Origin of the sequence: Metabacillus herbersteinensis (assembly GCF_042433335.1) — a bacterium.
Classification (GTDB): Bacteria; Bacillota; Bacilli; order Bacillales; family Bacillaceae; genus Metabacillus; species Metabacillus herbersteinensis.
This window is the reverse complement of the sequence record NZ_JBHLVO010000011.1, coordinates 1-55,397: the sequence shown is the minus strand read 5'-3', so window position 1 is coordinate 55,397 and position 55,397 is coordinate 1. Positions and strand designations below refer to the sequence as shown.

Below are 55,397 nucleotides of genomic sequence, written 5' to 3'. Positions count from 1 at the left end.
CTTCATTGTAGCAAGCAGGGTATGAAAATTCATCTGTAGAATCGTTGGCATCACCTTCATTGCCAGCAGCACAAACGACTAGAATATTCTCATCTACAGCTTTTTTTACTACATCATGAAGCTCTGCAACATCAGTTGGACCACCGAGAGACATGCTTATAATATGAACCTTTTGATCAATCGCATATTGAATGGCATTTGTGATCCACTCATAAGAGCCAGAGCCTTCTTTTCCAGCTAAAGCTTTTAAAATCAACAGCTTTGCATCTGGAGCAACTCCGACCACACCTGATTCATTCCTTGTAGCAGCGATCGTTCCTGCGACATGGGTGCCGTGACCGTTGTAATCTGTAACCGTTTCAGGATTTCCACCATCATCATCTGTGAAATTCCGACCGCCAATGATACGTTTTTTTAAGTCAGGATGCTCAGTATCACAGCCGGTATCAATGACAGCAATAACAACCTCTTTACCTGTAATCCCTTCTTTCCACAGCTCGGGTGCCTGAATCATTTCAATTCCTTCAGGAGTTTCCTGCGCAACATCTAGCTCTTTCTCAACAAAATAAGGAACTAAACGAACTTCTCTTTCCATGATTATCCCTCCTACTCATAGTGGAACCAAAAAACATGGACGGTGGACAAGTTCAGATTATAACTGAACTTTCTGAAATTTTACCATGAGCCTGTCCTAATAAATAGGTGCAAAAGAGGGATTTTTGTATAGGAATTATTTGTGAACTATGAAAATGGGGCTAGTTTTGATGGGATTGGTTAAAGGAGAGATGTGGCACGGTCGAATTTTGGTAGTGAACGCTTTAATTTATCAGGGCGGAAATGGAGCCATCTAAGAATCATGCGTATTCTTAGAGGCTGTGGTTTTAAACTACAAGGTACCAAATGAGAATCCATCTAATGAGGAAACGTGCCCTCTCCAATATGTATCGCTATTGTTGAACGAGTTCGTTTGTCCTGCAACAGGATTAAAACGGGCATTTTTGAGATGAATGAATTTTGGTAGATTTTCTTCACCATCTTTATCTTGATCCTTTTGTTCTTCTTTTTGTTTTTTGTATTTTTCCTGAAGGTTTTCTAGTCTTTTACTAACAATTTTTTCAACAGTGCTTTGTTGATCTTTTTTGTACGTCTCGATAACACCTTCATAATAAGCTGTTGCACTGATTAGTAGTCCTGATACGATATTTCCACCGATGGTTAGTGTTAATTCAATTTCAATGCCATAGTCATCCTCATTGACCAATGTTAGTAGATCCATTATGATTGCATCATCCACAGGGATTTGCGGTTCCTTTGGCTTTGCCAACGTGTTCACCTCATTAATAAATTGTTTTTTTTATCTTATCCTTCCACGAAAATTTTATCCGGAAATTGACTCTATTCAGGTAAGTTGATTATGATGTAGGATGTGTTGGATCCTTTTTTCAAGTGACAAAGCAGGAAAAGGGAACGAGCGTATCGAATTTATTTCAAACTATACAAAAAATGAGGGTGACCCAGATTGGCATCAAAAGCATTTCATATTTGTTCAACTCCCGATTGGGAAGAGATTTTTTCGCTTGTACTCAGTAAGTGTGACGAGTTACATGTGGTTTTGCCTGAAGGAGATTTTGACATAGAGAATCCGTTAATGGGTGGAAAATTAGAACTTGAGAAGTTGGCACAACTAAAAGTGCTTCCATGGGATGGAACGGAGAACGCTTCTAAGTTAACCGGGAAGCTTGGGGACACCGAAAAGAATATACTTTATAAAATGATGGAGCCGTCATTCGATGGTGAAAAGCCTACTTTATGGCAATTTAGCATCATCAGGGATTCGTCTTATTCGTTAACAATTTCGGACTTTACAGAGTGTATATTAAAAATTACTCCTGAGTTAGAAAGCTTGTTACTTAAGAATGGACTTGATCTAGATTCACTAAGTGGGCATTAAAAATATAAATTCTTCCTCCTCTTTGGTTTAATTAAAAGTTTAACGATTACTAGTTCGGGTACATATGGAGTAGTAACAATTAAGAAAGAGGAGGAGAAAAAAATGGACAAACGTGAAAAGGATATTGTAGGAGTTTATCACTCGGAACAAGAAGCCATTTTAGCTGTTGAGGATCTTAAAAGACAAGGGTACAACGCAGAGGAAATCTCCGTAATCGGTAAAAATCGTGATGAAGTGAATGTAGTTAATGAAGAAACAGGAACGAAAACAGGGGAAGGCGCTGCAACTGGTGCAATCACTGGTGGAGCGCTTGGTGGTTTAACAGGTTTATTAGCAGGAGTCGGTGCACTGGCAATCCCAGGAATAGGCCCAATCGTAGCCGCAGGCCCAATAGTCGCAACCTTAACAGGAGCGACAGCAGGTGCCGGAGTTGGCGGATTATCTGGAGCATTCATTGGAATGGGAATCTCTGAAGACAAAGCAAAATACTATGATAACTCCGTTAAAGAAGGAAAAATATTAGTTCTTGTTGATAAAAAAGAGAACTTTGCCACTACAAATGAGCAAAGTATTCCTTCAGAAGTGGACATGACAGCCGTTGAGGGAACGAGAAGAACTGAAAATAACTATAATACATTGGAAGATCGAGATCCTGCTTCTTTACGTAAAGAAGAAGAAAAGCCAAGGATTAGGTTCTGACTGTAATTTAATAAATTAAGAAAAAGAACTATCGCACGGGCTAACGGGATCACTTCGAAAAACAATAAAATAACAAAGAAAAGCACAAGAGATTTCACATATAAAATCTCTTGTGCTTTTTTTGTACAATTTTAATTGGTCACTATTTTTTATTTACTTGACGCCCACTTTTTTTAGAGCTCTGTGAACTTGTGTTTCCAATTTGAAACTCATTACTTAATTCAACATCATTTTTTTTATCATGTTTCTCTATTTGTTCTCGCGTTTGTTCCTTGTTTTGCATCCCTTGATTAGACATTACGTATCCCAGCTCACTTTCGAATGTTCTTATTTTTAATATGCGCAACTATAAGGAAAATAGTATGATTCTCTGGAATTTTATTATCTGCTTTTTGTTGTACGTCCTTCTTTAATCTTCTATTTTATTACCCCTCATTAATTTTTCAAATTGTTTCATTTCTTGATTTTGTTTAGGAATGTAATGGAATGGATTCCTCTCCTGAGCAAATTCCCCTTTGGTACCAACTTGAATACCCATAGTTGAGCCACCAGATGCGGTTGGATCATTAATAATATTTTCTTTTTCTCCATCAAAATGAGGGGTTGCTTCAACATGTTGATTTTCATTTTCACGTGGCATAAAGTCATCTCCTTAGTGTTAATATGATGATATTGAAGGCCATCTATTCAAAAAGATGCTTTCAGATATTTTAATGTGGGAAGAGAAGATTCATATACGAGTAAATGACCAAAATCCAATAGTTCTTGGTCTAGCTCCTTTGTTGGGAATAGGAAAAACGATTAAAGGCCTCCTTGGAAATCAAAAGCACTTGTCCACAAAAGACAAATTATCTTTAATTCCTTTTTTTCTAAATGGGTTTAAAGATTATTTAACAAGTTCGGATAAATTAGATACCTATAGTATTAAAGAATATGCAGATAAATATGGGGTAACAAGTAGAGCTTTTCATTATTTAATTGTTCCATTAAGTTCCGGAATTTATTTTCTGCCACCTGCCCGTTATTCAGCCTATGTATTTTTCGGTTTATTTGCTCCTGGAATACCGAAATTTTAAAAAATGCGAATAGGGCCTTTTTAGGCGGAATGACAGAGGTCATGTGTCAACCGATTGCTGATTGTATTAATAAACACGGAGGAGTTATAAAGACGGATGCAAAAGTTCAGTCATTAGTATTTAAAGACTCGAAAATAAAAGGGGTTACCTTGGAAAACGGAAAAACGTACTTGTCATCTAATACAGTTGTAGCCACAACTTGTATTAGAAGACGCAAAGAAGATCGGGATTAATTTAGAAAATCATACACATGATTACCGCCAAGTTAATCATGTGTATGATTTTCATAGTCTGGAACCAAGGTATCAACATTTACGGCCTACTCAGAAAACACCTATTCAAGGATTGATCCTTGCGGGTGATTTTACAAAACAACCTTATTTTTCAACGATGGAAGGGGCTGTATTTTCAGGTGTAAAAGCTGCAAAGCTTGTGAAATGATTCTCAACACATTTTTGTAAAAGCAATGACGATATCATATCTATCGGTTTATATAGTGGTCTTAAATTGAAAAAAAGTTAGCCTAGGCTAACTTTTTTTGCTTTCCAACATTTTTAATGATTTAAGTTCACCTACAAGGAAGTTACATATATAATTTGCCCATTTAAATAAAAATTACTTATGTAGAATTTTCTTTTTAAAAAAAGCCCGATTTGTTCGGGCTTATACAAAGTTTTACTTTATTAGATCTTCACCGTGGTTTGAACAAATTGATTTTTTTTTGTTCTCTGCCAAAGAAGTTAGTTTGTGATCTTTCTGACTCCTTTAGGGGAATTAATCTGGAATGTATCCCTTTTCCACCAAGTAGTGTAGTACCTGTTCAACGGACTCTGTTATCGATTGCTTATCTGTTTCAATTATAATTTCTGGCGATTCAGGTTCTTCATATGGGGCAGATATGCCTGTGAATTCAGGAATTTCACCTGCTTTTGCTTTTTTATAAAGTCCTTTTGGATCGCGCTTTTCACACTCATCAAGGGAACATTTTATATATACTTCAATAAATTCTTTTTCTTCGAGAACACTTCTAGCTAGATTTCGATCTTGACGAAAAGGGGAGATAAAAGCCGTAATTACAATCATGCCTGCATCAACAAAGAGTTTGGAGAGTTCGCCAATTCTCCGAATATTTTCTTTTCGATCTCCCGGGCTGAAACCAAGATCTTGATTAATTCCATGACGAATGTTGTCTCCATCCAATAAATAGGTCCTTAAACCTTGCTCATAAAGACGTTTTTCGACTGCGTTTGCTAAGGTAGATTTACCTGCACTAGAAAGACCAGTAAACCAAAGTACTGCACTCTTATGACAGTTTAGCCTTCTTCTTGCTTCTTTCGTCACAGTAGCACGATGCCAAGTAATAATGTTTTCATGTGCCACGATATCTGTCCCCCTTTTCATCTTTTTTGTAAAGTCATTTTCAGGCCTTGAATTAGGACGCTTGCGACTTCTGGCCGGCTAAACTCAGGAGGCGGGGTTTCCCCATTCCTCAGCATTTCCCTTACTTTTGTACCTGAAAGAATTACTCGGTCCCGGGAACTATGAGGGCATGTTTTAGTTGAAGCCATATTCCCGCATTTCTTGCAAAAAAAACTGTGTTCAAAAAACAACAGGGTAATACCTAACTCTTCTTTGTTAAAATTATTAAAAATAAGCTGAGAGTCGTATGTTCCATAGTAATTGCCAACGCCAGCATGATCCCGGCCAACTATAAAATGTGTGCAACCATAATTTTTTCGTACCATAGCGTGAAAGATCGCTTCTCTTGGACCTGCGTACCGCATTGCTGCCGGAAACACCACAAGAAGTACTCGTTCCTTTGGATAATAGTTCTCAAGTAAGACTTTGTAACTTTCCATCCGAATAGTAGCAGGAATGTCATCCGCCTTTGTTTCACCTACGAGAGGATTAAGTAATAGTCCATCAACAATTTCAAGAGCTGATTTTTGAATGTATTCATGTGCACGATGAACGGGATTCCGTGTTTGAAAACCTACAATGGTTTTCCAACCAAGCTCCTTAAAGGCTAGCCTCGTTTCTTCTGGATCGTGGTAATATTCAATAAATTCCTTCTTTGTTGGCCGTGTTACAAGTGTAATGGGTCCAGCAAGGTAAATGTCGGGGCGCTCCCAGAGCCTTTTCACACCAGGGTGAGCGAGGTCCGTTGTTTGATATACTTTCTCAGCTTCCAATTGTTTATTTGGATGATACTTTTCTTCCACCATCAAAATCCCGTACACGGTTCCTTTATGAACAAGTTTTACTTTCTCACCTTCATTTAGGGAAGAGGCTTTATCTTCTGATACCGGAAGCGTTATCGGGATACTCCATATGTGACCACTATATAGTCTCATTTCATTTAAAACGCATTGGTAATCTTTTTGTCCAAGAAAGCCTGTAATTGGACTGTAGGCACCAATCGCAATCAATTCAAGATCCGATAAAGCGTAAAGATCCAGCTCAATTTCGTGTTCAATCATTGAAAAATCATATTCTGTGTCCAGCCGGTTAACCAATGTTCCTCCATGCGGCTCAATCATGCTAACAGCACTCCTTATTTGTTTGATGAATTCTGGTGTAGTCCGCACTCGGTTTTAGTCAAGCCGGTCCAGCGTCCTGAGCGTAAATTACTTCCGGCTTCAACAGGTAACGTATAGTGCGTGCAACCAGTGCTTGGGTATCCATGTTTATGCAAAGAATTGTATGGCAATTGGTGCAGCATGATATAGTCCCATACTTCTTCCCAGCTCCAATGAATAAGTGGGCAAATTTTTATTGATAAAAATCGGTCATCTTTATTGATGAATTGTGTGTTTGCGCGAATCGGCGATTGGTCCTTTCTTAATCCGGTCATCCAAGCCTTTTTACTGGATAAAACGTTATCGAGCGGTTGGATTTTACGGATATTGCAGCATAAGTCTGGATTAACCCTCCATAATTCATCTCCGTGTTTGGCCGCTTGCTCATCTAGCGAAAGGGCTGGTTTGAATGATAGTTCAGGCATCTGCATACCGCCCTCTTTTTTTGTGAATATTGATTTTTAATTTTTATTATATTAACGGTACATACCTAACGTTCAAAGTAGAGCATGTAAACTTCTTAAATACGATAATAGAGATATATTGAGTTCAGGACTATAAATGATGAAAGAAAAGACAAAATGCTAAAGCAACGAAAAACCAAGGCGGTTGGGTACCGCTTCGATTTTTCGTTATTTGCAGGTTATAAAAGCTTGATACCGCTGATAAGGATCATCAATGCGACAACGGCTCGGAGTGGTTTTGTCGGTACTTTGGCAGACAACGTACTACCAATAATCACACCGGGTATCGAGCCGGTCAGAAGGTTCATTAAAAGTGGATAATTAATGTTACCAACTCCTAAATAGAGCATACCCGCTACCGTTACTAACAAAAATGCATGCGCAATATCTGTACCCACTAACTCCGAGGCCTTTAGTTGGTACAGGTAAAGCATCGCAACGGCAAACAAAGAGCCAGATCCAATTGATGTAAGACCTACAATAAAGCCCAAAAAAATACCAATCAAAATCGTTAGTCCCTTTTTTTGTTCAATTGGCGTTAATTGCAAACGGTTTGGTCTTAACTTTTTTTCGAAAAAAACGCGAACAATAATCGATATGGCAACTAAAATCAGAACATACCCTAGTGCATTTTTAATGATTTGATCTTGATTAAGATAACTATTGTTAAAGTAATACAGTAGGCCGATTGCTACAGTAGCACTTGGAATACTGCCAATAGCAAGATATTTCACTAATTTTAAATTAATCGTTTTTTGTCTCCAATGTTGTATAACACCAAAAAATTTTGTTATAGAATTGTAAACAAGATCAGTCCCAACGGCAATTGATGGATTAATACCTGCAGCGATCAAAATAGGAGTCAAAAGAGCAGCACCCCCTACCCCTGTTAAACCTATTAAAAGACCAACGAATAATCCCATTATTATCATATCTATTCTCATGATTTCCAACTCACTTACTTTTACTTTACTTAAGTAACTACAACGGAATGCCTTTCCAAAAGGGTAGAAGACGAATTGACCATAAAATACAGCATGCTTAAAAGGAGGTTACAAGTATAGATATATGACTAGTCATTGCAAAGGTGATAAAAGAAAGGTTGGTTTAATTAAATTGAAGATCTGAATCATTATTCTAGGTAGAGTTCTCGGAACGTGGAGAAAGAACCGAATATATTTATCCATCTTGTAGGAGATGCAATTGATATAGATAAAGACGATGAAGAACAATGTTAATAAAGCTACCGGTAGAACATCTTCAAACCGTTATGAATAGGATGGATTCGTAGACATTTACCCATAAGGAGTGACCATACTGTGAATCATCCTCAAAACACCTGGCATCCACAGCTTATTGATCCATCAGGAGAAAGGGCCAGTAAGTCTGGAGAAATTGGTTTAACTATGTTAATTGATAAAGGAATCAGTATAGCTTTTTTTGAAGAGTTATTACAGCTTGCAGGTAAATATATTAATTATATAAAACTCGGTTTCGGGACAACAGTGTTATATCCGCCTGAACTTTTACAAAAAAAGCTACTTTTAGCAAAAAAAGCGAAAGTTAACTTATATCCCGGAGGAACATTATTTGAAATTGCCTCTCATAAGGATGTTGTAAAAGAGTATTTCGATTATTTAAAGAAAATAGGTTTTGATCATCTTGAAATTTCCGATGGCACGATCGAAATGCCTTCTAGATTACGAAGAAAGTATATTCACGAGGCTGTTGCAGAAGGGTTTACTGTCATAACTGAATGCGGTAAAAAAGCTGCCGGCAGCCATTTTGAAGTAAAAGGATTGGAACGTACTTTTTATTCCGATCTTGAATGTGGTGCTTCCTATGTGATTGTAGAAGGGAGGGAATCGGGAGAAGATGTGGGTATTTATAATGACAAAGGGCTTATTGATATAGAATTTCTTCAAGATATCAAAAAAACAATTCCTTCCGATATGAGAAAATATCTCATATGGGAAGCTCCGCAAAAAAAACAACAAAACGAATTAATTAATTTTATGGGCAGAAACGTTAATTTAGGGAATATTCAATGCGAAGATGCCTATAATCTCGAATGCCTTAGAAGAGGCCTAAGATTCGATACTTTCCCAATTGACAGACCCGCACCTATCTTACAGGTCGATTAAACAGGTTAGGTAATACTGGAGTAGAAAAGTTTTTTTACTCCAGTTTTTAGCTTAATGGTAGACGGATCTATCCCATCGATATTTCTTCACCTTGTCCATATCCAGCAGTGCTCCGATGCCAATGCCTTCAGGTATAGTTACTGAACCGTTTGTTGGTTGTACCGAGAAGAGCGAAGTAAACGGATTTTCCATTACATCCCATTCGACAGGCTCAATTTTATCATTATCCATTTTACTCCAGGGTGGCAAACAGGCCTGGACAAAAAGGGCATACAGCCTTGAAAGAGGTCCGTCAAATGTATGAGGGGAACTCCGTAATCCAAAAGCCCGGGAGAGATGTATGGTTTCACGATATCCATCTAACCCATTTTCATGCATTACATCAGGTTGAATTATATCAACCACCCCTTCTTTTAACAGAGGAAGAAACTGGGCGGTTGTCTTTAGATTTTCTCCCCCTGCGACTGGAATTGACAAATTGGCACGTAATAGTTTGTAGTCTACCAGCCGGTCCATTGGTATTGGCTCCTCGAACCATAACATATTTGACCATTCCCTAAAATAACGATCCCATCTAAGTGCAGTTGCAGCATCGTAACTTTGATTCGCATCTAGTGCAAGTTGGATTTTTTCTTCCAACATTTTTTGGATAGACTGGATATGAGCTAGATCCTCTTGCAGCACTTTTCCTCCAATTTTCACCTTTATCTTTTTAAATCCAATACCTACCCCTTGATCAATTAATTTCAAAGAATGGTTTATCCAGTCTTCCTTTTCCGAATACGATTGAAACGATGCATAAACTGGGATCGAATCTCTCAATTTCCCTCCCCATAGATCGCAAACTGAAAGCCCCGCTGATTTTGCAACAATTTCTGTAAGTGCCATGCTTATTCCTGTGGCAGCCCTCTCACTCCATTTTTTTACAACGCTGACAATCTGTATCCTATCTGTCGCTTTTTTGCCTAGTAGATAGGGAATGATACGATCTTGAAATCCTTTTTCTAAGGTAGGTAGCCAATCGATACATTCTCCCCACCCTTGTATTCCCGAATTTGTCGTAATTTTAAATAAAAAACATGTACGATATTTCTTATATCCGTTTGCATCACCATAAGGCTCAGGAAGATGATATAGCAATGGAAAAGTTTCCACTTTTTTAATTTTCAAATGAGTTGCCTGCCTTTCATTTCATAATATATAACTTAAATATCAGACGGCAAGACCTCAGCCTTTTCAAGTATATGTATGGAACAATCGAATAAACGAGTCAAAAGTTCTTACTCACTAAAGTAAAGAAGGAACAAATCCTTATGCTAACATCCTGTTTTATTTAATCAGAACTAGGTTATGAAAAAAAATAACATTTATTCATCATTATGGTTTGAATTAAAAAATTAGATAAAGGAAAAGGTAAAAAGAGAACAGAAATTAAATTGGAGGAAGAAAAATGGAGGAAAAACAGGGAAGGGTTGCCATGATTGCTATAACTTTTATACCATTGGTAATGGTACTAGGAAATTCTATGCTGGTCCCGGTACTTCCCACCATGAAATCTAAATTAGACTTATCCCAATTTCAAGTAAGCCTTATCATAACGATGTTTTCTCTTTCAGCAGGTTTAATCATTCCATTAGTCGGCTATTTATCCGATCGCTTTGGTCGTAAGTGGATTATTGTTGGTTCACTAGTGATCTACGGAATCGGGGGAATTATCTCAGGGTTATCAGCCTGGTTAATGGAAAATTCATACATAATGATTCTAATCGGACGAATTGTTCAAGGAATTGGAGCAGCTGGTACTGCACCTATTGCTATGGCTCTAATCGGTGATTTATATTCAGGGGAACAAGAAAGTAAAGCGCTGGGTATTATCGAGTCTTCAAATGGGGCAGGTAAAATTTTGTCGCCAATTATAGGATCGGTCATCGCTCTTATTACGTGGTACGCGGTATTTTTCACCTTCCCTATTCTTTGTTTTGCGACGGCTATTTTCATTTGGTTCAGTGTAAAGGAAAAGAAAAAAATGGAGGGGAAACCTCTTCCTGAGTATCTTGGGGCTCTGAAGCAAATATTTAAACAGAAAGGAAAATGGTTGATTCCTGCATTTTTTGTGGGTTCTGTAGGCTTGTTTATTCTTTTTGGTGTTTTATTTTATTTATCAGATGTTTTGGAACAAAGGCTTAAAATTGAAGGAGTAATTAAAGGGTGTATTCTCGCAATTCCATTATTGGGAATGGTGGTCACGGCTTATTTAACCGGTACTAAAATAAAACAGAACAAACCATTAATTAGAAAGGTAATGGTCATGGGGCTAATGCTTTTAACCGGCTCAATGTTCGTTGTATCTTTCTTTCAACAAGTTTATCTCATGATTGGTCTTTTAACTTTGGGTAGTATCGGAACAGGTCTTTTGTTGCCTTGTTTAAACACATTGATTACGGGAGCCGTTGAGAAAGCGGAAAGAGGAATGATTACCTCTTTATATGGAAGTGTCCGTTTTCTCGGTGTAGCATTCGGGCCCCCTCTTTTTAGCTGGTTGATGAGTATATCACATAAGACAGTATTTTTAAGTATGGCCGGATTAAGCTTGTTTACCTTGATTTTAGCCTTTTTTTTAATTAAACCTGATAAAAGTGAAAAAAAGGAAACAGGAGGAAAACAACAATTGGGAACACTATTTTAAAAAGAAAAAAAGTACCTATATCATATTACTAGAAAATTTTTGATACTAAATATATAATTTTCATTAATAAAGCAGTGATTGCAGCTGCCATAAGAGGGCCGACCGGAATGCCACGTAAGAAAACGATTCCGATAATTGAACCAATAACAAGACCGACTACCATATGTGGTTCAACACGAAGCATTTCCAATCCTTTTCCGTTCATATATGTAGCAAGCGCTCCTCCTGCAAGGGCTACAGCTCCCGAAAGTGTTGTAAGGAGGAGTAAGATGTCTTTCCCGCTAATTTTTCCGCTTGCAAATGGTACTAATACAGAAATCGTTAAAAACAAAAGCCCTAGTTCCAAGCCGCGCCGTTCCAACATTGGAAAATAACGATCCAGTGAAGACAATTTTAACACCAATAAAAGACTCGCAGCTGTGGCTATTATTGGAGAGCGACCAATTAAACCTATAATGATAAGAATTACAAGTGATAATTCACCAGAAGAAATATTCATTGTTATTCACACCCCTGTCCCAATTCTTCTATACAGGGTTATGTGTCTGACAAAGAAAGTATTCTATTTCCTTTCAAAATTGGAACAATTTGCGAAAGATCTATTTGACTGCAGTATTGAATATCTTCTCCATATTGGTTTTCGACCAACCTTTTACCAGTAGTGGTTGTAAAAAGGAGTTTAGGTAATTGGTGAGCCAGCTGAAGAAAGCAGGCTTCCATTGCATCCGAAAAATCACAGGTCTCGATTGAAGCGGCCTGTTTCTTTAATAAATGAACCATCATTCCTGCCGCAAGTCCGTCTTCAAAAGCAAATTCATTTCGAGTACCAGCACAATAAATTGTAATATCGCTATTTTGAATAATTGCTTCTTTCACACAAGCTGAGACGTTTAGAAAACAACCAATTAACAACCTTTCAGCTTGAGCAGCTTTTTCAATCGCCTTAGTACCATTTGTAGTTATTAAAACAAGATGTTTTCCCGTATGGTCCTTTTTTTTAAGGTCAGTAGGTGAATTATTGTAGTCAAATCCATCAAATTTTTTTAAATGCCACTCCCCGGCAATGACGGTATTTAAAGAGCGTAAAGAAAGTGCCCTATCGGCAGTTCTAACTGGAATAATAGAAGCGAAACCAGAGTCTAGAGCTGTTACAATTGTACTTGATGCTCTGAGTACATCAATTACGATAACCGTTCGACCGTTTACATGTTCAGTACTAATATTTTCAACGGTTGAGACCGTATTAATTTGCATACAATTCCTCTCCTTTAAGACTTTTAGGCTTATGAACTAATGTATGAAATACTCGACAGAAAGTTGATAACGTGTAAGTACCACTTTAGTGAACATAACCCTATTTTAATTCATCATTGGAATATTTAAAATGTTGAAAGGCACGAAGTTAAATAGGTTGTTAAAACTAAATAATAGACTAGACCTCACTAATTCTATCAGTGATGAATGTTTCTTAAACATTTTGTCCAAACTTCTAAGTAATAAATAGAAAAATGTAGGTGTAACTATGTCAGGAAAAGAGTTTTTAACTACGTCGGATTTACATATTATTATTACAGCCATTATAATCGGAACTTTTGCTCGCATAATCACTTTGAAGGAGGATTTTCGACAGTATCCGAGTTATCCAAACGGCTATTTAATTCATTTAATTACTGGATTTGTTGCTGCGTCCTTAGGAGCAGTAGCCGTTCCAGCGTTGTTAAGTAAAAACTTTATAGCCGTAACCTTTTTAACTTTAGCTATCCAGCAATTCCGGGATGTTCGTAAAATGGAAAAAGAAAGTTTAATTGACTTAGAAGAAACTGAATTTACATACAGAGGAAAAGCTTATATTGATGGCATCGCTAAAACATTTGAAGCAAGAAATTATTTTTCATTAGTAGTAGCTTTAATTACATCTATAACCATCAAAATAGTCCCATTTAAAGGATGGGTTGGTATCATAGTAGGGATTGCAGTTGGTCTAGTGTTTCTGTATTTGTTAATTAGAATATCAAAAGGAAAAACGATTGGTGATATTGCTCAAGTTAAAACCGGTAAAATTGAAGTTAAGGGATCTGAACTATTTGTAGATGGAATGTTTATCAGTAATCAACTGGGAAGTGACCAAGCGCAAAAGCTATTTACAGATGAAGGAATGGCGGTTGTGATTTATCCAAATGAAAACCATTTTCGCATCAACTTGGAAAATTTTGGTCAACGTCAAGCGGCACTGTTTGAAGCAACTAGATCATTAGGATTAAAACGTTATCATTTTACTAGGAGAGACTTTGAAAATGGAAGAGTTGTCGTTGCTCTTATCCCCATAAAAAAAGATATGGATGCTTTCATTGAAGTGGTCAAAAAATGTCCATTACTGGAAAGTGTTAAAAAATCTAATTCCGTCATGAAAACAAACTTGAAAGGAAGGTAATGATATGGGAAGAGAGTCGAACATAGAGCCAAAATATGATATTTTAGCTGTTATTACACTTAATAAGGATCGTGTTCTTTCCGGCAAACCTCTTACACTATTAGCACAGAACGAGGAGGAACAAAAAGAAATAACTGCTGATATTGCAAAAGCATTAAAAGCAGAAATCGTCAGAATGAAAACAAAAGACTATCTTATCATTAGAGAATAGGAATTCAAAGTGGGGTGTGTTAGCACTAAACTAGACAACCTTTTTAGGGTGATAATGTTTGTATTCAATCGGGCTTAAATTGTTCCTTCTTCCAGCATACCGTCTTTTCCATATAGGCCATGGAATTGAGTTTAAGATAACTCATCGGCGAAGCGCTTGGGACGTTTAAGACTCCCCAACGTTCCTAAGTATGAATGCCTGACCTTAATGGTATAAGAGTCCAGTAGGAATTATAATAATGTAAAAAAAGAGTAGATTAATAAGGGAGTTCTTCTATGCGTGATGTTAGAATGGTTGACATTTTCAATCATCATATTGCTCGAAAGTATGTAACCCGTTCCGGTTTATCTCATGCTATTGCTGTTTCTTATCACTCCTTTCGATTAGCGAGAGAAAGAGGTTTGGACGTTGATAGTGCCGCAAAGGCAGGCTTTCTTCATGACATTGGTCATTACACCTGGTATCACGATGGTAAGTGGGACTATGATTTATATAAACAGAACGATATTCATGCCATCAAAGGAGCTGAACGTGCTCATAAATTATTAATTCGTCTTGGAGAAAACCCCATCAAAGCTAAAGAAATTGCACTCGCCATTTTATTTCATACGGATTCTTTTTTACCTGGAGGAGATGTCATTCGAACACCTCTACAGACTGTCATAAAATGGGCGGATGAAAAAGATGAGGAAGAAGGGGGTTTTCATCATTCCCGCACTCTCAGTGAAAAACGGGCATTGGAAAGTTTGAGGAGGATAGACCAGAGGATTGATAATTACCATCAAGGTTAAGACGGTGCATTCCTTGTGTGACATGTTTCTATCCTAACTAATGAATGGTCACATTACTCTGATAAAGGTCAGGCAAACATGCAATAAGGAGCAACTCCTGCTGTTTCAGCTGTACAAACGGTAGCCGCTGCAGTGGCAGCTACATTACATGCTGTACACGCATCTCTTGGTATATTCGTTAGGCCTCCAACGTAAGTCAAGATATCTACATCTTCGAAATAAGCTTTTATTTCGGGGCTTCCTACAATTTATTCTCCTGGGTGACCTTATGTTCTTTACGACATGTAAACTAGGAGCTCCCCACATGGGTATTTATGTCGGAAACGGAGAATTCATACATACCTCTTCTTCTAAAGGGATTACCATTCCAAAGCTTAGCAATCCTTAAATCACAGCCATCTGTCCGTGGATAGGCGGTTTTTTACATTAGGTTTCTACAGCGCTTTTGAAAACATATTTTGGTGATTATTGGCAATACTACGCCATAGATACGAAATTCATTCAAAGGGTGGGTTTTTTGGTGCTTAAAATTTTATCTGTTCCGTTTGCGGAGACTAACACTTGACCAAGCATTTGACGATGTTGAGCAGTTACGCACACATAAGTTTCAAATTTCTTATATTTTTTAAATTCATTGACTAAAGGAGCCATTTTAATAGCTTCTGGTCTTGTTCCAGTTATTCAAACTATTACAATGAATGTCTTATTGAAACCATTAAATTATATGAAATGATAAAAGATATATTGTTGGAAATAGGTCTTTATAAAAGTGAGCTTAAGAACTTAAATGGTCATTTAGAGTAGTATTACAGAATCTATAAAACCCTGAATTTATAAATAATATTTGATGAATTGCGCACAATATGAAGAAAATTCGCTAAAAGGAGATTGAAAAATGCTTGTTAAAAAGATAGCAGCATCCTTAGTTTTATTCCTCTTTTTTGTCTACTCTCCAACACTTGCATTAGAGTCAATGGGCACGTTTAGAATAATAAATGATAAAAATGAGACTATTATTTCAAAGGAAGTTTCATTTCAAGAAGGAGAAACATTATATGAAGTGACGAAAAGGGCGTTTGAGATAGAAGAATCTAACGGGAATATTATTTCCATCAACGGTATTCACTCGATTCCGAAGAAAAATATACATTGGGCTGTTTTTGTTAACGGGAATTTTATAGAACTAGGTTTAGATGAAGTCTCACTCTATACAAAAGATCATATAGTATGGGCTTTGAAAAGTTGGGATAATCAAGAAATTTTAAAGTGAATACTCTCACATCTAAAAAACCCTTATCACTTTTTCTGGGATGAAGAAACAATGGAACGAGTCCATCAATTTCTCCCCCTTGAATTAACTGATAATCTAAATTTCCTACAAGAAAAAGCAAAGATCATATTTAGTCTGGTGACCCAAACCCAACGAACTGGGGAGTCAGAGACAATGGTGTTTTAGTGTTATTTGATTTTGGGTATGGAAATCCTGCTATTGATTTAGCTATAACTATGCCAAAGGCCCGTTAAAACAGCTTTTTTCTGATTTTTTGCGTTTGATCTAACTGTTTTTACTCATAGCTCGTTATGCACATATGGTAGTTTTTGTTCTGATATCAGTCATCAATAATACTTCCAAGCCTTCTCATAATAATCCAGCAGGATTGGACGATTTAAAGAGTTCGGCTTAAGATTCTCTGTGAAAGAGTCGTCTTCATCTTTTCCAAATTGAAAGAGAGCTGGAACAAGGGAGTTTGTTAGATAGCTTGTTTCCACGGTAATATCGATTTTAGAAGTTTCGATTGGTGCACGTGATGCAAGGGTGAATCCCCAATTACCAAAGCTCGGAATATCAATGTGGTAGCTGGCTGTTTGAAGTCCCACATGGTTCACTGTTTCATTAATCGTCCAAAATGCTTCTCTTGCAAACACAGGGCTTGTTGATTGAATACTTGTTATGCCTTCAGGCGTAAGAGCATTTCTGACAAGAGAATAAAACTCCCATGTGTACAGTTTGTTGAGAGCTTCATTATTCGGATCAGGTAAATCGATAATCATTACATCATAGGTTTCAGTCGTATTCTTCAGAAAAGAAAACGCATCTTCATTTTTAATTTTTACAAGTGGATTCGAAAATGCATCCTCATTTAATTGACGGAGTAGGGCATTGTTTTTTGCAAGATCGATCATTGCAGGATCCAAGTCAACGACGGTGATTTCTTTCACATCGTTATATTTCAATAGCTCCCGAACTGCTAAACCGTCTCCCCCACCAAGGACTAAGACGGAATCTCGCTTGCTCGCAAGTGACATTGGGATGTGAACAAGTCCCTCATGATAGCGATATTCATCACTTTCAGCGAATTGCAATTGTCCGTCTAAATATAACCGCAAATCTCCTGGACGTTTCGTCATCACAATTCGTTGGTATTCGGTGTCCTCTTGAAAAATAATAGGATCCTGATAGAGCTTTTGTTCTAAACCTGTCGCATATTTTTCCCCAAAAAGTAACCCGAAAACTAAAAGTACAAGAACTGAGAAGCCAATCGTCCGATGAAAACGCTGATTCACTTCCTTTTTAAAAACAAAACTCAACCAAATCGCGACAAGAATATTAATGATACTTATGAAAAAGGCAGTCTGAATCAAACCAAGCCAAGGACGAAGTAAAAAAGCAAACGCAACGGTTCCGATCAAGCTTCCAGCGTAATCAAAAAACAACACTTTCGCTGTGCTTTGCTGAAGATTTGCATCAATTTCTTCTGATTTTCGAATAAGAAGGGGGAGTTCTAACCCAGTTAACATTCCCGTTACGATGATCACCACATAGAGAAATAGCTTTGCAAGATCATCTCCGAAATAGGCTTGCATGAAAAAGACACCAGTTATTGAGCAACCACCGATTAAGGCGATTAAGTATTCTGTGTAAATAAATGTCGATAGCAATTCTTTTTTAAACCATTCGCTTATGTAAGCTCCGATTCCCATTCCAGATAGAAAAAAACCAATTGTTAAGCAGTAAAAAAGGGTTGAATTCCCGAAAAGATAGCTCCCAGCTGCACCATATAAGACCTGGTAGACAATTCCGCAAACGGAGACAATTCCACTCGAGGTGAAGATGCGGCTTTTTTGGCGCGCAATCGTTTCAGGTTGAATATTTACCTGTTCCATTGAAGAAACTCCTTTAAAGAAAATTGAAAAAAGAGTGCACTTACTGCACTCTTTCTAGGATTACTATTATGATATCGAACCCGCAACAATAATGCCAATTGCAAGCGAAATAGAAGCTGCAACAATAGCTACAGAATTGTTGCCATTTTTAATTTCTTGATCGACTTTAAAAGCAGGTGTAAGGAATTCAAAAATAAAATAACCGATTAACATTAGGATAAACCCAATGATTCCCCAAACAGAAGCAGCTAATAGTGAGGCATTATGAAAAATACTTGAAAACATCACAAGAGATAAACCGACAATTTTTCCGGCAAATTGTATGGCTACTGCGGTATTTCCGTTTTTCATTTCCTCACGATCGTTAAAAGGTGTAATTAATTCAAAAATGGCCATACAGCCAACCGTCACACCCATTAACACGACAAAATATAATAATGTGGACCATAGTTCTTGAAAGTCCATAATTTCAGACCAAATCATTGAGATCCTCCTTTATTTAGAAAACTTATGCTGAAAATAACAATTTAAAAGATGAATTGCGAACACTTATGTAGAAGGGTTTACTTGCCGAATCCTGGGCCGCCACCGCGCTGAGTACTACCTTGACCGCGCACTGAGCCAATTGATCCACCCGATTTTTGGTAAGTACCACCTGAGCCAACGTAGCCACCATATTGATTGTCCGTTCGATTGCGATTTCCGAAATTATATAACGAGTTGATAATGGAAAAGATCGCGTAGGATTCTAATAATGAAGGACTAAAATTTCTGCGGACAAACTCTTTATCTGAAACTTCAACTAATGAGTTCGTCGCCGTTTCTTCATCTCGCATAACCTGTACTAAATGATCATCATAGACCAAGAACATTTTTCCTCATCTTCTTTACTAATTTCAACCGGCTTATTTGCAGCTGCAATTTTCTTTGCCGTTACTGGAACTGAATCTCCTTCAGCAAGGTATACACTTGATTCATTTCCCACATCATCGTTCAACACATCCACAAGTGGATAGGCATTTTCGATACTATTCTTTGCTGAGCAGGCAACCAGCAAAGACAATGTCATAACAAGTACAATGAGTTTCTTGAAGCTTTTCATCGTTGCCCTCCTTTTTTGAAGCTTTTTAATCTATTTTTCCCTCAATACACCAACTTATTATATACCAAAGTACCATTGTTTTGGTAATAAAACGCAAATGAACTGCATAATTGTGCTTTTTTCTATATAATAAGCATGTAGGGATTTTGAAAAGCTCGGAAGGAGAATGAACATGAGTTTATTTAAACGAATTCGCGATAATGTGATGTCAAATGTAAATGCAGCATTAGACAAGGCAGAGGATCCAGAAAAGCTATTAGAACAATACTTACGAGACATGTCTGCGGATATTCTCGAAGCAGAACGTGCAGTGGCAAAACAAATTACTGTTGAAAAGAAATTTAAAATGCAGCTTTCAGACGCAGAAGAAATGGTTGAAAAGCGTGGGGAGCAAGCATTAAAAGCTTTAGAAGCAGGCAATGAAGATTTAGCAAGAAGAGCACTTGTTGATAAGCAGGAGTATGAAAAGAAGCTTGTAGAATTACAAGGATCTTATGATGCAGCTAAACAAAATGCGGAAGACCTTCGTAGCAGATTGTCTGAAATGAAAAGCGAATTTGAAAAAATGAAACACCGTAAAGATACATTAAAAGCACGTGCATCATCAGCAAAAGCACAAAAAGAAATGAATCAAGCGATGTCATCATTTGGAACGGATAATGCTCGTCAAGGCTTTGACCGTCTTGAAGATAAAATCATGCAGCTCGAGGCAGAAGCAGAAACATCTGAAGATTTAAGAGGCTCTAACAAATCACTTGATGATGAATTAGAATCGATCGGAAATCCAAAGATTGAAGATGAGCTTGCAGCAATGAAGGCGAAGATTGGGAAGAAAAGCGAGTAGTAGGTCTTAAATATAGATTAAAGAAGCAGTGAGTATATCTCTCTTAACAGCTGAGATACCCACTGTTTTTTTATTGTTACGATCTTCCCACAAGGGTAGGTAGGCTGAAAAAAGTGGTGTTTTGTCGAAACGTCGATAAAATGGAAATTTCGAAGATAAAAGACGATTTTCGAAGATTATTTTTCGTAGATAAAACGTCTCCAAGGCAAAATAAACGACAAATCTAGCCCAACTATTTCATCCCAACGATATTAATTGTAAAAAAACAACGATTAGAGCAACAAAATGAATTCCATACGAAAAAATTCCTTCTTTTTCTTAAAATACTTGCACTTATGGTTATGCTCCCAACACAAAACAACTTAATAACAAAAAAAACAGACCCCTAATTATGTTAGTAGTCTGTTAATAGGCTATTTTATTTATTGCCAAAAGGGATCACGTTACTGTTTTCTGTCTCTTTTCTCGTTTTGCTTTTTTTCTGCTAAATCATTACCGAAGTCTTTGTCGGTATTGATGGCATCACTTGCTTTTTTCATCTTTTTTTGCTGTCCTTTGTGACTATCTCTTTCAGCCATAATTTGACCCTCATTTCAAATTAGAGTGTAAATACGTAGCTTTTTTATTCTGTTCCTAAGTGATTTGTTATATTCCATCAAAGTAAGTATAAAAAAGGCTAAAAACTCTAATAGAAATGAGAGCTGAACTTTTAAGACCCAGCCAATATCGTCAATTCATGCTCACTAATGCTGTAACCTTTTGAAATCTCGAGGTCTCCGCCCCATTTTTCAACCGACAGATAAGGGTATTGTAGGCTTTGATCTTCGTCCACTTCGTATGACCAATATTGAACCCGTTGACCGACAACTGCTCCGGCTTGACCTTCGACTTCTGTAATTGACGCTTCTCCTTGTTCTTCCTGGTAATACACATTTCCGTCAATCTCAAGCTTATGATGATCAGGGGTTTGTATTTTCGTTTGAATTTTTTTGAAAATGCCAAGCTCAATTTCATCGTCCACTTCAACGCTAAGCCAAATGTATCCTGTATCACCTTTTAAGTTATACGCATTCCAAATATATCCTCCGTGATTATAGACTAGCTTCCCAACGACAAGATAGTCCTCAAGGTCGTATGTAATAATGTCGTTTACTTTTAAGTTGTGTATTGTTCGTTTTGCTTCAACTTCTTGATCTTTGTTTTTTTCAGCACGAAACAGATTGCTGACGCGTTTAAAAATACTCATGTTTCTCCTCCTCGTATAATGTACCTATTGTTTATTTTAACAAATGAGGGCAGAAGTTTGTAAGTTTTAAGAAAAGAAGATGTAGACAATTTTCCAGATTAGAAACAAACGAATTTAATAAGATGTGAGTAATAGGAGGGGATGTCAATTTGCTTAAACCTCATCATGTTCATTATTATATAGCAAAAACAACAATGAGTAGCAATCATTTTCATCAAATTGAAGGTTATACAAGAACAGTGAACGGAAATGGTTATGATGGTCATTACCATCTGTACCGAGGCATTACCTCTTTTGAAAATAAGCATTATCATCGATATTATGGCAAAACCGGACCTGCAATTGCGTTACCAGACGGGACTCATTATCATGAGATTGCGGGTCGAACTTATTTTAATTATGATCAGCCGTTGCCGACTGAATACGGCGGTGTTATTTATGATCAACCAAATCGACCTAAGCATGATCATAATTATCAGGGTGCAACAGAAAAAGGTACGGGGTATGAACCTGGCTTTGATCCAAGTAGGTTGGGGTAGGAAGAATGTGAAGGGAAGAAGTTTTTTGTTGAAAGAATTAGATGAAGAAGGGGATATGGTGTTTGGTGGAGAATTTAGTGTAACAGTTTTAACCAAGTGCATTTGCGATGTAAATAGAATGTTTCGATTGGATAATGAGGTTGTATGAAAAGCTTTTTTAATTATCCTTTTAAGGTATCAATCGTTTCTTTGATTGCTACTATATGTGTGACAATCTCACTGATCTGCTTATTTCAGTTTGCTAGTTTCGATTCACCGATGTTTAACTCATTTGCCAAGGTGTATAGGATCATGAAGTCTGAGGAAGATAGAATAAATGACACACTTTGGGATTTTTAAAAAGGATGATACCCTAATCGGTACAATTAATTTATTTCAAGTGCTACGTGGCTCTCTTCAAAGCGCTTTCATCGGTTATTTTTTAGACGAAAAGCATAATATGGGAAAGGGTATATGACAGAAGCTGTTAAATTAATTGTGGACTATGCCTTTAATGAGTTAAAGTTACTTCGCATAGAGGCAGGTGTAATGCCCCATAATATTGGATCGATTCGAGTGTTAGAAAAAGCAGGTTTTCATAGAGAAGGAATTGCTAGGAAGAATGTTAAGATAAATGGAACTTGGGAAGACCATCAGGTGTTAGCAATAATTAATCCTAGAGACTAGTCACACGTCAATAAAAAGACAGAGTGGTGATCTTCATAAGAAGCTTCGCCACTCTGTCTTTAAAATAAGCTACCAAACTCGATCTCGATTAATCTCCATTTTTTCCTTAAAGGCCGCTTCTAAATCAATGTCAAACTTGTTGGCAAGCTCGGCGACATTCCAGATTATATCAAACATTTCAAGTCCAATTCTCGTTTTCAGTTCATCTCGATCATTAATAGAGGTATGCGGATGTAGGAGAACTTCCTTTGCAAGCTCACCTACTTCAGTTTGTAGAAAAAGCATACGTTGTTCAATGGTTACACCCTCAAATCCTTTTTCCTTACAAAAAGACTCAACGTATTTCTGAAAAAGTGCTAAATTCATGATTTTTTCTCCTTTTGAAAAATTACCTGTTCGAGTTGAGCGCTTTTACTTTTAACTTCTCTAGCTTCCCACGCCAATCTAATGCAAGTTCCTCTACCGATAAAATAAGTTCAATTTTTTCTAAATTCCTTGGATCATCAAAATAGGTTGAGTGAATCATCGCTACAGTTACTTCCAATGGATGCTTTTTAACAAGTTCAATTGTAGAGTTAATCGAAATTTTACCTTCCTCAAGCACTCGAAAAAAGTACCCTGTGTACCCGGTTCTGAAAATTTCTTTAAGAAGTTCATCCTGATGAGTATGCATGTTAATTGTCACACAAGGAAACCGTCCTTGCGCAACTTGGAGGAGCGTATCACCAATTCGGAAAATGTCACCGATGCATACTTGACTTTCCTTCATTCCGGTAACGGTTAAGTTTTCTCCAAACGCAGCATGAGGTAACTCTGTTCCGAACTTCTGCTCCCAAAAGGGATAATGTTCAAATGGGTATACGCACACGACTCGGTCAGGGCCACCGTGATATTGATGGTTTTCAACATCATCTCCGATTATTCTTTGAAAGGTAACATCAATTTCTTCTACAGAATCTTTACTAATCCCAGATTTGTACTCATTACCATGATGGGTAAGAATTTTTGGTTCACCTTTACTAAGCCACTTAATTTCCGGTTTCATTTATCCAACCCCCTGTCAGGAACAATCCACTTATAAGCTGATTTTAGTTGATGACCGAGTTAATGAAAAGAGAAACTTATTTTTTCTTTTTAAAGAAAAGAGTGGTAATCCTGGGAGCAAGCATAAATAGTACAACACCTGTGATGCTTGATAAAAGCACATAAAGACTTGATACAATTTTAGCTCCTTCGGTTGCGAAGCCTGCAAAGATAACGGAAAATTCTCCTCGTTGGGTAATTGATAAACCTGCTTGTAGAGAGGGTTTTTTATCTAGTCCGAACCAAATACCACCGAGCCCGCCGACAATAATTTTCGCAACAATTCCCCATATGAGAAGAACAACCAATAAAAATGGTGTAGGAATTCCTTCTGTTACTGTAATTGTTGTTCCAAAAGATAGGAAAAAGATCGGCAGGAAAAGATCCCGAAGTGGGAGTGTAACTCTTTCACTTTCTTTCACTTTTTTCGTTTCTGCTAGTATGATCCCAGCTAAAAATGCTCCTAATACCTCAGAAAGCTCTAGGTATAGAGCTATTCCACCAAATCCTAATGCAAGTCCAATGGTAAAGAGAATATAAATGTCCTCATGATTGATTTGTTCGATGAAGATTCGAAGTTTTTTAGAGGCTAGGCGCCCAATTACCAGTGCACCAACGGTTAAGAGAATAATTTTTCCTAGTAGTAGCACTAATTCACTAGCTCCAAACTCTTCTCCAGAGGAAATGCCTAACAAGATTGCAACTGTAATTGGGGCAAATAAATCTTCAAAGATTAATAAAGCTAGGATGAATTCTGATTCTTTGTTCTCACCGCGATCATAGTTCTCTAGTAATTTTGCTGTAATGGAAGAACTCGTTGCATATAGCACACCACCGAGTAGAAGAGACATGGTGAAACTTAACCCAAACAATAGACTGATCCCTACCGAGACTCCGAAGCATAACAAAATATCAAGGATGCCTGCTTTCCAAACCTTTTTTGACACGTCACCTAATTTATCGATTGGAAAATCTAGTCCTAGTAGGAAAAATAACAAAATGATTCCAACCTCGCTGCCTAATTCCAGCATTTCATTTTCTGCAATGAAGCTGCTTAGAACTATTCCTAATAGAATAAAAAGAATAATATTTGGGATTCGAATCTTAATTGATAAGAAACCAATGATAAAAAGCGAGAAGATTACAGCTGCTGTTCCAAGTAAATTTAGTAACGCTTCTTCCACAGATACTCCTCCAAAATCTTAGTTAACTATCTTACTACTACATTCACTTAAACGTAGACCTTTAAACTGAATTGAAGAGATAAAAAAGAACTCTTCTCCCTAGCACTAGTAGGTTTACACAGAAATAGAAAGGGTATTCTACTAGTGTCTTACTAACAAAATCGACTTTAGGAGCTGAAGTGAATGCAAAACAACGGATACTTTAATGATTGGAATGGGTATTTAAATCAACTTCCCGATTTAATATTAGCTCTAGCAGTCTTATTAATTGGATGGCTTGTTGCTAAGGTAATCGAAAAAGGGATTGAAAAGGCACTACGTAAATCCAAAATAAATGACAAGCTCCATTCAACTGGAGAACCACAAAAATACCCGGTCGAAAAGGTAGTAAGTAAAGTTATTTACTACATAATCTTAGCGTTTGTGTTTATCTGGTTTTTCAACATTTTAAGCTTAAGCTTTATTGCAACTCCATTGATTGGCATGTTAAGTTCAATAACGGCATTTGTTCCAAACGTACTGAAAGCTGCATTAATTCTAGTATTAGCTTATGTGATTGCAACTCTATTAAAAATGTTTATTCAAAAAGTAGGTAAACGAGGAAGAATGGATAGTGTTCTTCAAAAGATAAATGCTGCAGAAACAAAGGAAGACGCGGATCGATTGATAGACAACGCAGCTAAAATTGTCTTCTATCTTGTTTTACTGATTTTCTTGCCAGGTGTTCTATCAGCACTACAAATTACTGGCGTGTCAGAGCCTTTCTCTGGAATGGTTGATAGCTTCCTATCATTTATCCCAAGACTACTGGCTGCTGCGCTCATCGTGGTAGTTGGCTGGTTTGTCGCAAAGCTTGTTCGCGATATTTTAACAAACTTCTTACAGTCTATCGGGACTGAAAGACTTGCCGGGCGTATTGGATTAACAAAACTTGTACAAGGCATAACGATTTCTTCATTTATCGGAAACATCGTTTATGTGTTAATTTTAATTCCAGTCGCCATTTCTGCTCTTGAACAGCTAAACATTGATGGAATTTCAGAGCCTGCAATCGCAATGTTAAATGATGTTCTAACAATGCTTCCAAATATAGCTGTTGCGATCGTGTTAATTATGGTCGGGATCTGGGCAGGACGCTTCATTGGAACCATGGTTTCAACCTTACTCGGAAGAATGGGAATAGATGCAATGATGAGCAAAATGGGAATTGGTCAGTGGAATCCAGCTCAGTCAAACACATCTCTTTCAAAAATCATCGGAAATATCGTCCAAATCTTAATCGTCTTATTATTTACAGTCGAAGCATTACAACTTGTTAATCTAGACTTTATGGTGACACTCGCAACTGGTGTGATTGCCTATTTACCAAGTGTGATTGCAGCCGTTATTATTTTAGCGGTAGGTTTATTCCTTGGTAACTTTGTAAAGCAAATTCTTTTAAACATTGTTAAAGGGCCAGAATTTAAGCTCATTAGTTCAATTGCAAAATACACGATCATTGCCCTCGCATTCTTTATGGCTCTTGATCAACTAGGTGTTGCAGATTCAATCGTCAACTCAGCGTTTATTCTCATACTGGGTGGTTTTGCACTAGCATTTGGACTAGCATTCGGTTTAGGTGGAAAAGATTTTGCTTCTAATTATCTATCAAAATTAGATCGTACCATTGAAAAAACATCGATTGATAAAGAGGCAATGAAGTCGAACTCACCAATGAATCCAGGCAATCCAAGTATTAATAGTAAACCAAACACAAATCCAGTAAATCGAAACCCTGTTAGTAAACCAAACACAAACCCTAATAGTATGAATCAAGGGTTGAATAACTTTGGTGCAAACCCGGGATCTAATAATAATGATGGACCAATTATTCCTTAAGTTTCAGACTTACAGAGACTTGCGTAATTTTTACGCAAGTCTCTTTTATTTAGTAATTTTTCTTAGAGAACCACCGGTGATATCTTCTAAACAATTAAAACGAAGTTATAAAGCTCCAATAGCTTTTCTAATGAAGATATTGAATCTCTGATTCTCGTGCATATATCTTGATACTCGTGCAATTATCTCGATTCTCGTGCAAATATCTCGGATCTCGTGCAAATATCTCAATTCTCGTGCAAATATCTCGATTCTCGTGCAATTATCTCGGATCTCGTGCAAATATCTCAATTCTCGTGCAAATATCTCGATTCTCGTGCAATTATCTCGGATCTCGTGCATATATCCCGATTCTCGTGCAAATATCTCGATTCCCGTGCATATACCCGGTTTCTCGTGCAAATATCTCAATTTTCGTTAATTTTCGTACAAAAAAGAGAGCCAAAGTTCAGCTCTCCTTCTGTAAGTGCTTATTTTTCCTTATCCAATATTCATATGACGGTATCTTCCTTTAATAACCAAGTACACCCCATAAAGGATCAACCCAATCGCTACTAACCCGAGCATCCATTGTCCAAATGGCTCTTGCGCGATTTCTGCTAGTGCGCCATCCATGCCTTTTGCTTGATCAGGATCTGCTGTGAGAGCGGTACGGATGAAGAAGTATCCAATTATGCTTAAAACAATGCCTCGTGCAGAAAGACCGATCTTTCCAGCTTTTTTCCCAATCCGTATTTCATGTTTGTTCATTTCACTTACTTTAAATTTTTCAGCAAACTTTTCTTTATAAGCATTATAAAATTCGTAAATTCCATATCCAATAATGATTAATCCTAGAATTCCTACTAACCACTGGCCAAAAGGCTGGGACAATAATTTAGCAGATGTGGACTGTTCTGAATTTCCTGAGCTATTTCCCGCGTGCAAAGCAATTGTGATCGCCTTAAAAGCTAAACTACCATAGATAATTCCACTGATTAAATACGCGACTCTTATGAAAATTCCTTTCAAGTCTGTTCCTTCTTGTTCAGGGTCTTTTATTACTTGAATAAGTCGCCACATGACATACCCAATCAAACCGATGGCAATGAGCCAGATGAGAATTTCTCCAAACGGCTTGCTAGCTAATGTAGAGAAAACACCACTTGTATCACTTGTTTTTCCACCAATTCCGAGTGCAGCCATTAAAGATAAAATACCAACCAAAATATAAACGGCTCCCTTTGAAAAATACCCAATCTGTGCAAAGCGTCGGATCCATGGCTTTGGATTCGTACTCGCATGTTTAACTTTATTTTTAGCTTTTGAATGTGCCTCAGTTAATTGCATTTTCAGTAGCTCCCCTCGCATTCTTAACAACTACCTAATTCCCTTTGTTAACGAAAGAGAAACTGAAATCAGAGCTTTATAAATTAAAATTTAACTTTCCAAAAAAAGGTGTTTAGTTAATTATGCGGCAGAAGAAGAGAAGGATGGATTACTAATAATAACTACGTTGGGAGGAATAGTCCTCGACGCTTTTTATTTATTGTAAGTGGTATTAATAATGTGCCTCTTACTTGTATATATCAAATACGTTTTCTTTGAGTGTTTAAAAATTAAACAAATTATAAGATGTTTATTTCACTATTTGTTAGCATAGGATTCTCTATAGTTATTTTTGTTCAATTTTTAAACTTTGTTCAAAAAATATATTTACATTTAATAATGAAGAATTATAATGATAAGTAGAGAAAGAATTTTCAGATAATTAAACATGGTTCAAAAAATGAGCCTTAGTCATATGAGGGCATCTTTTATGACGGAAGAGCATGATTTGTTCCTAAAAGTCTTATGGATAATGTTAGGAGTTTTCCAAACGAATGGGAATCAGTTAACAGCACGTCAATTAGAAGAAGATATGGTAAAAGAAGTGTCGAAGTGGTGGATATGTGAAATGGCGAAACGAGTAGCTGGCGAGTGTTTGCATCTACACTGGGGATACGGCTATATGGAAGAGTACTAGATTGCTAGAAGATTCCGTGATCAGTCGCAATTATTTATGCTAGCACTACGGAAATGTTGAAGATAATTATAGCCAGGAAACTCGAATTTTAAGTGTTGGGAGGGGGTTCAGTGAAGCTCTCAGAGAAGAAATTACTGAAGAAGAAAGAAGAAATCATTTTATCGGCAGTGAAGATAGTGAACCGGAAAGGCTACCGAGGGGCGACGATGGATGAAATTGCTGCGGAACTTCTCATGACTAAGGGATCTCTCTATTACTATTTTAAAAACAAGGAAGATTTAATCTTTCAGTGCCATCAAATGGTGTTATCACAAGCTAATGAAGAGTTGCAGGGACATCTAAATGAGATGATTTCAAATGAAGAAAAGCTAAGAAGGATGATTGTGACACATATCCAATATGCCATTGAAGAAAAAGAAACGTTTAATATGATTATTAAGCCAGATCAGACATTTTCGACTGAACAATTGAATCCAATTTTGTTAATTCGTAACGAGTATGCTGGATTGTTTGACAAAGTGATACGTGAGGGCATAGCTAAAGGGGAATTTACGATAGGGGAACCAAAAATTGCGCGAATGATTTTGCTGGGATCGATGAACTGGATTCAACAGTGGTATAGCCCAGAAGGTGGAAAATCAATGGAGGAGCTACAAGAAATTTATGCTGAATATTTGTTAAAGGTTGTTAAGTAAGTTTCATCAACAGACACAAAGGGGTTTTGAGGAATGTTTGTGAAGTGTGACATTTGCTGATTTTCAAATGACGGAGTGTGATATTGAATATTTTTCGAAGAAACAAGGGAGGTAAGAGTATGACGGAAGTCTATTTAGTAGATGGAGCTAGAACTGCTTTTACAAGTTTTGGAGGATCATTTGCACAAGTGAATGCAGTTGATTTGGGTGTTGCAACTGCAGTAGAAGCAATAAAGCGAGCGAATGTGACAGCTAGTCAAATCGACCATGTGATTTATGGGAATGTGATTCACTCGCATACCAATGCGTCTTTTATATCGCGTCATATCGGATTAAAAGCTGGTGTACCAGCTGAAGTGCCAGCGTATACAGTCAATCGACTGTGTGGTTCGGGGTCACAATCGATTGTATCTGCTGCTCAACTTATTTTATTAAATGAAGCAGACATCGTGTTAGCAGGTGGAGCAGAAAACATGTCGATGGCTCCTTATGCCAATTTCACGTCACGATTTGGTAGTTCCAAAACCGGATCGATGCAGTTCGAAGATATGTTGATGTGTACGTTGACAGATGAGTACGTTGGTAGCGGCATGGGGATGACTGCAGAGAAACTAGCTGACCAGCACAAGATATCACGTGAACAACAAGACGGATATGCACTGCTTAGTCAACAACGAGCAGTAAAAGCACGGGAAGCGGGAGTATTTGAAAAAGAAATCGTTGCTGTAGAAGTTTCTAATCGAAAAGGGACTAGATCCATTTCGGAGGATGAACATATTAAAGGCGAAATGACGCTTGAGAAATTAGCTTCATTAAAACCTTCATTCAAAAAAGATGGTTCGGTTACCCCTGGTAATGCAAGTGGAATCAATGATGGAGCAGCTTCCGTTATTGTTGCAAGTGAAAAAGCAGTAAGAGAAAAAGGTTTGAAACCAATAGCAAAAATAATTGCTTGGGGAGTAGCAGGTGTGGATCCTTCCATTATGGGAATAGGTCCTGTACCAGCCATTCGACAAGCACTAGAACGTGCGGGATTACGTATTGAAGATATGGATTTAATTGAAATAAATGAAGCATTCGCATCTCAATACTTGTCTGTTGAAAAGGAGCTTGGTTTAGAACGTGAAAAGACAAATGTGAACGGTGGTGCAATTGCTTTGGGTCATCCAGTTGGCGCTAGTGGAACACGCATTGTTCTTTCACTAGCATATGAGTTGCAGCGAAAAGGAATGAAATATGGTTTGGCGAGTTTATGTATCGGTGGAGGACAAGGAATATCCGTTATTATAAAAAGCTTTTAGGGAGGATGTTTTGATTATGTTTGATAAGTTAGCAATACCAGTTATCGTTGCTCCTATGTTTCTTGTATCTAGTCCAGAGTTAGTGATTGCATCCAGTAGAAGTGGAGTTGTCGGCTCGATTCCTCTATTAAATGCACGGACTGCTGAAATATGTGAAGAGTGGTTACAAGAATTGAGAGCTGCATTGCCTATAGAGCCATGGGCAGTTAATTTTATTTCGCATAAAACGAATAAACGATTAGATTCAGATTTGGAGTTAATTCGAAAATATGAACCACCGATCGTGATTACTTCGTTGGGTCATCCAGGCGCAGTAACCGAAGTGGTACATGGGTATGGCGGTTTGGTGTTTTCCGATGTCACAACTTTAAAACACGCGAAGAAGGCGTCAAAGACTGGCGTAGATGGATTGATTTTAGTTTGTGCAGGTGCTGGTGGACATGCAGGAACGTTAAATCCATTTGCTTTTTTAGCAGCTGTGAAAGAATTTTGGGAGGGCTATACGATTTTGGCAGGTGGCTTGTCTGACGGCAAAGATGTAATGGCCGCACGTTTAATGGGGGCAGATTTTGCTTACATGGGCACGAGGTTTATAGCCACATTGGAAAGTGTTGCTCCCGATGCCTATAAAGAGATGTTAATCGAATCTACCATTGAAGATATTCTATACACGGATTCATTTAGTGGGGTAAGTGCCAATTATTTAGTTCCAAGTTTAATAAAAAATGGCATTGATCCGGCTTCTTTAAAACCTTTAGATACAGTAGATTTGTCACATATGGTCGACGTCAAAGCTTGGCGGGACATCTGGTCAGCAGGCCAAGGTGTCACTAAAATTCATTCTATCGAGAGTGTTACAGAAGTTGTCCAGCATTTGGTTGAGGAATATAAAGGGGCTGCAAAGGATGTGAAAACATTTGTCTGAGACAATTTTAATAGATGTCCAAAATAACATTATGACCATTACACTCAATCGACCAAGTGTATTGAATGCATTCAACGAACAAATGCTCGAAGAATTGTTAAAAGCCTATAAACAAGCAGATGAAAATGATGAAGTTCGAGTAGTAATCGTGACAGGGAGCGGACGAGCTTTTTGCTCCGGTTCTGACTTGTCTGGTGGAGTAGAAACATTTTCTTCTGAGAAATCGGCAGATAATTATCGGGATACTGGTGGAAAATTGAGTTTACAAGTATATAACCTAAAAAAACCTGTTATTGCGGCCATAAATGGAACTGCTGTCGGTGTTGGAATCACCATGACCTTGCCAATGGATATTCGGATTTTCACAAAAGGTGCGAAGTTAGGCTTCGTTTTCGGTAGAAGGGGGATAGGACCGGAAGCATGCAGTGGCTGGTTTTTACCGAAAATTGTGGGGATTGGTAAAGCACTGGAATGGGTGTTGACAGGTCGAATGATTTCTACGGAAGAAGCACATTCGAGTGGCTTAGTCAATTACGTAGTGGAAGACGCCCTTGAGAAAGCTTTAGAGATTGCAGGTGAAATTGTCGCGAATACCTCTAGTGTTTCTAATGCATTTTCTCGCCAGTTGCTATGGCACATGCTCGGAACGGAAAGTCCGGCAAATTCACATCTATTTGAGTCTAAATTTTTACACTGGGCTGGCAATCAAGCAGATGCGAAAGAAGGCGTGGCTGCTTTTATTGAAAAGCGAACGCCAACGTTTAATATGAGTGTGAATGAAATGCCCGACTTTATTAAAAAGAGTTAATGACGCCACTGGTGCTTTTAACTGGTAAGTAGAAGATGGATTTATAGTTGGCTAGCGATGGTATCCCCATACTTTATTGCCTAATTTTAATATCAGAAAATAAAGATTTATATTAGCCTAATATTTTAAATATTTTGAAAATTAATTTGTAATTTAAAAAGAGAACGAATATACTAAATTTGAATATAGGTTCAAATTTTTATAGTATTATTAAGCTAAATGTAAGGGTTTACATTTTAAAAGAGGTCCTGGACTTTGACTAGTGGGGTAATTAAAGTCCTTGGACAACAAATGATTTCAACAAAAATTTGGCGAGGAGGTCTGATATGGAAACCCAAAATGTGAAGTTATTTGGAAGAGAAGGAGTTAGAGTATTTGCGGATAGGTCGAAGACGATTGGCGAAATCCTTTCAGAAAGTGTGAAAGGGTTTGGTGAAAAGGTTGCGATTGTTACTGAGGATAAAATACTTACATATAACGAGGTCGATGGTCTTTCTTCAGCAATTGCAGCTAATTTACAAGCAGTAAGCGGAGTTGAAAAAGGGGATCGAGTAGCAGTGATTGTCGGCAACCGAGCTGAATTTCCGTTGCTAGTCTTTGCTTGTGCAAAGCTCGGAGCTATCATGGTGCCGGTGAATGTGAAGCTTGCGGTAGAGGAGATTCAATACATTCTCGGACACTCAAAACCGAAAGTTCTAGTGTGTGAGCAAGAGTTTCTAGAAAAAGTTCTAGAAGTCAAAAAACGAGGTGAAGCAGTTGTTCCGTTAGACGGAAATGTATTCGTAATAGATGGAGAAAATACATTTTCCAAGCTACTGGATGGAGAAAAGAAATACATTAAAAAGGTAATCGAGGAAGAAGATAGTGCTTATATTTTATATACATCAGGAACCACAGGACGTCCGAAAGGTGCCGTTCTCTCCCATGTTAACGTCATCCATAGCGTGATGAATTTTAAAACAGTCTTCGAAACTAATCATACATTGAAAACGCTTATTGCAGTTCCTATGTTTCACGTAACCGGACTCGTTGGCCAGCTTCTGCATCTATTTTATGTTGGTGGAACGGTTTACAGTATGAAACGATATCAGAACGAAGCGTATATCCACTCAGTGCTCGAGCACAAAATTAACTTTCTCTTTAATGTACCAACCATTTTCATCATGATGTCCACAAGTGAAGAATTTAAGAAGCATTCTTTTGATTTTGTGAAAAAAGTAGCTTTTGGCGGATCGCCTATTTATCAGCATACCTTTAATATGCTGAAAGATGCTTTTCCAAATGCGGAATTGCATAACGCTTATGGTGCGACTGAAACCACATCGCCTGCAACTTTGATGCCTGTTTCGTATCCAGATTCCAAAGTTACATCTGTTGGCCTTCCAGTACAGGTTGCTGATATCAAAATTGTCGACTCTGAAGGAAGGGAGTGCCAGTCAGGAGAACCAGGTGAACTTTACATCAAGGGCCCGATGGTCATTAAGGAATACTGGGACAATACAGTGGCGAACGAAACAAGCTTTACAAGTGGTTACTGGCACTCCGGTGATCTGGGATTTATGGATGAGGATGGATTTGTTTATATCCGCGACCGGAAGAAGGACATGATTAACCGAGCGGGTGAAAAAATATTCTCCATAGAAGTAGAGGATGTTCTCAAAAGTCATCCCGATGTCGTTGAAGCTGCTGTTATTGGAGAGCCAGATCCAATCTTCGGTGAAAAGGTGAAAGCATTCGTAGTAGGCCCAAATTTGAACAGTAATGATATGTCATCACTTCAAAAACATTGCCTCAAGTCAATGGCTAAATTTAAAGTCCCGGAAGTATTTGAGGTTCTCGAAAGTTTACCGAGAAACGCCTCAGGAAAAATTTTAAAAAATACATTGAAAAAACTAGGGGGAGTGAAAAATGCTTAAAGACTTATCCTACAAGTCAGAAGAATTAAAGTATCAATTGCTCAAGTTTATGGATGAATACGTCTACCCGAATGAACAAGTGTATGAAGATCAATTGAATGAAGGCGAAAGTCGCTGGGTTGTCCCTCCAATTATCGAAGTACTGAAAGAAAAAGCGAAAGCACAAGGTTTATGGAATTTATTTTTAGATGATGAAGAGTACGGTCAAGGGTTAACGAATTATGAATACGCCCATTTATGTGAAATCATGGGTCATTCATTAATTGCACCAGAAATTTTTAACTGCAATGCTCCTGATACCGGCAACATGGAAGTTTTCATTAAATACGGGACAGATGAACAGAAGAAACAATGGCTGGAACCACTACTAAGCGGAGAAATTCGTTCGTGCTTTTCTATGACTGAACCTGATGTGGCTTCGTCCGATGCGACAAATATCCAAGGCAGTATCGTTCGTGACGGTAATGAATATGTTATCAATGCGAAAAAATGGTGGACATCGGGTGCACTTGACCCGCGTTGCAAAATTGCCATTGTAATGGGGAAAACAGATTCTAATGCACAAAAGCATCAGCAGCAATCTATGATCCTAGTACCCTTTGACACTCCCGGAGTGGTAGTGAAACGTTATTTGCCAGTTTTCGGATATGATCATGCACCTCATGGACACGCTGAAGTGCATTATAACAATGTCCGTGTTCCTGCATCAAATATTCTATTAGGTGAAGGAAGAGGGTTTGAAATTGCACAGGGTCGACTTGGACCAGGAAGAATCCACCATTGCATGCGTGCAATCGGTGCTGCAGAACGAGCTCTTGAGCTTTTATGCAAACGAGCAGAAGAAAGAGAAGCTTTCGGTTCTAAACTGGCTGAAAAAGATGTAATCAAAGAAATTATTGCGGAAAGTCGCATCGAAATTGAACAGGCACGACTTCTAACCTTGCATGCAGCTCATAAAATCGACATGGCAGGTGCAAAAGCTGCACGTAAAGAGATTGCCATGATTAAAATTGCTGTTCCAAGAGTCTCATTAAACGTTATTGACCGAGCGATTCAAGTATTCGGTGGAGGAGGCGTGACAGAAGATTTCCCATTAGCAGCGCATTGGGCAAATGCACGTACGCTTCGATTAGTCGATGGACCTGACCAAGTTCATTTACGGGACGTTGGGCGCTTGGAAATGCGTGAACAATTGAAGTGAAACAGCAGTTCACAGTGAAATGAGTTTGATAAAGGGGGGAAATAGCTAGATGAAAGCATGGTCAGTAACTCAGATTGGTGACCCGCAAGATGCGTTGAAGTTAACAGAAGTTCCAAAGCCGTATCCGGCCGTCGGAGAGGTGCTTGTTAAAGTCGAAGCTGCATCTTTGAACTTTTTTGACATCTTGCAATGCCAGGGGAAATACCAAGAAAAACCGGCATTGCCATTTACACCGGGTGCTGAAATTTCAGGAACAATTGAAGCGGTTGGCGAAGGCGTTAATCTGGTAGAGGGACAGCGTGTGCTGGCGACTCCTCTTTTGCCGAATGGAGGACTTTCTGAATGGGTTAAGGTAAAAGAAGAAAGTGTCTTTCCAATACCTAATACTATTTCTTATAGCGAGGCAGCAGCTATATTTATTACCTATCAGACGGCATATTTCGCATTGAATCGCACTGCTATCTTGAAAAAAGGTGAAGTTTTACTCGTGCATGCTGGATCTGGAGGTGTTGGATCTGCGGCAATCCAGCTGGGCAAAGCGGCAGGCGCGACCGTTATCGCAACTGCAGGAAGTGATGAGAAAACGGATATTTGCAAGCAGCTAGGCGCAGATATAGTCATCAATTACCGGACCGAAGACTTTGTTCAGATTGTCAAAGGAGCGACGGGTGGAAAAGGTGCGAATGTAATTTTCGATCCGGTTGGAGGAGACACATTTGACCGGTCCAGGAAATGTATTGCATTCGAAGGTAGATTGCTAGTCATCGGTTTCGCAGGAGGGCGTATCGCAGAAGCACCAACGAACCACGCACTCATTAAAAACTATTCCATTGTCGGTGTACATTTCGGGCTTTTCCGTAACTTAATGCCCACTGAAGTTATGAAAGCTCACAAAGAATTAATGGATTTATTTGAACAAGGTGCCATTCGTCCAATAATTTATGAAGAGTTTTCGTTCGAAAAAGTACCAGATGCATTGCATTTGCTAGGGGGCCGAAAAACATATGGAAAACTTGTGGTCAACCCTTAATTTTAAATAAACTTTGACAAAAAGGAGGAATTTGTTTGGGGAATTTAGTTGAAATCGAAGTAAAAGACCGCATAGGACATATCCGATTGAACCGTCCCTATAAACTGAATGCTCTGTCCAGAGAATTAGTGGAGGAAGTCATTCAATCATTGAATTCTCTATCGCGAGATGAGGAAATAATGGTCATAATCTTATCGGGAGAAGGGAAAGCATTTTGCGCCGGCGGAGATATCGCCGCCATGAAAAATTTGAACGATGCTTATGAAGTAGCGAAATGGATCGACTTTGTATCCGACCTCTCCAAAAAAATGATCGACATAGATAAGTACGTCATAGCTGCAGTCCATGGCTATGCCGCCGGTGCAGGGTTCAGCATCGCGCTTGCGGCGGATTTTATTGTAGCCGATGAAAACGCCAAATTCGCATTGAGCTTTTCTAATATCGGGTTAATTCCTGATTTAGGGTTGATCAAATTACTATCGGAACGCATTTCACCTCAAATCGCCAAGGAATGGATTTCTTCTGGAAAAGTCATTTCAGCCGAAGAAGCTTATTCAAACGGAATCATTAATCGTGTTTCGAAAGGCTCGGTAGTCGAAGAAGCGGTCCGTTTCGCAGAATTCATTGTTCAAGGTCCGAGTGTCAGCAATAAATACGTAAAGTATTTAGTAAATCATGTAGGTGAACTTCATAAAGAAACGGCTTTCATGCAGGAAAATATGATTCAAGCGATGCTTTTGCAGACTTATGACCATAAAGAAGGCGTGGATGCTTTTTTTGAAAAGAGGACACCACAATTTGCAGGGAAATAAAAGATTGTTTTCAAAATGTCAGCAATTACATTTTCGATGAGTATGGCAAAATAAAAAACGGACGGAGGAAATTACATGAAAAGAAATAATTCTCGATTTTTGGTTGCAAGTGTAGGGCTATTACTGCTACTTGGTGGCTGTAGTGACGCTTCCGACAGTGCAACCAGTGCAAACGCTGACGAAGAAACTATCAAGTTGCGTGCAGCTACAGGTTTGAGTGCCCAGCATGCTTGGTGGGAAGCTTCTATGGAGCCTTGGATGGAACGCGTGGAAGAACTGACTGATGGTCAAGTCCAATTTGAATCATTTGCTGGTGGTGAACTCGTCTCGGTTCCAGACGAAGCAGAAGCTTTGCAGTCAGGGACTGTGGACGTAGCAATTGTACTACCAATCTATCAACCGGACCAATTCCCGATGGCGGAAGTAACGATGTTGCCTTTGAACCACTCTGATACATTAATCGCTTCCAAGGCATGGAAAAAACTGCTTGAAAGCCAAGAAGAATTATCGGATGGAAAAACGTATAGCGAAATGCAGTTCGGTGACTTTAAAGTATTTCCTATTGCTACTACGCAGGAATATTCCATCTCAACAACTGGACATGAATTCAATTCTGTCGATGATGTAAAAGGCACATCGCTTCGCACTCCATCCAGAATCCATGAAGTGTACTCTGAAAAAACGGGCCTTAAGAGTGTAACAATGCCTGCAGTTGAAATGTATGACTCGCTTAGCAGAGGGACGTTCGATGGGGCATTTTACAGTATTGCCGATTGGTCAGGATATGGTTTCCAAGATTTATTTACTTACACAGTTCAAGGGATTAATTTTGGCCATTTCAATGCTTTTATCGGTATGAGCAAAGAGAAGTGGGAAGAAATGCCTGAAAATGTGCAGGAAGCTATGACTCAAGCCAACGAAGAAATATTTGAGCCGGGCGCACAAGAATGGATAACTCGCGCGGATGAAACCATTGCTGATTCTGAAAAATTGGGCGGCAAATTTGTAAACTTCTCTGAATTGGATCAGGATGTGCAAGATCATTTTAATACAGGGATTGAAAACACATGGTCTGATTACGCTGAACTTCTGGAGTCCAATGGATTGCCAGGAAAAGAACTAGTAGTTATGTGGAGGGATATTTTAATTGAAGAAGGAGGAGAAGTGCCGGAAGAGATCATGAATTTGAAATAATTAACAATTAAAAAGAGGGAAGAGCTCGAGGTGATTACTGCCCTTCCCTCTTTGCTTTATATACTTTTAAGTAGGGAGGCCCATATATGGATAGCTTGTTGGTGATCGGAATTGTTTTAGTAATGATGATCGTTTTATTGGTTTTAGGCATGTATATTCATTCCGTGCTCTTTGCTAGTGGGATTGTCGGTTTGATTTTATTAGAAGGTTTTGGGATACTGCCAGGTCTATTAGGGAACGAACCATTCAACAGGGTTGCCAGTTATACATTGACGACAATTCCGCTTTTTGTATTAATGGCTCAATTCATTCTCCATTCGGGTCTGGTTCAAGATATCTTTTACATGGTGCATAAAGTGTCCAAAGGAAGGAACAGTCTTCTAGGGGTTCTTACTCTTATCATTGGGGGAATGCTCGGAGCCGTTTCTGGTTCGGGGACAGCAACCTCAGCTTCTTTAGGGCAAGTGGCGATTCCAGAACTTCGAAAACATGGCTATAGTGCACCGCTTGCTGGAGCGATTGCTGCATCCGGAGGATCTTTATCAGGAATTATTCCTCCAAGTATTATATTAATCCTGTATGGGGTGGCTACAGAAACACCTGTAGGCAGCTTGTTTATCGGTGCTCTAATTCCAGGGATTTTGACAATGATTGTTTTTGTTTTGGTTATGCTTGTGTATTTCCGAATGGAAAATAAAAATAGAGTAGTGGTCGAAGAAAAAGGAATGCCGGAACAGAAAGAACCGGAAAAGCTTTCAGTATTTAGACTTATTACTGTTAGTGTTATCGCGGTTTTAATCGTGTTGGTCATTTTCGGAGGAATCTATTCCGGAGTGTTCACCCCGACAGAAGCTGGGGCAGTAGGTGCATTTGTCGGTCTCCTTGCCGCTATAATTTTGGGGAAAGTCAATCTCCAATTCTTCAAGTCTTCTTTAATAGAGACAGTCAAACTTACAGGAATGGTCATGATTATTATGATCGGGGCACAAATCTTCGGAAGATTTGTTTCACTTTCGCTTTTGCCAAGAAAGCTGATTGAACTGATTGAGCCGATTATGGACTCCCCGGTTCTTGTGCTCGTTGCCATTTCCGTTGTCCTTTTCATTATGTTTATGTTCATTGAAGGTGCAGCAGTTATTTTGATGTCCATTCCAGTTGTTCTTCCAATTATTCAAGAAATGCAAGTCGATGTTCTCTGGTTTGGTGTTTTTGTTGCTGTTATTTGTACGATCGGTTTACTTACACCACCGGTAGGGTTAAGTGTTTATGCCGTTGCTGGAGTCAGTGGAATTCGTTCTGGCCCTATTTTCCGGGTTGCGATAGTTTTTGCCATAATAGCAATGATCGTTGTTTGCGGTCTGATGATCGCCTTCCCAGGACTAGTGACTTGGTTGCCTGGACATACAGGTTAATAGAATGAAAGGAGGAGAATATGAATGGATGGAATTTGGAAAGGTTATAAAGTTTTTAATTACATCAAATTGGTTGGAATCTGGATCAGTGGAATCAGTGTATTAGTGATGATGTTATTCATTGTTTATGATGTTACGGCTAGAACCTTGTTTTCAGGTTCAATACGGGGTGGTTTTGAAATCATTCAAAACTATCTGATGCCTCTTGTGGTTTTTCCAGGACTTGCATTTGCCTATTCTTCAGGTGTCTTGCCAAAAATGGACTTAATACTTGATAAAGTTAGTGAAAAGGTACAGAAGGTTATTATTTTCTCTATGCTTCTCGTTGAACTTTTCGTTCTTGTACTAATCGTTCAATTCAGCTGGGAATATGCGATGAGTAGCTTGGAAAGAAAAACGTCATTTCCTGCTGCAGGGACGTTGTATCCACTCTATCCACTATTTTTCTTAATACCGGCAGCATTTGCAATGATTGTCACTGAAAATGTCTTTATCTTAATTCGTAATATCTTGGTGAAAGAACCTTCTTTGCTCATGATTAATAAAGAAGAAAAGCCTGAAGAGTTATTATAGCAAAAAAATATATTTAAATGAGGTATTGCGATGAGTCTTAGGGAAAGAAAAGCAGCCAGGAAAAAAGAAGATATCCTCCGTTCAGCAAGTTTGGTGATTTCACGGCAAGGATTCCATAATGCAACTATGGAGGACATCGCCGCTGAACTGCTCATGACGAAAGGGTCGCTTTACTATTATTTTAAAAATAAAGAAGAATTACTGTATCGGTGTCATGATTTGATTCTCTCGGATGCTATGGATAAACTGGAAAGCATTTATTTAGAAAAGATATCTTCCACGGAAAAAATAAAAAAAGCGATAAAAGTCCACTTGGACATTGCCATAAGGGAAAAAGAAATATTTAATCTCATTGTTAAGCCGGAACAGCTCTTTTCTGAAGCGCATATCGAATCTATTATTTCAAAACGGGATAAGTATTCTGGGATTTTCGACGAAATTATTAACCAAGGGGTAGAAAAAGGCGAATTTATCATAAAGCAAAAAAAGATGGCCCGGATGATCATTCTAGGAGCGACAAACTGGATTCAAGTATGGTATTCACCTGAAGGAGATTTTAGCAAAGAAGAAATTGAAGAAATTTACGCAGAGTACTTACTCAAAATGCTGGTGTAATAACTAATAAAATTAAAACCAAGGGACTGGATTGTAATGAGGAAAGTACATGTCATTACGCAAAAGGAAGTAGTTTGCGAGCAAAAGCTAGAAGGCTGTGCGGCAGTCGTTATCGATGTGTTTCTAGCTACTTCCACCATTGCGTTTTTGCTGAAACATAATTACGAGCCGATTTATGCAGTGAAAGACAGTGAAAGTGCATTGGCGCTAGCGACTCAGCAAAAAGGACCGTATGTGCTATTGGGAGAAACTCAAGGAGAATCCATAGAGGGATTTCAGTATCCGGATCCTTGCTTGATCGAACTTTCTGAGCTTCAGACATCGGCGATAATTTGTTCGACCAACGGAACGAGAGCCATTGAAAAAGCCGCAAAAGCAAAGGTCCTGTACATTTCTTCTATAATAAACGGACATTTAATCGCCGAAAGGCTTCACGAACAAACAGATGATTCATCAATCGTCTTGATTTGTTCAGGAAATGATGACCGTTTTTCGATGGAAGACTTTGTCGGAGCAGGACAAATCGTCGAACATTTGATGAGCAGAGGCGAGTATGTCTTATCCGATTCTTCAAAGCTTGCACGGGATACATATCAAAAATCATTGGCTAATTCTTTTCAAAATTTACTTGATTGCGAAACAGCTTCGCTATTGCGTTCTTTTGACTTTGCGGAATCGATGGATCTGGTCATTAGAAATCACGAAAAAGTAGAAATCATTCCTGTCTTCACCGGCAATAAAATCGTAAATGACTATTCAAAAGCCGTTGGAAGCAATGGTTAGAGGAGGAACCCTTTTGCAAAACAAAAGCTGGGCATTTATTAACCTTGAACGAGAAGGTCCTTTAGCAATTTTGACAATAGAAAATCCACCTGTGAATGTGCTGACGGATGGGGTTCTAAACGAATTGGATTTGGCAATCGAAGCGGCACTTTCAGTAGAGGATGTCAGAGCAATTATCCTTAAGGCCTCAGGTGAGAAGGCGTTTGTAGCGGGCGCAGATATTGGGCAATTCCCAACTCTCACAAAGCAAACGGGCATCGAGCTTGTTGAAAAAGGCAAAAAGATATTCGACAGGCTGGCTGATGCGCGAGTGCCTGTGATTTGTGCCATTAATAGCTTAGCCCTTGGAGCAGGTCTGGAACTGGCTCTTGCTTGTGATATACGCGTGGCGGAAGAAGGCTCGAAATTAGGATTGCCAGAGACAGGTCTGGGCATTTTGCCGGGTTATTCTGGAACTCAGCGGCTTTCCCGTCTTGTAGGACCGGGCAAAGCAAAAGAGCTGGTTTTGACAGGTGAATTGCTGTCTGCGAAAGAAGCGTATGAAACAGGTCTTGTGGAAAGAGTGGTTCCCAATGGGGAATCTTTTGCAGAAGCCAAATCAATAGCAGAAAAAATAGTCGCAAAAGGTCCAGTGGCAATTGCCAATGCAAAAAAAGCAATAGACAGAGGATTTGAAATGACACTTGAAGAAGGACAGAAATTAGAAACCCAATTATTTTCCGAGCTATGTGAAACGGAAGACATGCAGGAAGGTGTTAAAGCTTTTAAAGAAAAAAGAAACCCGGTTTTTCAGGGGAAATAAAGTTGAAAGAGTGATGGATGAATGGAGAAAATTGCCGTAATCGGGGCAGGCATCATGGGAAATGGGATCGCTCAAGTAGCGGCAGAAGGAAATTATAAAGTATTATTATACGACGTGAATCCAGATGGACTTGAACGAGGTGTTAGGCGGATTGAAAAGACGCTGAAGCGCAATGTTGAAAAAGAAAAAATTAATCAGTTCGAGGCGGATAGAATCAGAGGAAGGATCATCACGACCAGCAATATCAAAGATCTAAAAGATGTGGATCTAGTTATTGAAGCCATTATTGAACAAATTGAGCCTAAAAAGGAATTGTTTGCAGAACTAGACCAATTATGTAAGCCGTCCACGATTTTCGCTTCAAATACTTCCGGGCTGAGCATTACGGAAATGGCCAGTGCGGTTAAACGGAGCAACCAAGTGATTGGTATGCATTTCTTTAACCCCGTTCCGGTCATGCAACTAGTTGAAATCATCCGGGGAGAACAAACGAGCAATGAAACTTTTCAGAAAGCGCATGAAGTTGCCGAAAGGTTCCATAAAGTGGCAATTTCTGTGAAAGAAGCTCCGTTATTCGCCGTAAATCGTATTTTGACACCGATGATCAATGAAGCCATTTTTGTGTTATCGGAAGGAATTGCTTCAGCAGAAGACATCGACAAAGGCATGATGCTCGGCGCTAGCCATCCGATTGGGCCACTCGCTCTGACGGATCTAATCGGTCTCGATACGATGCTTTTTGTAGCAGAGACGCTATATAATGAAACAAATGATTCCAAATACCGTCCTGCACCTTTATTGAAAAAATATGTTCGAGCCGGACGTCTGGGAAGAAAATCGGGAGAAGGCTTTTTCAAATATGATTAAAAGAAATTAACTTCGATGAAAATGCCGGTTGAAGGAGAGATCACTATGAGTGCTGCAAAACAAAAAATAGGAAACCTACAAGAATTTATTGACTGGGAAAAAGTTGAAAAACATCTTCGGATTTCAATAAACGGACTGCCGGAAGGGAAACTAAATGTCCGGAAATTTTCCGAAGGCTATTCGAATTTAACGTATTTACTCAGCATCGATGACTGGGAAGGTGTGTTGAGACGTCCTCCTTTCGGTGAAGTTCCTCCGAAAGCGCATGATATGGAAAGAGAATACCGGATGCTGGAAAAAGTAAATCCTGTCTTCCCGCTTGCTCCAAAGCCTTACGTCTACTGCGAAGATCTCGCTATTATGGATAAGCATTTTTATGTGATGGAGAAAAAACAAGGTGTGGTGATCGACGACAAGCTGCCGAAATCTTATGGAGGTTCCGAACAAGCAGGTCCACTTATTTCAAAAACTGTCATTCAAACTCTAGTCCAACTCCAGTCAATCGATTTCAAAGATGCCGGACTAGTAAATATGGGCAAGCCGAAAGGATTTATGGAGCGCCAAGTAAAAGGATGGATCAATCGATACGACCATTCGAAAACAGAAACGATGCCGAATTTGGAAGAACTGGAAAAGTGGCTGATCGCTAACCTTCCAACCAATTCCGAAACGACCATCGTGCACAACGATTTTAAATTAAACAATATGTTACTCGATGCAAAAGATCCTGGAAAAACAGTCGGCATTCTCGATTGGGAACTTTCAACCATTGGAGATCCTATGAGCGACTTGGGATCAACGGTTGCTTACTGGGGACAACAGCAAGATCTTGATATGGGAATCAATATCGTAACCGATCAGCCGGGCTTTTTCAGCAGACGTGATTTTGTAGAAGAATACGCCAAACTGAGCGGACGTGATGTTTCGGATATTTCTTATTATGTGACATTCGGATTTTACAAGTTGGGTGTCATTTTGCAGCAAATACATTATCGCTGGAAAATGGGGGAAATTGATGACGATCGATTTGGTGATTTAAACAAAGCTGTTTTGAATTTATTTGAGATGGCGAATCTGACAAGAACTAATCAGCTGCTGTAACAAGAAAATTCACAGGGAAGTAGGTGAGGATTTTGGCTAAACTTTCAACAGAAAACCTGGTATTCGATTATTCGCCTTTTCAGGTTGAAGCCGGGAAAATAAAAGAATTTGCCCTCGCTCTTGGCATCAGAAACCCAATTTACTTTGACAAAGAATCGGCTGTCCAGAAAGGCTACAGGGACATTCCCGCTCCGCCCACGTTTGCAACGGTTATAGATTATTGGAATGACCTGGATTTCTACCAGATGTTAAAGCAGTTGGAACTCAAACCGGAAGATGTCTTGCACGGTGAGCAAACATACGAATATATAAAAGACATTTTTGCCGGCGAAATAATCTTCGCGCAAGTGTCGCTAAAGAAGCAGTATCATAAAAAAGGGAAAAATTTCTTTTTTCTTGAAACAATTTATAAAAATCAAAACGGAGAAATCGTTTTAATCAGTCGTGCGACACTGATTCAACTATTGGAGGTGACATTGTGAACGAATTGTCTCCGATTATCAAACGTCCGGTCGAGCACATCGATTTAGTGAAATACGCTGGAGCTTCCGGAGATTTTAACGAAATTCATACAGTATCTCATACTACTCGTGAAAAAGGGTATTCTGACGTCATCGCTCACGGTATGTTTTTAATGGGATGGGCAACACAAGCGATTATGGAATGGTTTCCTCATCGTCGTTTTCATGTTTTCAAAGTTCGTTTCCAAGCCGTGACTCATCCAGGAACCGCACTTACCATCAAAGGTAATTTAGAGACGAATGACAACGGAGAGGTTGAAATTGTTGACTCCAAAGGGGATATAAAATTGATAGGGTATTTCGAACTTAAGAGAGAATAAATGTACAGATAATTTATTCGAACCATTTATTTTGTAGATTATCATATTAAGTCGAACGGGTAGCCATTAACACATCTTACTACAGGTGCGGAGTTGAAGAATATTGACAGGTAGAAAAACCCCTTTCGTAAATGGCCGGACATCTAAAAGAAGTAAGGGCACGATTAAGTATGAGGTGAATCATATTTCACCTCACACAGTTCTTCAACTCGTCCTAAATGTGTAATAATTAGTGCCCTTTTCCGAAATCTAGGATAATGATTACACACTAAAAAGCCCTACACTGATTGGAAGATCCAATTACGTAGAAGCTTGTCTTCATTATAAATTGCTCTACTTTTCTAAATTCTTATAAAAGGGAGAGAGCTCTTTACTGTAAAAGCCTGATGGAAATTCACTCATTTTCAAGTTGAGTAGCTGATCAAGATTCTGGCTTGCTTCAAGTGTTCGTTGGGATACCAGCCCATCTTTTGCGGCAACTTCAATCATTTTTTTACGGTATTCTTCAATAATTACATCAAACATGCTCACGACAAACACCTCGCAACTCCATGACTAAGACAAAAAGTCTAGTACTCCTATTATCGGATATTTTTACCTGATTTTAATAGTGTAAATATGCTTTTAGGAGTATTTATTTTGAGAATTTTTAATTAAGAAAGGAAGGTAGGTCCTATGAGGAAATATATGGTTATTTGTTCTAATACATTGTGAAAATGAAAAAAGCTCGACTGTGGAGTGTGGAGTTATCCTCTAGTCGAGTTTTTTTGTGTTTTAGTTTGATTGAGTTGTTAAAGCTTTCCGAGCAACTTTTTAAATTCTTGATCATATGCTGATGCAAGCATTCCAGAGATATAGTCCACAATCACAAATAGAACGAGCGCATCTAAAAGTAGAGTCATTGAGCCAAATAAATAGCTTATATATCCACCTAGAAAAGCTGTCCCGAACTTATATAATAATGCGATATGTTCCATCTTGTTCCTCCAATACAATTATATTCATGTGAAGTTATCCGTACTTATTAATAGAATATGATGATAGGAATAGGAATGAGCAGGGGGTCGGGAGGAATAAAATCTGCATCTTTATATTTTGTAAGTTAGCTTTTTAAAAATTTCAGGATTTTAAGAAAGTGGGATCTGTAGTCTATTTTTACATATGGTTGGAAAGCTGTAGTTTCTGTGATGCTCATTGAAAAAAGTATCGTTCAGTAGGATTATTAAAACGTGTAAGGTATATTAACTTTATGAGCAGTTTAAAAAAATCAAGTTAGTTCATTTTACTGGTGAAATTACTGGAGGTTCATTGAAGATTGAAGTTGAAGGAATTGTAGACAGTAATGGATAGGGGTATCTGGACTTAATGAATCTTGATACTAAAGAACTTCGGGATGCAAATGTAACAAAACAAATAGTAATAGATTATTAAATTAAAGGTTTTATTCAATAACTTAATTACAAAAAAAAGAGGTGGTCGTCCTCAAGTATTCTACAGCGCTTGAGGACAACCACCTTCAAATAGGAAGAAGCAAATGAGTGTGCCTTAGCTATTCACTGTTTTGGACAAAATATCGTTTATTGAACTGCGGCTTCAACATTGATTAGTCCAGCGCCGTAATAGAAAGGGTCACCTAAGTTTGTTGCTGTGTTGCGAAGTCGTTCACGAACTTGTACGTTTGATAGATTCGGATTTTTTGAGAGAATCAATGCTGCTGCACCTGCAACATGTGGAGAGGCCATCGATGTTCCATTAAACGAATCATAGCCATTTCCTGGCACCGTGCTTAAGATATTGACTCCAGGTGCCATCACTTCTAGCTCTGAACCTACACTTGAAAAAGAAGCACGATTGTTGTTCGAGTCAACTGCGCCAACTGCAATTGCAGAAGCGTATTTTGCAGGGTATCCGATTGTATTTCGTTTTCCTTTTGAACCACTGTTTCCAGCCGCCGCTACGACAACGACACCACTGTTGTAGGCGTTATCCACTGCTTGTTGAAGTGCAGTTGAGCCTGAACTGCCACCTAAACTCATATTAATAACATCCATATCGTTATCGATGGCCCATTCAATTCCTTGAGCAATTCCACTATATGAACCACTTCCAGCAGAATCCAGCACTTTCACCGCGAATAACGAAACATCTGGTGCCACACCCAAAACCCCTACTGTATTATTAAGTGCTGCAACTGTCCCTGCTACATGAGTACCATGGCTGTTTCCATCAGCAAATGGATTTGGTTCATTTGCGATGAAACTAGCACCACCTGTAACATTTAAATCTTGGTGTGAAGAATCGATTCCTGTGTCTAGAACAGCTACCTTTACGCCTGCTCCTTTAACACCTGTAGATTGGACGCGATCCGCTTTAATTTGGGGGATCCCGTAAGGAACGGTTTGACCAATTGCTGTTGCTTGAAAATCTTCTTCAACAAAGGAGACATTCGGATTGTTTTTCAAAGCTTTAACTGCTGCTTCTGGTAAAGAGGCCGAGACAACATTCATGTGTCTGAACTGATGCTCGACTTTTCCGCCTATTTTTGAAATCGTTGTTGCTTTTGAAGATTTACTAGTAAACGAGGTTTTAAATCCAATTAAGTAGTCTTTCTTTTCAAATGATGGGGAATTAGCATGGGCAGTGGTACCAGAGAAAATCATCGCGAAAACTATTAGAAACGGTAATAGAAAACTAGCAAACTTCCACTTTTTCATTCATTTTCCCTCCTGAAATATTTATTGAAAAATCAAGCATCACAAGCATGCCCGGGATGCTTTGTGAATAGTTTGATTATTCTATTAACTATACTACTAGTAAATGTGTGAATAGGGTATTGGGAAAGTGAGAAAGATTAATCAACATAAAACGTGATTAAACGCTAATGCTTTCTTCCTATTAATAAAGAGTAGGAAAGTAGGACACTTAAAACGACAATCATTTGTACAAAATAATCCGACTTTCCCAACCTCTAATTAGAAGGAATTAGCATAATAAAGAGAGAAGGATACATAAAGTTATAGTGTAGATGAGGTGAGCTCGGTTGGAGATAGGTAGTCGTATAAGGTTCTACCGCATTCAGCAAAACATGACGCAAGAAGCTTTATCAAAGAGCATTATTTCCACTTCCTACTTATCAAAAATTGAAAATAATCAAACAACTGCAAGTATTGAAGTTCTTGATTGTCTTTGTGAAAGATTGAAAATACAGCTGATTGAAGAAGAAGAAATCACCCTAATGAAAAGCCTCTTCGATTGGTACGACAACATTGCATACCGCAATTTAGATGCAGCAAAGAAACAGTACAAAGAACTTCAAGTTTCAGTAAAGAAATCGAGTGATACGAGCGCTTTTATTTATTTTGTTTTGTTTGAATTCAGGTATTTTCTATTAATTCAAGAGTATGTTGAAGCTGAAGAATTGCTTGGGAAGATCCACTTGTTCCGTGATATTTTCGAAGACAAGATGACGTATTATTATGAGAAATTTGTAGGTGTTTTTCATTATGTAAATGGAAAATATAATGTAGCCTTAGGACACATGAAAAATGCAGAACGCTTTTTAACGAGGCATCTTTCTTTCGAAAAGTGGGAAGAAGCGGACTTGTATTATTCGATATCGTTGTGTTGTAGTCAATTGAGAAAGCATTCTCTGGGCATTCAATATGCAAATCTAGCTCTTCATATTAATCAATCAAATTATGAGTTAAATAGGTGTGCAGAATGTCACATGTTATTGGGGATTAATTATCAGAGAGAAGAAGAGTATCAAAGATCATCTGAGAATTATGATTTAGCAATGAAAGTTTCAGAGTTGTTGAATGATCTTGTATTAGAGGGAAAGATCTATCACAACTATGGCTACCTTTACAGCGCGATGGAGAAGTATGAGGAAGCGATTAATTATTTTATAAAAGGTATTTCAATAAAGGGAACAAACAATAATCAACCGAAATCCTTAAGTTCAATATTAGGCATTATTAATGCTTATTATAAATTAGCTAGGATGGAAGAGTGTAAAACTTGGCTAGAAGAAGGACAAAAGGTTCTCAATGAACAGTTTAACGAAGAATACTCAATCCATTTTAGAATTTATCATTTCTTGGTTAATAAAGAATTCAAAAATCAATATGAAGAATTTTTAACTGAGATTGCCATTCCATACTTTCTCACTCGGGAAAAACACAACTATATTATCGAGTATGCTGAAGGATTGGCAAAGTACTTTGAGGAAATACACAAGTACAAGTCAGCAAGCTATTATTATCAAATTGTGATGAATGCTTTAAAAAAGCAGAGTCAAATAAATTATTAATATAGAAATGAGGGGTCAAAAATGAAAAAAATTCTATTTGCTTTACTTGCAGGATTGCTACTATATGCATTCACTCCGGGTAATGTCTCGCTAGCAGTAGATGCGGACTATCCAGAAATCAGATCGACTAAGCAGCTCTAAGGGCCATCTTCTTGATGGTTCTTTTTTTAGTGGCAGTTCGACCGAAGGAGTTACTGACACTTAAGAACGTGATTGCACTAGATTTATATAAGGATAACTTGTGTAATCTGAATCCAGTTCCGAGCAGAGGACGTTCTAGTGCAGTCAATGCGACAGGAAGTCGACCATTACTCGTCGTTATAGCGACAGTGTCAACTCTACCAGAATCGTTACACAAATTAGCACATTTTTCTATGCTAATTAGGATGTCGAAAAAGATCATATTTTGCCGAAACGTCGATATAATGAAATTTTCGAAGATAAAACCCGCATTATCGGAGATGGAACGACTATTTTCAAAGATAGAGGATCATTTTTGGAACAAGAACACTTTTTTATAAAATAATCTTCATTGTTAGAATAAACCCATCACTTAAAATAAGCACACCTATGTTTTTTTTCTCACAATAAAAATGCCCGTCTCTATCCGCTTTTAAGCAAGTAGGGACAAGCATTTTCACATTTAACGACGATGGCGGAATTGGGCATTGAGTTGACCTTCGAGCATTTTTTTGCGAGCTTGTGCTTCGGTGATTTGTTTTTTTTCTTTAGTACGCATTTCTTTTAGAATTTCGGTTGTTTGTACGCCTTCTTCACGTTTGTTGGCAATGTCCATTAGTGTTTCAACATCAGCAAAGGAGTACTTCCTCGTGCCACGCTCATTTCGATGTGGATGGATGAGCTTTCGTTCTTCATAATAACGGATTTGCCTCAATGTTAACCCTGTTAACTCACTTACCGTTCCAATCGAAATCACTTTCTTTTCCTTATATGAGCGGTCTTGTTGAACCATTTTCCCGCACCCCCTCAAGGAGACTCTTTTGGTAAGTATATCGTTAAAAGGGGGGATTTTCTTCCTTTTTGTGAGATTTTCTCACATGGAAATGAAATAGTTAAAAAACTTCGGAAGATTTCATTTCAAAAGTGATGTCAAGGTCCTTAGTAATTTGTAAAATGATCATAAGGTGCTAAGGGGTGAATGAAAGATGGAAACTTACAATGCAGTGGAAATTGCTAAAAAAATTATTGAATTAGATGTGAAGAGGGATGAGTTGCTTGAGGATTTGATGAATTTAGCAGGCAATCGGGCTTTTGAATTACTAAGATTCATGCAAAACAAGAAATAAAGTTAAAATTTATAAAGCCTCTGCTTGTTGAACAATTAAATCCGCTTGATGAAGAAGTACATCACTTAGATCCTGTATAAACTCATCACTGAAAAGAGCAGTCACCTCTTCATAACGTTTGTTGTCAAAATTGTAAACAGTTAGCGAAGGTTTGTGATTTTTATTAAAAATGGCTAAATAAAGCTGTGAGGTTTTTGGTTCGGATTTGTTTAAGTAATAAATGTCGAGACGATCACCCAGTACCTTTTTTGCAATTACTCGAACGTCCATGTTCATTTCAACTCCTATCGTTGAAACTAGTTTCGACGCTGTTACCTATCTTTAAACCCTTGTTTACAATTTTAATAGTAGTTTAGAAAAACTTTACATTCCTTTAATCGTCCTATAACAAAAATGAGGTACGTTATAGATAGTAAATTATTAGAGTGGAGTTGAACCGTCATGAGTAAAATATTACAAATCGCTCTTGATGAACAAAGAAATTATTATTTTCAAAAGTTGCTAGCGATTGGTGTATACAATATGGACGTTATGAAAAGTATGACAAATACAGAATTACAAAAAGAGTATAACTACTTTTATCATAATATTCCAGCGATCAAAAGAAGCCTGCAGAACGTTCAGAGTATACAAATGGACACGAACCAAAATTAGCTACACCAATCACCTTATTTAGATTGGTGTAGTTTCCAGCAGTCACTTTGGCCATATCCGATTTAATGTTGACAAAAAAAACTCATTTAACTCATGTGTTGAAAGGTTTTTTTCATGGGATAGATTTTTGAGAGCATCTTCAATCTCCGTTATTTTTTCTGCAATAAATTCGTTTAAGCAAGATATTTTTTGTTGGCGATCAAGTTCTTCACCTTGTTTTTTTTTCCGAAGCAGTTGATTTATTTGATTTTTAACTTCTCCGTCTTCTAGTAAATCTTCAATAAGTGTTTGAAATAAAATCGGGGGTGCAGATTGATACTTTTGGATCCACATACAAGCTAGAATGGGGCGGAGTACGTAAAAGTATTTTTTTATTCTCACAATATCTTGTTGCAGGTAGTCGCGGTTATTGCCTTTTGCCATGTTTAAATAGTGATGGGTTGCTGAAACAGATGAAAAGGCACTTTCTATTAACGTCTTCATATCGTTTGTAAACTCTTCATCGAACTCATAAACAATCGGAGAGCTTAGCCATTCTACCAAAGGAGGATTTGACTTTCTTAATAGTTTTAAAGTCTTTTTTATATCCCAACCGTTAATATCCAGTAAATCAGAAATGGGCCGCTCAATCACATCTCTGCCTTCATCAATCGTTAAATACCACTTCAAAGGACGAATGTAAATGAAACGAACATCATAGTCACTATCTTTTGATGGAAATCCCCAGGCCCTACTGCCGGATTCACATGCATATATTATTTTAATATCCTCAGATTGTTCGATGTCCCGTAGTGATTGACTAATTTTTTCTCTCATCATTTTCACCTCTAATCCTCTATAATTAGAGGATTTTCTTATATTGTACAATGTTTTAAGTGAAATTTATTAAAAGACTTCAAAAAATGCCGAAAAAATAGTAAAATGAAAGTGTTAGAATTTTAAGAACCTTTAATCTATATAATAATGTAAGGGCTACCAAATCAAGACCATTTCGTTTTGAAAATAAATCGTGAAGTAAGAGGCGATAAGATGAGATCATATACAGAGGAAGAATTAGAACGTGCGTTAGACTTATTCAAGGTATTTGCACGAGCATTTAAAAGTATTTCAGAGCATTCGATTCGGGATAGTAAAGAGCATGGCTTCAATCCGACCGAGTTTGCTGTATTAGAGCTTCTTTTTGCAAAAGGTCCTCAGAAGCTGCAGCAAATTGGCTCAAGGCTTTTACTCGTCAGCGGCAATGTAACCTATGTTATTGATAAGCTAGAAAAAAATGAGTTTATTTACCGTGAACAAGATCCGAAAGATAAGCGTTCGGTTTATGCAAAATTGACTGAAAAAGGACAAGCCTATTTGGATGAAATTTATCCAATCCATGCCATCCGAATGGCTCGTGCCTTTTCAGGATTGTCACGTGAAGAACAAGATCAGCTAATGAGCTTATTAAAAAAAGCTGGAGTCCACTCTCAGCATCTACTATTCCGCTAATCCCCAGACTTATGGGGATTTTTTTTTTTCTACTATCAGAATTTATATAATTCTAGGATTCAGTTTACGTTTCTAAAATCCAGCTCCAGCGCCTAGACCCTCGAGGTCATAAGTCAATTCTAAATTGAAGGCAAAGAGCGCCTTCTACCCTAGAATCGTCTTATGCTATGCCTAAGTCTGAACAAGGCGCTTGCGCTTTTTTAACATATAAGAAAGTATAAAATTTGATACTAAGTCTGCGTTTCTGAATCCAGCTCCAGCGCCTAGCCCCTCGAGGTCATAAGTCAATTCTAAATTGAAGGCAAAGAACGCCTTCTATTTAGAATCGCCTTATGCTTGTCGGGGCTGACCAAGGCGCTTGCGCTTTTTTTATAAAAACATACTATTCAGGTCTAAATAACTACACTAGCCAACAATATAGGACAAATTTCACATTTATTTCGAGACTCGAAATAAAACGACAAAACTAGTAGATATACTACAAAAATAGTAGCGGTCTCCACCTATATTTCAACACCCTTTACTCAATCAACTCTATAAACTAGTAATTGTAATTCATAAAACGAAGGAGTGACCTGAGAAAATGAAAGGTAAAAAGCTTATAACTGGTTTAAGTGTTCTAGCCCTCTGTGCTAGTTTAGCTTCACCAACTTTTGCAACGAACTCTACTAACGGAAACTTGACCAATGACAATCAAGTATATTCCGTAAATGGGTTCACAGATTATGCGGAGATGGTGAAACGACTTAAGCAAATCGAAAGTAATAGTCAAGGTAAAGTCGCTCTAGAAGTTGTCGGTCAATCAAACCGTGGAAGAGACATTTACAAAGCTAGAGTTGGAAATGGTGATCGAGTTGTCTTAATCGAAAGCGAGATTCATGGGAATGAGAAAACAGGAACAGAGGCATTGTTGAATATACTTCAATATGTCGGTTCTAGTAATTCCACTCAAGCGAAGAAGATTCGTGACGAGATTACCCTAGTTGTATTGCCAAAAATGAACCCTGATGCTTCTGAATTAGACCGTCGTGGAAACGACTTGTCATGGGCGGAAGTAGTGGAAGACTTCCCGCAGCTTTCGGAAGCTTCAAAACCAGCTTGGAATTATTATGCTTCAGGAGTACGACAAGAAAGGGATTATACGGGCAAACCAGGTTTTGATGTAAACCGCGATTTCAACCCAGATTTAAATTATGTGCCACAAGCTGAGGACTTTCCGGGGGCATCGAATAAACCAGGTTGGTACATAACTCCAGAATCACAAACGGTAAGAGACGTCTACAAGTCGCTACAGGCGGAGTTCGGAAAAGTGGATGTATTTGTTGATCTGCATCACCAAGGCCAATATTACGTAGAAGGTACGGATGACATTGTTACAATGTCGTTGTCTGCTGACTTTGTCCCAGATCCAAATACAGCAAGCGGTGCGAAATATGCTGAGTATGCAGATAACTATAATTTTGAATTCTCAAAACAATTGAACCTTGCTGCGTATAATGCACTGCAATCAATAGGAAACAACTCACCATTTAACAACATTACTCTTTATAGCCAAAACCTTGATCTACCTGGGACTGCATTAGGAAGTTTTGCCTTAAATGGTAGCGGCACAGTTCTTTTCGAGGTAAGAGGCCAGTCACATTCATTAGGTCAAAAGAAAAAAGGTCAACTTGTTAAAGCAGTAGAAACAGGGCTTTATGGAATTATTAATGGAGTCACTGACGGATCTGTTGAAGAACTAAATGCTGAAGAATACGACGACATTCCGCTTACATCATATTCACCGGGATTGTAAGATTAGTAATGAGTAAAAGCTGAACCCCTTTGACAAATCAAGAAAAGTTAAAATATAGTAAAAAGGTTCTCACATTACATAATGTGAGAATCTCAGTTTGTAGACAAAAGGAGTTCGGAATGCTCTCATTCCGAACTCCTTTTTGATTTTTTTATTGGATTTGAAGCAATTATAGAGAATAGTAGACCTCTCCGAGATCATCATTTAGGCCATTTTTGGAC

General features: G+C 38.2%; 67 protein-coding genes and 4 pseudogenes (1 of these 71 running past the window's edge). 42 read left to right on the top strand and 29 right to left on the bottom strand.

Features of this window, described 5'->3' with window-relative positions:
- Positions 1–595 carry the 5' portion of a S8 family peptidase gene (locus tag ACFFIX_RS14125; RefSeq protein WP_378935002.1) on the bottom strand. 371 nt of this gene lie to the left of the window's left edge, so 595 of the gene's 966 nt are visible here — the first part of the coding sequence; the start codon lies at positions 593–595; the stop codon falls past the left edge of the window.
- Positions 596–886: 291 nt separating this feature from the next.
- On the bottom strand, positions 887–1,324 hold the full coding sequence (locus ACFFIX_RS14120) for a GvpU-like protein (RefSeq protein WP_378935000.1): 438 nt from the start codon (positions 1,322–1,324) through the stop codon (positions 887–889).
- Between the two features lie 195 nt (positions 1,325–1,519).
- On the opposite strand from ACFFIX_RS14120, the gene ACFFIX_RS14115 reads away from it, so the two are divergent.
- Positions 1,520–1,951, top strand: coding sequence for a hypothetical protein (locus tag ACFFIX_RS14115; RefSeq protein ID WP_378934998.1), 432 nt, complete (start codon positions 1,520–1,522; stop codon positions 1,949–1,951).
- Positions 1,952–2,053: 102 nt separating this feature from the next.
- Positions 2,054–2,650, top strand: coding sequence for a general stress protein (locus ACFFIX_RS14110; protein ID WP_378934996.1), 597 nt, complete (start codon positions 2,054–2,056; stop codon positions 2,648–2,650).
- A gap of 142 nt (positions 2,651–2,792) precedes the next feature.
- Here the strand turns inward: ACFFIX_RS14110 and ACFFIX_RS14105 are convergent, their stop codons facing one another.
- Positions 2,793–2,948, bottom strand: a complete 156-nt coding sequence (locus ACFFIX_RS14105; protein WP_378934994.1) for a hypothetical protein — start codon at positions 2,946–2,948, stop codon at positions 2,793–2,795.
- Between the two features lie 111 nt (positions 2,949–3,059).
- Positions 3,060–3,290: a hypothetical protein gene (locus ACFFIX_RS14100; protein WP_378934992.1), complete on the bottom strand. Its 231-nt coding sequence runs from the start codon at positions 3,288–3,290 to the stop codon at positions 3,060–3,062.
- 55 nt (positions 3,291–3,345) lie between these two features.
- On the opposite strand from ACFFIX_RS14100, the gene ACFFIX_RS14095 reads away from it, so the two are divergent.
- The 3 genes from ACFFIX_RS14095 to ACFFIX_RS14085 are packed head-to-tail and all read left to right on the top strand — an operon-like array spanning position 3,346 to position 4,167.
- Positions 3,346–3,726 carry a hypothetical protein gene (locus ACFFIX_RS14095; RefSeq protein WP_378934990.1) on the top strand — a complete coding sequence of 127 codons (381 nt, stop codon included), beginning with the start codon at positions 3,346–3,348 and terminating at the stop codon, positions 3,724–3,726.
- Between the two features lie 29 nt (positions 3,727–3,755).
- A complete protein-coding gene (locus tag ACFFIX_RS14090; RefSeq protein WP_378934988.1) occupies positions 3,756–3,959 on the top strand; it encodes a hypothetical protein in 204 nt (67 codons plus the stop codon).
- On the top strand, positions 3,949–4,167 hold the full coding sequence (locus ACFFIX_RS14085; RefSeq protein ID WP_378935185.1) for an FAD-dependent oxidoreductase: 219 nt from the start codon (positions 3,949–3,951) through the stop codon (positions 4,165–4,167). The genes ACFFIX_RS14090 and ACFFIX_RS14085 overlap by 11 nt, the downstream gene beginning before the upstream one ends.
- A gap of 333 nt (positions 4,168–4,500) precedes the next feature.
- Here the strand turns inward: ACFFIX_RS14085 and cysC are convergent, their stop codons facing one another.
- From cysC to ACFFIX_RS14065, 4 genes and pseudogenes are all read right to left on the bottom strand, one after another.
- Positions 4,501–5,106, bottom strand: coding sequence for an adenylyl-sulfate kinase (gene cysC, locus ACFFIX_RS14080; RefSeq protein WP_378934986.1), 606 nt, complete (start codon positions 5,104–5,106; stop codon positions 4,501–4,503).
- 17 nt (positions 5,107–5,123) lie between these two features.
- Complete coding sequence (gene sat / locus ACFFIX_RS14075) at positions 5,124–6,266, bottom strand: sulfate adenylyltransferase (protein WP_378934984.1); 1,143 nt, start codon at positions 6,264–6,266, stop codon at positions 5,124–5,126.
- Positions 6,267–6,280: 14 nt separating this feature from the next.
- Positions 6,281–6,712: pseudogene (locus ACFFIX_RS14070) on the bottom strand (phosphoadenylyl-sulfate reductase); the annotation flags it as partial.
- 236 nt (positions 6,713–6,948) lie between these two features.
- Positions 6,949–7,713, bottom strand: a complete 765-nt coding sequence (locus ACFFIX_RS14065; RefSeq protein WP_378934981.1) for a sulfite exporter TauE/SafE family protein — start codon at positions 7,711–7,713, stop codon at positions 6,949–6,951.
- A 375-nt stretch (positions 7,714–8,088) separates the two neighbouring features.
- Here ACFFIX_RS14065 and comA point away from each other — a divergent pair, with 375 nt between their 5' ends.
- Complete coding sequence (comA, locus tag ACFFIX_RS14060; RefSeq protein WP_378934979.1) at positions 8,089–8,913, top strand: phosphosulfolactate synthase; 825 nt, start codon at positions 8,089–8,091, stop codon at positions 8,911–8,913.
- A 51-nt stretch (positions 8,914–8,964) separates the two neighbouring features.
- Here comA and ACFFIX_RS14055 read toward each other — a convergent pair whose 3' ends face one another.
- On the bottom strand, positions 8,965–10,083 hold the full coding sequence (locus tag ACFFIX_RS14055; RefSeq protein ID WP_378934977.1) for a mandelate racemase/muconate lactonizing enzyme family protein: 1,119 nt from the start codon (positions 10,081–10,083) through the stop codon (positions 8,965–8,967).
- 280 nt (positions 10,084–10,363) lie between these two features.
- Between ACFFIX_RS14055 and ACFFIX_RS14050 the strand changes: the two genes are divergently transcribed.
- Complete coding sequence (locus tag ACFFIX_RS14050; RefSeq protein WP_378934975.1) at positions 10,364–11,599, top strand: MFS transporter; 1,236 nt, start codon at positions 10,364–10,366, stop codon at positions 11,597–11,599.
- 28 nt (positions 11,600–11,627) lie between these two features.
- On the opposite strand, the gene ACFFIX_RS14045 is transcribed toward ACFFIX_RS14050, so the two are convergent.
- Both ACFFIX_RS14045 and ACFFIX_RS14040 read right to left on the bottom strand, forming a co-directional pair.
- Complete coding sequence (locus ACFFIX_RS14045) at positions 11,628–12,092, bottom strand: DUF441 domain-containing protein (protein WP_378935183.1); 465 nt, start codon at positions 12,090–12,092, stop codon at positions 11,628–11,630.
- Between the two features lie 44 nt (positions 12,093–12,136).
- On the bottom strand, positions 12,137–12,853 hold the full coding sequence (locus ACFFIX_RS14040) for a 2-phosphosulfolactate phosphatase (protein WP_378934973.1): 717 nt from the start codon (positions 12,851–12,853) through the stop codon (positions 12,137–12,139).
- A gap of 268 nt (positions 12,854–13,121) precedes the next feature.
- Here ACFFIX_RS14040 and ACFFIX_RS14035 point away from each other — a divergent pair, with 268 nt between their 5' ends.
- The 3 genes from ACFFIX_RS14035 to ACFFIX_RS14025 all read left to right on the top strand — a co-directional run bounded on the left by ACFFIX_RS14035 (position 13,122) and on the right by ACFFIX_RS14025 (position 15,032).
- A complete protein-coding gene (locus ACFFIX_RS14035) occupies positions 13,122–14,030 on the top strand; it encodes a YIEGIA family protein (RefSeq protein WP_378934971.1) in 909 nt (302 codons plus the stop codon).
- Positions 14,031–14,034: 4 nt separating this feature from the next.
- The gene (locus tag ACFFIX_RS14030) at positions 14,035–14,241 is read left to right on the top strand and encodes a capping complex subunit for YIEGIA (RefSeq protein ID WP_378934969.1); all 207 of its coding nucleotides are present in this window, start codon (positions 14,035–14,037) and stop codon (positions 14,239–14,241) included.
- Positions 14,242–14,516: 275 nt separating this feature from the next.
- Positions 14,517–15,032 carry an HD domain-containing protein gene (locus ACFFIX_RS14025; RefSeq protein ID WP_378934967.1) on the top strand — a complete coding sequence of 172 codons (516 nt, stop codon included), beginning with the start codon at positions 14,517–14,519 and terminating at the stop codon, positions 15,030–15,032.
- A 68-nt stretch (positions 15,033–15,100) separates the two neighbouring features.
- Here the strand turns inward: ACFFIX_RS14025 and ACFFIX_RS14020 are convergent, their stop codons facing one another.
- Positions 15,101–15,232 (bottom strand): hypothetical protein, encoded by a 132-nt coding sequence (locus ACFFIX_RS14020; protein ID WP_378935195.1) that lies wholly within the window; start codon positions 15,230–15,232, stop codon positions 15,101–15,103.
- Between ACFFIX_RS14020 and ACFFIX_RS14015 the strand changes: the two genes are divergently transcribed.
- Positions 15,181–15,420 (top strand): NlpC/P60 family protein, encoded by a 240-nt coding sequence (locus ACFFIX_RS14015; RefSeq protein WP_378934965.1) that lies wholly within the window; start codon positions 15,181–15,183, stop codon positions 15,418–15,420. The two genes, ACFFIX_RS14020 and ACFFIX_RS14015, sit on opposite strands and share 52 nt — an antisense overlap.
- A gap of 167 nt (positions 15,421–15,587) precedes the next feature.
- Here ACFFIX_RS14015 and ACFFIX_RS14010 read toward each other — a convergent pair.
- Positions 15,588–15,683, bottom strand: a pseudogene (locus ACFFIX_RS14010) (hypothetical protein); the annotation flags it as partial.
- A 244-nt stretch (positions 15,684–15,927) separates the two neighbouring features.
- Here ACFFIX_RS14010 and ACFFIX_RS14005 point away from each other — a divergent pair.
- Positions 15,928–16,302, top strand: a complete 375-nt coding sequence (locus ACFFIX_RS14005; protein ID WP_378934963.1) for a DUF4430 domain-containing protein — start codon at positions 15,928–15,930, stop codon at positions 16,300–16,302.
- A 347-nt stretch (positions 16,303–16,649) separates the two neighbouring features.
- Here the strand turns inward: ACFFIX_RS14005 and ACFFIX_RS14000 are convergent, their stop codons facing one another.
- The 4 genes from ACFFIX_RS14000 to ACFFIX_RS13985 form a co-directional block, all read right to left on the bottom strand.
- The gene (locus tag ACFFIX_RS14000; RefSeq protein ID WP_378934961.1) at positions 16,650–18,197 is read right to left on the bottom strand and encodes a polyamine aminopropyltransferase; all 1,548 of its coding nucleotides are present in this window, start codon (positions 18,195–18,197) and stop codon (positions 16,650–16,652) included.
- Positions 18,198–18,263: 66 nt separating this feature from the next.
- Positions 18,264–18,680 carry a DUF350 domain-containing protein gene (locus ACFFIX_RS13995; protein WP_378934959.1) on the bottom strand — a complete coding sequence of 139 codons (417 nt, stop codon included), beginning with the start codon at positions 18,678–18,680 and terminating at the stop codon, positions 18,264–18,266.
- A gap of 80 nt (positions 18,681–18,760) precedes the next feature.
- Entirely contained in the window at positions 18,761–19,069 is a 309-nt protein-coding gene (locus tag ACFFIX_RS13990) for a hypothetical protein (RefSeq protein ID WP_378934957.1), read from the bottom strand.
- Positions 19,042–19,299, bottom strand: a complete 258-nt coding sequence (locus tag ACFFIX_RS13985) for a DUF4247 domain-containing protein (RefSeq protein ID WP_378934955.1) — start codon at positions 19,297–19,299, stop codon at positions 19,042–19,044. Before ACFFIX_RS13985 ends, ACFFIX_RS13990 begins: the two co-directional genes overlap by 28 nt.
- Positions 19,300–19,471: 172 nt before the next feature.
- On the opposite strand from ACFFIX_RS13985, the gene ACFFIX_RS13980 reads away from it, so the two are divergent.
- Complete coding sequence (locus ACFFIX_RS13980) at positions 19,472–20,143, top strand: PspA/IM30 family protein (RefSeq protein ID WP_378934953.1); 672 nt, start codon at positions 19,472–19,474, stop codon at positions 20,141–20,143.
- Between the two features lie 443 nt (positions 20,144–20,586).
- On the opposite strand, the gene ACFFIX_RS13975 is transcribed toward ACFFIX_RS13980, so the two are convergent.
- Complete coding sequence (locus ACFFIX_RS13975; RefSeq protein WP_378934951.1) at positions 20,587–20,721, bottom strand: hypothetical protein; 135 nt, start codon at positions 20,719–20,721, stop codon at positions 20,587–20,589.
- Positions 20,722–20,852: 131 nt separating this feature from the next.
- Positions 20,853–21,389: a DUF4178 domain-containing protein gene (locus ACFFIX_RS13970; RefSeq protein ID WP_378934949.1), complete on the bottom strand. Its 537-nt coding sequence runs from the start codon at positions 21,387–21,389 to the stop codon at positions 20,853–20,855.
- Between the two features lie 149 nt (positions 21,390–21,538).
- On the opposite strand from ACFFIX_RS13970, the gene ACFFIX_RS13965 reads away from it, so the two are divergent.
- The 3 genes and pseudogenes from ACFFIX_RS13965 to ACFFIX_RS13955 all read left to right on the top strand — a co-directional run.
- Positions 21,539–21,928 (top strand): YmaF family protein, encoded by a 390-nt coding sequence (locus tag ACFFIX_RS13965; protein ID WP_378934947.1) that lies wholly within the window; start codon positions 21,539–21,541, stop codon positions 21,926–21,928.
- Between the two features lie 7 nt (positions 21,929–21,935).
- Positions 21,936–22,076, top strand: coding sequence for a hypothetical protein (locus ACFFIX_RS13960; RefSeq protein WP_378934945.1), 141 nt, complete (start codon positions 21,936–21,938; stop codon positions 22,074–22,076).
- 174 nt (positions 22,077–22,250) lie between these two features.
- Positions 22,251–22,594: pseudogene (locus tag ACFFIX_RS13955) on the top strand (GNAT family N-acetyltransferase); the annotation flags it as partial.
- Between the two features lie 69 nt (positions 22,595–22,663).
- Here the strand turns inward: ACFFIX_RS13955 and ACFFIX_RS13950 are convergent.
- The 3 genes from ACFFIX_RS13950 to ACFFIX_RS13940 form a co-directional block, all read right to left on the bottom strand.
- Complete coding sequence (locus ACFFIX_RS13950; RefSeq protein ID WP_378934943.1) at positions 22,664–22,960, bottom strand: pyrophosphatase; 297 nt, start codon at positions 22,958–22,960, stop codon at positions 22,664–22,666.
- A 22-nt stretch (positions 22,961–22,982) separates the two neighbouring features.
- On the bottom strand, positions 22,983–23,639 hold the full coding sequence (locus ACFFIX_RS13945; protein WP_378934941.1) for an MOSC domain-containing protein: 657 nt from the start codon (positions 23,637–23,639) through the stop codon (positions 22,983–22,985).
- Positions 23,640–23,715: 76 nt separating this feature from the next.
- Entirely contained in the window at positions 23,716–24,861 is a 1,146-nt protein-coding gene (locus ACFFIX_RS13940) for a cation:proton antiporter (protein ID WP_378934939.1), read from the bottom strand.
- A gap of 183 nt (positions 24,862–25,044) precedes the next feature.
- Between ACFFIX_RS13940 and ACFFIX_RS13935 the strand changes: the two genes are divergently transcribed.
- Positions 25,045–26,739, top strand: coding sequence for a mechanosensitive ion channel (locus ACFFIX_RS13935; protein WP_378934937.1), 1,695 nt, complete (start codon positions 25,045–25,047; stop codon positions 26,737–26,739).
- 480 nt (positions 26,740–27,219) lie between these two features.
- Here ACFFIX_RS13935 and ACFFIX_RS13930 read toward each other — a convergent pair whose 3' ends face one another.
- On the bottom strand, positions 27,220–28,068 hold the full coding sequence (locus tag ACFFIX_RS13930; RefSeq protein WP_378934935.1) for a DUF1206 domain-containing protein: 849 nt from the start codon (positions 28,066–28,068) through the stop codon (positions 27,220–27,222).
- Positions 28,069–28,603: 535 nt separating this feature from the next.
- Between ACFFIX_RS13930 and ACFFIX_RS13925 the strand changes: the two are divergent.
- From ACFFIX_RS13925 to ACFFIX_RS13835, 19 genes and pseudogenes are all read left to right on the top strand, one after another.
- A pseudogene (locus tag ACFFIX_RS13925) lies at positions 28,604–28,836 on the top strand (acyl-CoA dehydrogenase family protein); the annotation flags it as partial.
- 18 nt (positions 28,837–28,854) lie between these two features.
- Positions 28,855–29,439 (top strand): TetR/AcrR family transcriptional regulator, encoded by a 585-nt coding sequence (locus ACFFIX_RS13920; protein WP_378934933.1) that lies wholly within the window; start codon positions 28,855–28,857, stop codon positions 29,437–29,439.
- Between the two features lie 119 nt (positions 29,440–29,558).
- Positions 29,559–30,740: an acetyl-CoA C-acetyltransferase gene (locus ACFFIX_RS13915; RefSeq protein WP_378934931.1), complete on the top strand. Its 1,182-nt coding sequence runs from the start codon at positions 29,559–29,561 to the stop codon at positions 30,738–30,740.
- A gap of 16 nt (positions 30,741–30,756) precedes the next feature.
- On the top strand, positions 30,757–31,665 hold the full coding sequence (locus ACFFIX_RS13910) for an NAD(P)H-dependent flavin oxidoreductase (protein WP_378934929.1): 909 nt from the start codon (positions 30,757–30,759) through the stop codon (positions 31,663–31,665).
- Complete coding sequence (locus ACFFIX_RS13905) at positions 31,658–32,473, top strand: enoyl-CoA hydratase-related protein (protein ID WP_378934927.1); 816 nt, start codon at positions 31,658–31,660, stop codon at positions 32,471–32,473. The genes ACFFIX_RS13910 and ACFFIX_RS13905 overlap by 8 nt, the downstream gene beginning before the upstream one ends.
- A gap of 326 nt (positions 32,474–32,799) precedes the next feature.
- The gene (locus ACFFIX_RS13900; protein ID WP_378934925.1) at positions 32,800–34,389 is read left to right on the top strand and encodes a class I adenylate-forming enzyme family protein; all 1,590 of its coding nucleotides are present in this window, start codon (positions 32,800–32,802) and stop codon (positions 34,387–34,389) included.
- Positions 34,382–35,590, top strand: coding sequence for an acyl-CoA dehydrogenase family protein (locus tag ACFFIX_RS13895; RefSeq protein WP_378934923.1), 1,209 nt, complete (start codon positions 34,382–34,384; stop codon positions 35,588–35,590). Before ACFFIX_RS13900 ends, ACFFIX_RS13895 begins: the two co-directional genes overlap by 8 nt.
- 49 nt (positions 35,591–35,639) lie before the next feature.
- On the top strand, positions 35,640–36,620 hold the full coding sequence (locus ACFFIX_RS13890) for an NADPH:quinone oxidoreductase family protein (RefSeq protein ID WP_378934921.1): 981 nt from the start codon (positions 35,640–35,642) through the stop codon (positions 36,618–36,620).
- 35 nt (positions 36,621–36,655) lie between these two features.
- Positions 36,656–37,432 (top strand): enoyl-CoA hydratase/isomerase family protein, encoded by a 777-nt coding sequence (locus ACFFIX_RS13885; RefSeq protein ID WP_378934919.1) that lies wholly within the window; start codon positions 36,656–36,658, stop codon positions 37,430–37,432.
- A 75-nt stretch (positions 37,433–37,507) separates the two neighbouring features.
- On the top strand, positions 37,508–38,626 hold the full coding sequence (dctP, locus tag ACFFIX_RS13880) for a TRAP transporter substrate-binding protein DctP (protein ID WP_378934917.1): 1,119 nt from the start codon (positions 37,508–37,510) through the stop codon (positions 38,624–38,626).
- A gap of 86 nt (positions 38,627–38,712) precedes the next feature.
- Positions 38,713–40,038 (top strand): TRAP transporter large permease, encoded by a 1,326-nt coding sequence (locus ACFFIX_RS13875; RefSeq protein ID WP_378934915.1) that lies wholly within the window; start codon positions 38,713–38,715, stop codon positions 40,036–40,038.
- Between the two features lie 24 nt (positions 40,039–40,062).
- Positions 40,063–40,611, top strand: a complete 549-nt coding sequence (locus tag ACFFIX_RS13870; protein WP_378934913.1) for a TRAP transporter small permease subunit — start codon at positions 40,063–40,065, stop codon at positions 40,609–40,611.
- A 30-nt stretch (positions 40,612–40,641) separates the two neighbouring features.
- Positions 40,642–41,226 (top strand): TetR/AcrR family transcriptional regulator, encoded by a 585-nt coding sequence (locus ACFFIX_RS13865; protein ID WP_378934911.1) that lies wholly within the window; start codon positions 40,642–40,644, stop codon positions 41,224–41,226.
- 36 nt (positions 41,227–41,262) lie between these two features.
- On the top strand, positions 41,263–42,009 hold the full coding sequence (locus ACFFIX_RS13860) for a 2-phosphosulfolactate phosphatase (RefSeq protein WP_378934909.1): 747 nt from the start codon (positions 41,263–41,265) through the stop codon (positions 42,007–42,009).
- Positions 42,010–42,022: 13 nt separating this feature from the next.
- Positions 42,023–42,811 carry an enoyl-CoA hydratase/isomerase family protein gene (locus tag ACFFIX_RS13855; RefSeq protein ID WP_378934907.1) on the top strand — a complete coding sequence of 263 codons (789 nt, stop codon included), beginning with the start codon at positions 42,023–42,025 and terminating at the stop codon, positions 42,809–42,811.
- 21 nt (positions 42,812–42,832) lie between these two features.
- Positions 42,833–43,678 carry a 3-hydroxyacyl-CoA dehydrogenase NAD-binding domain-containing protein gene (locus ACFFIX_RS13850; RefSeq protein WP_378934905.1) on the top strand — a complete coding sequence of 282 codons (846 nt, stop codon included), beginning with the start codon at positions 42,833–42,835 and terminating at the stop codon, positions 43,676–43,678.
- Positions 43,679–43,723: 45 nt separating this feature from the next.
- Positions 43,724–44,779 (top strand): phosphotransferase family protein, encoded by a 1,056-nt coding sequence (locus ACFFIX_RS13845; RefSeq protein ID WP_378934903.1) that lies wholly within the window; start codon positions 43,724–43,726, stop codon positions 44,777–44,779.
- Positions 44,780–44,811: 32 nt separating this feature from the next.
- Positions 44,812–45,261, top strand: coding sequence for an FAS1-like dehydratase domain-containing protein (locus ACFFIX_RS13840; protein ID WP_378934901.1), 450 nt, complete (start codon positions 44,812–44,814; stop codon positions 45,259–45,261).
- Positions 45,258–45,620: a MaoC/PaaZ C-terminal domain-containing protein gene (locus tag ACFFIX_RS13835; RefSeq protein ID WP_378934899.1), complete on the top strand. Its 363-nt coding sequence runs from the start codon at positions 45,258–45,260 to the stop codon at positions 45,618–45,620. The genes ACFFIX_RS13840 and ACFFIX_RS13835 overlap by 4 nt, the downstream gene beginning before the upstream one ends.
- 333 nt (positions 45,621–45,953) lie before the next feature.
- Here ACFFIX_RS13835 and ACFFIX_RS13830 read toward each other — a convergent pair whose 3' ends face one another.
- The 3 genes from ACFFIX_RS13830 to ACFFIX_RS13820 all read right to left on the bottom strand — a co-directional run bounded on the left by ACFFIX_RS13830 (position 45,954) and on the right by ACFFIX_RS13820 (position 48,334).
- Positions 45,954–46,160 carry an aspartyl-phosphate phosphatase Spo0E family protein gene (locus ACFFIX_RS13830; RefSeq protein ID WP_378934897.1) on the bottom strand — a complete coding sequence of 69 codons (207 nt, stop codon included), beginning with the start codon at positions 46,158–46,160 and terminating at the stop codon, positions 45,954–45,956.
- A 251-nt stretch (positions 46,161–46,411) separates the two neighbouring features.
- On the bottom strand, positions 46,412–46,597 hold the full coding sequence (locus ACFFIX_RS13825) for a phage holin family protein (protein WP_378934895.1): 186 nt from the start codon (positions 46,595–46,597) through the stop codon (positions 46,412–46,414).
- A gap of 600 nt (positions 46,598–47,197) precedes the next feature.
- Positions 47,198–48,334 carry a S8 family peptidase gene (locus ACFFIX_RS13820; RefSeq protein ID WP_378934893.1) on the bottom strand — a complete coding sequence of 379 codons (1,137 nt, stop codon included), beginning with the start codon at positions 48,332–48,334 and terminating at the stop codon, positions 47,198–47,200.
- Between the two features lie 326 nt (positions 48,335–48,660).
- On the opposite strand from ACFFIX_RS13820, the gene ACFFIX_RS13815 reads away from it, so the two are divergent.
- Both ACFFIX_RS13815 and ACFFIX_RS13810 read left to right on the top strand, forming a co-directional pair.
- Positions 48,661–49,932: a tetratricopeptide repeat protein gene (locus tag ACFFIX_RS13815; RefSeq protein WP_378934891.1), complete on the top strand. Its 1,272-nt coding sequence runs from the start codon at positions 48,661–48,663 to the stop codon at positions 49,930–49,932.
- A gap of 155 nt (positions 49,933–50,087) precedes the next feature.
- Positions 50,088–50,453 carry a hypothetical protein gene (locus tag ACFFIX_RS13810; protein ID WP_378934889.1) on the top strand — a complete coding sequence of 122 codons (366 nt, stop codon included), beginning with the start codon at positions 50,088–50,090 and terminating at the stop codon, positions 50,451–50,453.
- Between the two features lie 122 nt (positions 50,454–50,575).
- On the opposite strand, the gene ACFFIX_RS13805 is transcribed toward ACFFIX_RS13810, so the two are convergent.
- On the bottom strand, positions 50,576–50,905 hold the full coding sequence (locus ACFFIX_RS13805; RefSeq protein WP_378934887.1) for a MerR family transcriptional regulator: 330 nt from the start codon (positions 50,903–50,905) through the stop codon (positions 50,576–50,578).
- 193 nt (positions 50,906–51,098) lie between these two features.
- On the opposite strand from ACFFIX_RS13805, the gene ykzB reads away from it, so the two are divergent.
- A complete protein-coding gene (gene ykzB / locus ACFFIX_RS13800; RefSeq protein WP_378934885.1) occupies positions 51,099–51,239 on the top strand; it encodes a protein YkzB in 141 nt (46 codons plus the stop codon).
- 9 nt (positions 51,240–51,248) lie between these two features.
- Here ykzB and ACFFIX_RS13795 read toward each other — a convergent pair whose 3' ends face one another.
- On the bottom strand, positions 51,249–51,509 hold the full coding sequence (locus tag ACFFIX_RS13795; RefSeq protein WP_378934883.1) for a hypothetical protein: 261 nt from the start codon (positions 51,507–51,509) through the stop codon (positions 51,249–51,251).
- 171 nt (positions 51,510–51,680) lie between these two features.
- Here ACFFIX_RS13795 and ACFFIX_RS13790 point away from each other — a divergent pair, with 171 nt between their 5' ends.
- Positions 51,681–51,893: a stress protein gene (locus ACFFIX_RS13790; protein WP_378934881.1), complete on the top strand. Its 213-nt coding sequence runs from the start codon at positions 51,681–51,683 to the stop codon at positions 51,891–51,893.
- A 42-nt stretch (positions 51,894–51,935) separates the two neighbouring features.
- Here ACFFIX_RS13790 and ACFFIX_RS13785 read toward each other — a convergent pair whose 3' ends face one another.
- Positions 51,936–52,709 carry a nucleotidyltransferase domain-containing protein gene (locus ACFFIX_RS13785; protein WP_378934879.1) on the bottom strand — a complete coding sequence of 258 codons (774 nt, stop codon included), beginning with the start codon at positions 52,707–52,709 and terminating at the stop codon, positions 51,936–51,938.
- Between the two features lie 213 nt (positions 52,710–52,922).
- Between ACFFIX_RS13785 and ACFFIX_RS13780 the strand changes: the two genes are divergently transcribed.
- Together ACFFIX_RS13780 and ACFFIX_RS13775 are read left to right on the top strand one after the other, a co-directional pair.
- Positions 52,923–53,381 carry a MarR family winged helix-turn-helix transcriptional regulator gene (locus ACFFIX_RS13780; RefSeq protein WP_378934877.1) on the top strand — a complete coding sequence of 153 codons (459 nt, stop codon included), beginning with the start codon at positions 52,923–52,925 and terminating at the stop codon, positions 53,379–53,381.
- Between the two features lie 583 nt (positions 53,382–53,964).
- Entirely contained in the window at positions 53,965–55,176 is a 1,212-nt protein-coding gene (locus ACFFIX_RS13775; protein WP_378934875.1) for a M14 family zinc carboxypeptidase, read from the top strand.
- Positions 55,177–55,397: the final 221 nt, after the last annotated feature.

Coding starts and splice junctions, on each gene's coding strand:
- ACFFIX_RS13870 (WP_378934913.1), top strand. CDS start 40,063: ATGGATGGAATTTGGAAAGGTTATAAAGTTTTTAATTACATCAAATTG.
- ACFFIX_RS14090 (WP_378934988.1), top strand. CDS start 3,756: ATGACAGAGGTCATGTGTCAACCGATTGCTGATTGTATTAATAAACAC.
- ACFFIX_RS13915 (WP_378934931.1), top strand. CDS start 29,559: ATGACGGAAGTCTATTTAGTAGATGGAGCTAGAACTGCTTTTACAAGT.
- dctP (WP_378934917.1), top strand. CDS start 37,508: ATGAAAAGAAATAATTCTCGATTTTTGGTTGCAAGTGTAGGGCTATTA.
- ACFFIX_RS13805 (WP_378934887.1), bottom strand. CDS start 50,905: ATGGTTCAACAAGACCGCTCATATAAGGAAAAGAAAGTGATTTCGATT.
- ACFFIX_RS14095 (WP_378934990.1), top strand. CDS start 3,346: ATGCTTTCAGATATTTTAATGTGGGAAGAGAAGATTCATATACGAGTA.
- ACFFIX_RS14005 (WP_378934963.1), top strand. CDS start 15,928: ATGCTTGTTAAAAAGATAGCAGCATCCTTAGTTTTATTCCTCTTTTTT.
- ACFFIX_RS13900 (WP_378934925.1), top strand. CDS start 32,800: ATGGAAACCCAAAATGTGAAGTTATTTGGAAGAGAAGGAGTTAGAGTA.
- ACFFIX_RS13995 (WP_378934959.1), bottom strand. CDS start 18,680: ATGATTTGGTCTGAAATTATGGACTTTCAAGAACTATGGTCCACATTA.
- ACFFIX_RS13850 (WP_378934905.1), top strand. CDS start 42,833: ATGGAGAAAATTGCCGTAATCGGGGCAGGCATCATGGGAAATGGGATC.
- ACFFIX_RS14065 (WP_378934981.1), bottom strand. CDS start 7,713: ATGAGAATAGATATGATAATAATGGGATTATTCGTTGGTCTTTTAATA.
- ACFFIX_RS14025 (WP_378934967.1), top strand. CDS start 14,517: ATGCGTGATGTTAGAATGGTTGACATTTTCAATCATCATATTGCTCGA.
- ACFFIX_RS13790 (WP_378934881.1), top strand. CDS start 51,681: ATGAGTAAAATATTACAAATCGCTCTTGATGAACAAAGAAATTATTAT.
- ACFFIX_RS14050 (WP_378934975.1), top strand. CDS start 10,364: ATGGAGGAAAAACAGGGAAGGGTTGCCATGATTGCTATAACTTTTATA.
- ACFFIX_RS13825 (WP_378934895.1), bottom strand. CDS start 46,597: ATGGAACATATCGCATTATTATATAAGTTCGGGACAGCTTTTCTAGGT.
- ACFFIX_RS14100 (WP_378934992.1), bottom strand. CDS start 3,290: ATGCCACGTGAAAATGAAAATCAACATGTTGAAGCAACCCCTCATTTT.
- ACFFIX_RS13785 (WP_378934879.1), bottom strand. CDS start 52,709: ATGAGAGAAAAAATTAGTCAATCACTACGGGACATCGAACAATCTGAG.
- ACFFIX_RS13975 (WP_378934951.1), bottom strand. CDS start 20,721: ATGGCTGAAAGAGATAGTCACAAAGGACAGCAAAAAAAGATGAAAAAA.
- ACFFIX_RS13935 (WP_378934937.1), top strand. CDS start 25,045: ATGCAAAACAACGGATACTTTAATGATTGGAATGGGTATTTAAATCAA.
- ACFFIX_RS13780 (WP_378934877.1), top strand. CDS start 52,923: ATGAGATCATATACAGAGGAAGAATTAGAACGTGCGTTAGACTTATTC.
- ACFFIX_RS13795 (WP_378934883.1), bottom strand. CDS start 51,509: ATGGACGTTCGAGTAATTGCAAAAAAGGTACTGGGTGATCGTCTCGAC.
- ACFFIX_RS13895 (WP_378934923.1), top strand. CDS start 34,382: ATGCTTAAAGACTTATCCTACAAGTCAGAAGAATTAAAGTATCAATTG.
- ACFFIX_RS14030 (WP_378934969.1), top strand. CDS start 14,035: ATGGGAAGAGAGTCGAACATAGAGCCAAAATATGATATTTTAGCTGTT.
- ACFFIX_RS13990 (WP_378934957.1), bottom strand. CDS start 19,069: ATGTTCTTGGTCTATGATGATCATTTAGTACAGGTTATGCGAGATGAA.
- ACFFIX_RS13860 (WP_378934909.1), top strand. CDS start 41,263: ATGAGGAAAGTACATGTCATTACGCAAAAGGAAGTAGTTTGCGAGCAA.
- ACFFIX_RS13910 (WP_378934929.1), top strand. CDS start 30,757: ATGTTTGATAAGTTAGCAATACCAGTTATCGTTGCTCCTATGTTTCTT.
- ACFFIX_RS13845 (WP_378934903.1), top strand. CDS start 43,724: ATGAGTGCTGCAAAACAAAAAATAGGAAACCTACAAGAATTTATTGAC.
- ACFFIX_RS14015 (WP_378934965.1), top strand. CDS start 15,181: ATGCTGTACACGCATCTCTTGGTATATTCGTTAGGCCTCCAACGTAAG.
- ACFFIX_RS14035 (WP_378934971.1), top strand. CDS start 13,122: ATGTCAGGAAAAGAGTTTTTAACTACGTCGGATTTACATATTATTATT.
- ACFFIX_RS13970 (WP_378934949.1), bottom strand. CDS start 21,389: ATGAGTATTTTTAAACGCGTCAGCAATCTGTTTCGTGCTGAAAAAAAC.
- ACFFIX_RS13875 (WP_378934915.1), top strand. CDS start 38,713: ATGGATAGCTTGTTGGTGATCGGAATTGTTTTAGTAATGATGATCGTT.
- ACFFIX_RS14110 (WP_378934996.1), top strand. CDS start 2,054: ATGGACAAACGTGAAAAGGATATTGTAGGAGTTTATCACTCGGAACAA.
- ACFFIX_RS14105 (WP_378934994.1), bottom strand. CDS start 2,948: ATGTCTAATCAAGGGATGCAAAACAAGGAACAAACGCGAGAACAAATA.
- ACFFIX_RS13810 (WP_378934889.1), top strand. CDS start 50,088: ATGGTTCTTTTTTTAGTGGCAGTTCGACCGAAGGAGTTACTGACACTT.
- ACFFIX_RS13775 (WP_378934875.1), top strand. CDS start 53,965: ATGAAAGGTAAAAAGCTTATAACTGGTTTAAGTGTTCTAGCCCTCTGT.
- ACFFIX_RS13820 (WP_378934893.1), bottom strand. CDS start 48,334: ATGAAAAAGTGGAAGTTTGCTAGTTTTCTATTACCGTTTCTAATAGTT.
- ACFFIX_RS13950 (WP_378934943.1), bottom strand. CDS start 22,960: ATGAATTTAGCACTTTTTCAGAAATACGTTGAGTCTTTTTGTAAGGAA.
- ACFFIX_RS13985 (WP_378934955.1), bottom strand. CDS start 19,299: ATGAAAAGCTTCAAGAAACTCATTGTACTTGTTATGACATTGTCTTTG.
- ykzB (WP_378934885.1), top strand. CDS start 51,099: ATGGAAACTTACAATGCAGTGGAAATTGCTAAAAAAATTATTGAATTA.
- ACFFIX_RS13930 (WP_378934935.1), bottom strand. CDS start 28,068: ATGCAATTAACTGAGGCACATTCAAAAGCTAAAAATAAAGTTAAACAT.
- ACFFIX_RS14040 (WP_378934973.1), bottom strand. CDS start 12,853: ATGCAAATTAATACGGTCTCAACCGTTGAAAATATTAGTACTGAACAT.
- sat (WP_378934984.1), bottom strand. CDS start 6,266: ATGATTGAGCCGCATGGAGGAACATTGGTTAACCGGCTGGACACAGAA.
- ACFFIX_RS13865 (WP_378934911.1), top strand. CDS start 40,642: ATGAGTCTTAGGGAAAGAAAAGCAGCCAGGAAAAAAGAAGATATCCTC.
- ACFFIX_RS13945 (WP_378934941.1), bottom strand. CDS start 23,639: ATGAAACCGGAAATTAAGTGGCTTAGTAAAGGTGAACCAAAAATTCTT.
- ACFFIX_RS14000 (WP_378934961.1), bottom strand. CDS start 18,197: ATGGAACAGGTAAATATTCAACCTGAAACGATTGCGCGCCAAAAAAGC.
- ACFFIX_RS13980 (WP_378934953.1), top strand. CDS start 19,472: ATGAGTTTATTTAAACGAATTCGCGATAATGTGATGTCAAATGTAAAT.
- ACFFIX_RS13890 (WP_378934921.1), top strand. CDS start 35,640: ATGAAAGCATGGTCAGTAACTCAGATTGGTGACCCGCAAGATGCGTTG.